The following is a 40426-nucleotide window of genomic DNA, read 5'->3' as shown; positions in this document are numbered from 1 at the left end:
CCAACAACAAAATCAAGGTTATCAAGAAGACTGCCTATGGCTTTAGAAACTTTGCCAACTTCCGCCTGCGTATTCTCCTGGCATTAAAGACCAGTTTTTTAAGCATGAATATGCGCAGAGAGATCAAAAAAGCCACCCGTCCCATTCAGGAACAGGCAGCTTGATCAAGCTATACCAATTTTTTGAAATTTTAAATATCATTCCCCATCAGTACTACTTGACGAAGAGCCTCTCTTTCAATCGCATTATTCTGCACTTGCCAAGCGCACGATCTCTAAAATGACATCTGTGGCTTTCTCCATCGTTTGAACCGAAACGTATTCAAAACGAGCATGCATGTTTTCACCACCTGCGAAAAGGTTGGGTGTTGGTAAACCTAAAAATGAAATTTTAGAACCGTCAGTCCCGCCGCGGACAGGCTCGATCACGGGCTGAATGTCAAGGTTTTCCATCGCTTGCTTAGCTAATTCAACCACTGTCATGTCTTTTTCGATTATTTCACGCATATTGTAATATTGATCTTTAAGGTCCAAATGGATCCGCTCTTCAGAAAACTGTTCGTTAAGCTTAGCAACAATATTTTTGATCAATGTTTTGCGTTCTTCAAATTTAGCTCGATCATGATCCCGAATAATGTAGGTCATTTTAGCTTCATCAACGGTACCATTTAGACTAAGTAAATGGAAGAAACCTTGACGGTCAGCTGTTTTTTCTGGGACTTCTGCACTTGGAAGATGATTCTCAAATTCAATCGCTAACTTTAAAGCGTTGATCATCACGCCCTTTGCAGTTGATGGATGGACATCTTTGCCGGTGAAAGTTAAGGTTGCTTGAGCTGCGTTAAAGGTCTCATATTCAAGTTCCCCAAGCGGACCGCCATCAACTGTATAAGCCAAATCGGCACCAAAATCAGCCACTTCAAAATGATCAGCACCAGTTCCAATTTCCTCATCTGGACCGAAACCAGTTTCAATCTCGCCGTGTTTGATCTCGGGATGCTGGACCAGAAATTCGAGTGCTGTGATGATTTCAGCAACTCCAGCTTTGTCGTCGGCACCAAGCAAGGTAGTGCCATCGGTGGTGATCAGATCATCACCTTTGTAATGTTTGAGGTTAGGAAAATCCTTTGGTGTCAATGAATAACCGCTTTGGCCTAGTTTTATTTCAGATTGACCATCATAATTTTCAATCAGCTGAGGTGAAACATTATGGGAGTTAAAGTCGGCAGTATCAATATGAGAAATAAAACCAACTTTTTTAGCTTCTTGACCAGCAGGTAAATTGCTCGGCAAAGTTGCAAAGACATAACTGCTCTCAGGTGCGATCCGGACATTAGACAAACCTAATTCGTTCAATTCGAGTACTAATTCATTGGCAAATTCAACTTGACTATGAGTTGAAGGGCTTGTGGTTGATTCTTCGTTGGAACGTGTTTCCTTACGCACATATTTTAAAAAGCGTGGAACTAAATCATTATATTTTGGCATGAAAAAATCTCCTTTTAAAGTTATATTTCTCTATTTCAGTATATTTTGTTCACAGATCCCCACCGGCGCGGTACGGTTATACAAACATAAATGGATCAGTATTTAATTCAGTTGCCATCACTGTGAGCTGCCAATCTTCTTCCTTCGCCCACCTGGTAAAGAGCTCTTGCAAGCGCGGCTGACAAACCCATTCAAAGTGATGACCGGGGTCGATCACATTCAACTTATTCGCCAACATATCATGTGCTGTATGATAGCTGACATCACCAGTGACATAAACATCAGCTTTTTTAGTTATGGCGTCCGGATAAAATTTCGCACCACTCCCGCCTAAAAGTGCCACCCTTTGTACGGTCTGCTCAAGGTCATCGGTTACGACCCGCAGGGCAGGAATTTTTAAGGCATTTTTGCAAAGTTCAATAAAATCTGACAAGGTTTGCGGTTTCTCTAGTTGACCAACGCGCCCCATCCCGTAGCTGTCTCCCATACCTTCAATTGGATACAGATCAAAAACGATCTGTTCATATGGATGATTAGCATACATCGCGCTTAAAACCTGAGCCTTTTTACGCGCAGGAAAAATAACCTCAACTTTTTCTTCAGCTGCTTCTTCAAGACGGCCGGTTGTGCCTATATAGGGCTGCGCGTCTTGTTCAGGCAGAAAACGACCAGTTCCGGCTTGAGAAAACGAACAAGACGAGTAATTTCCGACCTGTCCTGCACCCGCATGTGCTAGACCGGTTCGTAAACGTTTTGCAGCCGTTTCCGGAACAAACACGGCTAATTTGTAGATTTTTTCTGCTTGAGGTCCAAGGAGCGGTTCGCAATCGACCAGTCCAAGACACTCAGCTAACCAATCATTCATCCCGCCGTTGGCATTATCTAAATTTGTGTGTGCAGCGTAAACTGTGATGTTATGTTTGATCAATTCAGCATACATCTGATTTTGCGGGGAGCTGAGATCAAAACTGTGGATCGGATGAAACATCATCGGATGATGTGCAAAAATAAAATCGACCTGTTTAGCAATAGCTTCTTGGACTGTTTCTGGCCGGACATCGAGCGTCACCAGCATTTTGTGAACTGGGTGATTTAAATCTCCTAGCTGTAATCCTACAGGATCTCCCTTTTCTGCCAATTGCTGAGGCGCAAAATTTTCAAATTTACTGACAATATCTTTAACTGTTGTCATCAGCTAACATCTCCTTGATCAAATCGATCCGTGCCTGCACCATTTTTGACCTGGCACTTGAATCTGTTTTGGCTTTAGTTAGAGAATGCAGGACTTTTTCTTCCCGGTGCAATTCACGCGTCCATTTTTTTATGAAAGCTTGTTCTTTACTTCGCATCAAAAAAGGACCAAACAACATTTCCTCTGCAGCTAATTTTGGAACAGCATCTACTGGAAAAGCCACAATGATCTCATAGATATGTCCGCTTTCTTCCAAGATCTCTTCGGCAGTGATCTCATAGGCATGGGAATTGAGCCAGCGACGGACAGAGTCTTCTCCCACATTCGGCTGGAGAATCAAGCGCGGCCTGTCAGCAAGCTGCTGTTTCCCGGCATTTAAAATGCTGACGATCAATGGCCCACCCATCCCGCAAATAGTAACAGTATCAATTTTATCAGCCTTAGAAAAAGCTTGTAAACCATCGGCTAAGCGGGGAATAACGATTTGATCCATATGAGAATTAGCTATGACCTTAGTCGCATTCTGGTATGGACCGGCTACGACCTCACCTGCAACCGCATATGAGATCTGTCCTTTTTTTGCAAGATACACAGGAAGATAGGCGTGATCAGAGCCAATATCTGCCAAACGCGCGCCCTGGGGCACATAGTGTGCTACACGCATGAGTCTCTGTGATAAATTATTTGCATCCATTCTTAAGTATTCTCCTTGACCGCTAAAGTAATTGTTCAACAAGTCTAATGAATCAATAATTAGTTCATTTAAGCGTAACTTTGCTGAAATATGTAAAAAAAGGGCCGAAATCCATTCGACCCTTTGTTGTGAAACCTGCCTGGCTGATTCAGCTGAAACAGCCATATTTATTTGTTAATCCAAAAAGTCTCTTAATTGTTTTGATCTGGAAGGATGACGTAATTTACGTAAAGCCTTAGCTTCGATCTGACGGATCCGTTCACGAGTGACACCAAAGACTTTGCCGACTTCTTCCAGCGTTCTGGTTCGGCCATCGTCCAATCCAAAGCGTAACCGCAAGACGTTCTCTTCGCGATCAGTCAAGGTATCTAGGACACTCTCTAACTGTTCTTTTAATAATTCAAAAGCAGCGTGATCTGCTGGGCTTGTTGCTTCTTGATCCTCGATAAAATCGCCCAAATGTGAATCATCCTCTTCACCAATAGGCGTTTCCAGAGAAACTGGTTCTTGTGCAATTTTCAAAATTTCACGGACTTTTTCAGTCGGCATGTCCATTTCTGCACCAATTTCCTCAGGGATCGGCTCTCGGCCTAAGTCTTGGAGTAATTGCCGCTGGATTCGAATCAGCTTATTGATCGTTTCGACCATGTGAACTGGGATCCGGATTGTCCGGGCTTGATCCGCGATTGCACGTGTGATTGCTTGACGGATCCACCAGGTTGCATAAGTCGAAAATTTGAATCCTTTACGATAATCAAATTTTTCGACAGCCTTCATCAGCCCCATATTTCCTTCCTGAATCAAATCCAAAAAGGACATACCGCGTCCGACATAGCGTTTCGCAATCGAAACAACCAAACGTAAGTTAGCCTCAGCTAAACGTTGTTTAGAGTATTCATCGCCTTGTTCGATCCGTAATGCTAAGGCAATTTCTTCATCAGCGGTCAACAGGTCAACTCGACCAATTTCTTTGAGGTACATCCGGACCGGATCATTAATTTTGACGCCGGAAGGGGCTGAAACATCACGTTTAGCACTTTCTGCCTGCTTGGTTGCAGCGTGCAGTGCATGTTCGCTCGGTTCGCCTTTTTCATCTACCACCGAGATCCCTGCGTCTTCGACTGATTCGATCAATTTGTCCATTGCATCAGCATTTAATTGGTAAGGTTCGACCAATTCTTTAGATAGGGTTGAATACTTGATCTGTTTTTTTGGTTTATATTGATGAATTAAATTCCGAAGCTCTTTTTTAAATTGTTTTTCAACATTGCTTGTGTTCTTTTTCTCTTCTGCCAAGGTGAGATCCTCCTTATATTGCTGAAATTGCTGCTTGTTTACGTTGTAGTAGTTTGATCAATTCAACTGTTAATAGTGTGACTTGGTCTTGATCGTTCATTCTTTTTGCATGTGCTAACTTGTCGTTAGTGGAATGGATCTTTTCTTCAAGCGGTGAAGCTTCCAAGATCAAACGTAAACAGTCATTGATCTCCATCTCACTAGCCTGTTCGGCGTAATTATTCATCTCAAGTGCAACTACGATCTGTTGGAGCGCACTTTCCTGAACAAAATCCAAAAAAGATGCACTATCATATTCTTGGTACTGGTTAAAATAGCCCTGTGCTAGTAAATACAGTGTTTGATAATTTTCGTGGACAAAACTAAACTCCGGCAAGCTCTGAACTTTCAGCCAAATGCTATGTTCATGCAAAAGGCGGTAAAGCAACAGACGCTCAGCCTGTTCAACTCTAGTCAGATGAACAGGAGCTTGGGACTTACGGTCTGGTACACTGCTTGGAACACTGCTATTAGTTTTTTTTTGGCGGACTTTTTGTTGGTCTGCTTGAAGTGAAGCCCGAACATCCCGGAGCTGTGTTTCCAAATTACTTTTAGTGATTTGAAAGCGTTCAGCGATTCGATTCAGGTATAGATCCTGTTCAATTGGATCATTACTTCGGGCTAATTCATGCAAAACGTCATCGATATAGCCCAGCTGATCTTGCTCATTAGTTAAATTACGGTCTTGTTGATAGTAACTGAAATAAAAATCCAGCTCCCCTGTTTTACCATGGTGAACACGATCAGCAAACTTTTCTGCCCCGTATTTTTTAACGTATTCATCCGGGTCTAGTTTTTCCGGAAGCGTGATCACACTTAAACCAAAACGTTCTACAGAATTCAGTAATTCTAAGGCCCGTTTTGTAGCATTTTGCCCAGGTTCATCACCATCGTAACAAATACTGATATTTTTGGTGGCACGTGCCAGCGTATAAACTTGTTGTTCCGTTAGACTCGTCCCCATCGAGGCGACCCCATTTTTGACACCGGACCGATAAGCCGCTAAGACATCCATGAAACCTTCAAACAGAACAATACTTTTCTCTCGCCGCGCTTCAACGCGGGCTTTGTCAAAGTTGAAAAGCACTTCCCGTTTATTAAACAATTCAGTTTCTGGTGAATTTAGATATTTGGGTTTATTATCGTTCTTTGCCAGCAAACGTCCTGAAAAACCGATTACTTGCCCCACTGCATTTCTCAAAGGAAACATCACTCGGTCAGTGAAACGATCATTCAGTTTACCATCTTGTGATTCAACGAAGAGTCCAGATTTGCGCAACAACTGATAATCCGGTTGATGTTCACTAAAAAACGGCATCAACAGCCTTTTCGACGGCGCATAGCCTAACTGAAATTCTGTGATCAAATCATCGGACAAACCACGTTGATGCAGATACTCTAAGGCACTTTCACCCAGCTGCGTATTAACCAAAATATGGTGATATAATTCAGCCGCCTCACGGTGATATTCTTTGAGCGTCCGAGTTGTACTATTATCTTGGTCACTAGCACCACCATTTTCACCCGCGGCAACCGCATCGGCATACTGGCTGTCGATCTTGATGTTGCCAAGTTCGGCGACTCTGATCACAGCCGCTGGAAAATCGAGATTCTCGATCTCCATCATGAATTTAAAGACATTACCACCACGATGACAAGAAAAACAAGTGAAAATTTGTTTTTGTTCATTCACAGAAAAAGAACCAGAAGTTTCCGGATGAAATGGACACAAACCAAACCAATTTTTGCCTGAACGATGCATCTGGACATATTGTTCTACAATGTCCAGAATATTGACTTGCGAACGAACATCATCGATCACCACTTCAGGGATCATTCTGCTCAAGTGATCACCTCAAAACGCTGCAATTTAAGTGGAATAAAGCCGCACTCCAGAGGTGCGACTTTACCACAGTTATTTTTTTACATAATCAATATTAATCTTATAATGAAACCCATTCTGATGCAAGCAAAAAGTCTCTCACTTTTAGTAATTTTCTAAATTCAAGTTAGTTAAAAAACGGAGGAAATGATCCCTTCCGTTTTTTAGTCTTGCTTGTTTTATTTGACGTTCAGATTATCAAGGGCGCCGAAAGCTAAAGTTAGTTCAGCCACTAAGTTTAATTCTGAAAGACGGTTGCTTCTGATTTGCTGATTATCAGCCATAACCATTGTTTCTTCAAAATATGCACTGATTGGTTCGCGCAAACTGGCCAGTGCCAAATATTTCTCGTCGAGGTCTTGTTTTGCAAAGTTATTTTTTACCTGACTGACCGCTTGGAAGAGCTTTGTTTCGGTTTCATTTTCGAACAACGCTGGGTCAACATGTTCAGAAATTTCAGCTTGATTCTTACTTGCCAGCCGAACTGTTCTGGTTAAGGCTTCGACACTTTCCTTAAAGTCACTATCGGACTGATGCTTAGTTAAGACATCGGCTGCAGCAAAGATCTGCTGGAAGGTATTAGTTTTAGCCGCAACGACTGTTTGAATGATGTCGTATTTATAGTCCTGATCGGCTAATAATACGTCGATCCGGTCTAAAATAAACTTGTGCCATTCAGCTGAGTTATGCTGCGGATCAGTATTTTCGTACAGGCTTTGCTCTTTGTTAAAGGCATGATCAACTGCATCCTGCAGCATTTTTAACGAGAGGGACCAGTTTTGGTCCAAGGCGATCCGAACGATCCCTAATGCCTGTCGTCTCAGAGCGTAAGGATCATTTGATCCGCTTGGTAATAAATCAACCGCAAAGAAGGATTGAATGCTGTCCAGTTTGTCAGCCACTGCCAGGATCGCCCCAACTTCTGTTTCAGGCAACTGTCCTTCTGAACCTAGCGGCAAGTAAGATTCTCTAACTGCTTGAGCTACAGTGTCGTTTTCACCAAATAAACGAGCGTAGATCTCCCCCATAATTCCTTGTAATTCTGAAAATTCGCCCACCATTTCAGTCACAATATCGAACTTATAAATTCGGGATGCGCGTGCAAGATCTTTTAATTGCGCGGCATTCAGACCTAATTTTTCACCTAAATATTCAACAATAATTGAGACCCGCTGCATCTTAGCATAAATTGTTCCAATTTTATCGTGGAACATGACATTTTTGAGCCGATCGACACTAGTTTCGATCGGGGTCTTTTGATCTTCTTCGTAAAAGAATTTCGCATCTTCAAGTCTAGCAGTCAAAACTTTCTCGTTACCGGCGACCACATTCTCCAAATGTTCTTGGTTTCCATTGCGAACAGAAACGAAATATGGCAGCATTTCTTTGTCCTTTCCTAGCACATAGAAGAAACGCTGGTGATCTTTCATTGAAGTAATTAAGACTTCATCTGGTAAGGAAAGGTATTCTTCGGCGAATTTACCGGCAAAAACAGTCGGGTATTCAACTAAATTATTTACTTCTTCCAGCAAATCTGGGTCGATCACGATTTCCCAGTTATGCTGAGCTGCTAATTCATTAATTTGCTTGGTGATCATTTCCTTACGTTGCTGTGCATCTGCGATCACTTTTTCTGTGAGTAACAATTCTGGATAATCAGCTGCTGATGAAAGCTGAATATCTTGGCCGAGGAAACGATGACCTGCTGAGATCCGGTCTGCTTTAATTGTCAACACTTGAACGGGGATCACCGCATCATCCAGTAGGCAAACCAACCAGCGGATCGGACGAACATACTCGAAACTGTTTGTGCTCCAGCGCATCATCGTTGGAAAACGCATCGCAGTGATCACTGAGTCCACGCCTTGCAAAACTTCCGCCACTGGCTGACCTAAAATAGCTTTTTGGACGTAGGCATACTCAGTTCCTTTGAATTCTTTAAAATAAATTTGGTCCGGTGAAACGCCTTGGCCACGACAAAATCCTTGGGCTGCTTTAGACCAGTTGCCCTCCTCATCAAGAGCGATTTTCTTAGCCGGGCCCTTAGCCTCTTCTTTAATATCGGGCTGTTTATCAGCTAAGCCTAGGACTTTCACTGCCAAACGGCGCGGGGTTGAATAGGTTTCAATTTTGGCAAAAGTGATCCTTTGATCTTGTAAAAACTGTTCCATTCTTGATGCCAATTGTTCAGCACTCGGAGTAACAACATGTGCCGGGATCTCTTCTAAACCGATTTCCAGTAAGAATGTGTGTTCCATCTTAATTGTCCTCCTTTAATAATTTTGCTTTCAATTTCTCGTCTTTGATCAACGGGAAGCCTAATTTTTTCCGTTCTGCGACAAAAACTTTTGCGACAGATTTTGCCATATTGCGGATCCGAGCCAAGTAACCAGCACGCTCCGTCACAGAAACAGCTCCGCGCGCGTCTAACAAGTTAAATGTGTGGCTGCACTTCAGAATATAATCATAAGCAGGATGGACCAGTCCATTTGCAATCTGGGCTTTGGCTTCACTTTCAAACTCGTCAAAAGCTTTCAATAACATCGCCTGGTTGCTTTCTTCAAACGCATACTTCGATTGCTCATACTCTGGTTCTGAGAAAATATCACCATATTTCACGCCATCAGCCCACTCCAAGTCAAAAACAGATTGGACATCTTGAATATAAGATGAGAGACGTTCAAGACCATATGTGACTTCAGCAGCCACTGGCCAGACTTCGAGACCGCCCACCTGTTGGAAATAAGTAAACTGGGTGATCTCCATTCCATCCAGCCAGACTTCCCAACCTACACCGGCACAGCCCATTGACGGGTTTTCCCAGTTATCTTCGACAAAGCGAATATCATGTTCCTTAGAGTCGATCCCTAAGGCAGCAAGACTCTCCAAATAAAGGTCCTGAATATTGGCTGGAGAAGGCTTCATGATAACTTGGAACTGATGATGCTGGTATAAACGGTTGGGGTTTTGCCCATAACGTCCATCAGCAGGACGGCGAGACGGTTCTACATAAGCGACATTCCATGGTTCAGGTCCGATCGCACGCAAAAATGTGTATGGGCTCATGGTCCCAGCCCCTTTTTCGGTATCATAGGACTGCATCAACATACACCCCTGTTTTGACCAAAATTGCTGCAAGGTCAATATGATTTCTTGAATACTTAACTTCTTAGACATGCAGGTTTCCTCCTTGAATAGATGAATAAGGTTTGAACATGGCGACAGATTTAAGCAAAGCGATTAACCAATTTGAGTCAAAAAAAGTCCCTATGCTAGCATTTTTTCAATGCTGCATAGGGACGGTCAGACGATCGCGGTTCCACCCTACTTTCGGTTAAAACAACCGACTGCTTACTTAATACGACTAAAGATTGCCACTCGATCGGCTGAGATGTCTGCTCGCACTTTCCAGACTCGCTAAGATCCGCCGGATCGATCATATCTTATTATTGCCACCGTTATTCGAATACTTCAACATTAAGCCAGAATTTGGGCTTTGTCAAGCAAAATTCGTGGCAGCCGTCAAGCTCACTTGGCTTTTAAGCTTAATGACCTTCCTTTAGGATCTGATCCCAGCTGCCCATCTGATCGAGAAACTTTTTTGCTTTGACATAAACACCGACTTGATCAGTATAAATAGTATCTAGTGTCTGGCGAAGTTTTTTCTTAGTGGCCGCCTTGACCTTGATCGAGTGTAATTGGGTTAAGTCCAGAGCTGAAAAAAGCCGCAGATAATACACTGTTCGCTGATCCAAGTGCAGCCGATCGAGGTCCAGATACCAATGTCTTTGGCAAAGCAATCCCCCGTATGCTTCAGAAAAATCAAAAACGCCCTGCGTTTCATGACAGACCACACAACTTTCCATGTATGGTTTGACCCCAAAAACATCCAGGAGCTGAACCTCGATAATATTGGCGATGATCGCAGGGTCAAATTCTTGGTCGATCAAAGATAACGCACTCGCAATTTTAGTGAACCAGCCTGCCGGCAAGGGTTCATCGTTTGAAAATGCCGCCCCTGCTAAGCCTAAAATATAAGCTGCATAGGCATTCAGCTCAATATCAGAGTATATTTGCTGATACTGTTCTAGTTCACGCGTGCCATTAATAAAAGACAGCCCTTCATCGTTGACATTGCCGAAATAAGTCCCATGAGAAAAAGGCAGGATCGCGGAAGCAAGCTTAAAACCGCGACGGCGTGCCCCGCGGACAAAAAATGTTTTGAAGCCGTAATGATCGGTCAGGATCTTAACTAACATATCGCGTTCTTTATAGTCAGCACGTGAAACGACGATCCCTTGAAAATCGACTCCTTGATGCTTTGTCATGAAGCTGCCTTCTTTCGCTTAGAAGCCGGTCCAGGTCAGCTGACTTGAACCGGCGCGATTTTTAATAATCATCTTGTTGGTAGCCAAAGGATTGAAGGTCTGTTTCTCGGTCCTTCCAATTTTCTTGGACCTTGACCCAAAGCTCCAGATAAACACGGTCACCTAAGAGATGTTCAATATCCTTACGAGCTAGAACTCCGATTTTTTTCAGCATCTGGCCGCCTTTGCCGATAATGATCCCTTTTTGACTATTGCGTTCCACAATAATTTTAGCTGAAACTTGGACCTTTTGCTCATCTTGCCGTTTAACTCGTTCCGTGACAACAGCGACTGAATGCGGCACTTCTTCCCGGGTCAACTGGTTGACCTTTTCGCGGATCAATTCTGAGATTATAAAACGTTCTGGATGATCAGTAATTTGATCTTCCGGGTAAAATTGCGGCCCTTCTGGCAGATCCGTCACTAAGTTATCTATCAGTTCCGGAACATTATTCCCCTTGAGGGCTGAAATCGGATAGACCTCTTGAAAATCCAAAGCTTTGCGATAATCATCAACGATCGGCAGCAATTGATCTGGATGGATCTGGTCGATTTTATTGATCAGCAAATAAATTGGCTGTTTAACATTTTTAAGACGTTCGATGATAAAATCGTCGCCCTTGCCGCGTTTTTGAGTCGCATTGACCATAAATAGCACGGCATCGACTTCATTTAAAGTTGAAAGTGCAGATTCGACCATAAAGTCGCCCAACTTACTTTGGGGTTTATGGATCCCTGGGGTATCAATAAAGACGATCTGCGCCTCATTGGTAGTGTAGACACCTTGGATCTTATTTCTAGTAGTTTGCGGTTTGTCACTCATGATCGCAATTTTTTCACCAATGACACGGTTAATGAAGGTTGATTTGCCGACATTTGGCCGTCCAATGATCGCAACAAAACCAGAATGAAAATTTTCAGTCATATTTTTTCCCTTTCCTCACTAAATTACATTATTACTACATTCAAGCAGTTTGTTAAAAGAACATTGCCCAGATCTTAGGTAATAAGATCAACGTTGCCGTAAAAACTGCGTAGAGCGAGGCCAATAACACAGCCCCTGCTGCAATGTCTTTTGCCTTTTTAGCCGGTTCTTTGAATGTCGGGCCGCAAACCAGGTCGACCAGATTTTCGATAACTGTGTTCCAAGCTTCGCTGGCTAAAACTAAAAATATTGCCAAAAGCAAGCTGCGCCACTCGTTGTTTGAAACATGCAACACAAAACCTGCTAAAATAACTAAAATTGCTGCAAAACAGTCAAAGCGAAAATTGCGTTCATCCCGATAAACGGTTTGTAGACCGACAAAAGCATGCTTGAAGGCTTGGATAAAACTACGGTTTTTCCATGAAGTTTTGCTGTGCTTTCTATCTTTTAAGACCATAGGCATCCAAAATCTTTCTTTGTAATCCGAACATCTCTTTTTCATCATTAGGCTGCATGTGGTCATACCCGTTTAAATGTAAAAAACCGTGGACGACTAAAAAGCCCAGTTCTCTTTCTTGTGAATGACCAAGATATTCTGCTTGTTCTTTGACTTTATCTAAAGATACAAAAATATCCCCAATGTTTTTGGGAAAATCAAAATCTTCATCCTCAGCAAAAATTATTGGTTCTTCACTACCGTCATCTTCTTCGATAGCAAAGCTGATAACATCAGTTGCTTTATCGACTCCGCGGTATTGCCGATTGATTTCATGGATCTTTGCATTGTCAACCAAAGTGACAGACATTTCAGTGTTATCGGGCAAATTAATGTATTCCCCAGCGTAGTTCAAAAGTTTTTCGATCAATTCGAGCCACTCAGGTGAAGCCGTTTTTGTTTCATCAAATATTTCTAGATCCATAATTCAAATTTTCCTCGATTTCTATGCTAACTAGGCACTTTAATGCAATACCTGATTCCCAGTCTTTTCATAGGCAGTAATAATTTCAGAGACAACTGGATGGCGGACGACTTCGGTTGCAGAAAACTCAATAAAATTGATCCGTGGCAGCCCTTGTAAAACTTTACGCGCATCAACCAGCCCGCTTTGTTGATGACCCTTAGGCAGATCGATCTGGCTCACATCTCCATTAACAACCATTTGGGACCCAAAGCCTAAACGAGTCAAAAACATTTTCATCTGAGCTCGGGTCGTATTTTGAGCTTCATCCAAAATAACAAAGGCATTCTCTAAAGTTCTTCCCCGCATATAAGCTAAGGGAGCAATTTCAATTACACCGCGCTCAATCAGGCGTTCAGTGTGTTCCGCCCCTAGGATCGCGTAAAGCGCATCATAAATCGGGCGTAAATACGGGTCAACTTTTTCTTTCAAGTCGCCTGGCAAGAATCCCAAAGATTCACCGGCTTCAACTGCCGGCCGGGTCAAGACAAGGCGTTCCACTTGTTTTTTCTTCAAAGCTGCAACAGCCATAACGACTGCTAAATATGTCTTACCCGTCCCAGCTGGACCAATTCCAAAGACTAAATCATTTTTCCTGATTGCTTGAACATATTTGCGCTGCCCCAAGTTTTTTGCCCGCACCGGACGCCCATGGTTGTCTTTGATCAGCGTTTCGGTGTAAAGGTCTTGAAAATAGGCAAGCGTCTCGTTATGCGCCATTGTAAGTGCAGATAAAACATCACTTTCTGCAATCGTGACCCCAGACTCGATCAGACTCAGCAGCTCACTGAGCACCGCCTTGGCAAGAGCCACTTCAGCTTTTGAGCCTTTGATTTTGATCTCATTACCGAATGGGCGGATGAGCACTGAGAGATCTTCTTCGATCAATTTCAAAAAACTGTTATTGACTCCAAATAAAACCGCCTGCTCATCCGGCTGGTCAACTCGTAGTTCTTCTTCAATTACTTGTTTTTCAGACAAATCGGACTTCCCCTTTGAAGTAAAAGTTAAATTAACGTCAACTGCCGCAGACCACAACTGACCTCTAATAAATATCCGCGGCAATTTTACTAGTTCAGCATGACGGTTCGCTGAGCGAAGAAATTGCACCAACTATCCGCTGACCGACACGTGTGCTGAGTCTCTATGTGAAAAAAAGACATTGATTTCCTAAATGAAAATATTTTGACGGCCATGTTTTTCATACTTCTGATTTGGATAATGGTTGGCTGCTCAAAAAAAGTGGTTGTTAGAAATGTGACTAGCCAACTCAGATCACATTTCAAGGTCAAACGTTGCTCTTAATTTGTATTAATTGTCAGGAACATGTCAGAAAACCGCCGTTAAATAACACTAACACCGTTTTTAACATGCCTTGGAAATGTTGTGTAAACTCGGCCGCTTTCCACGGAAACATTTACTTAAATATAGCTTATCCGCCAAATTATCGCAAGTCGGCAATTCTTCTGACGTAAAAAAGAGCTCGGCCGTTATGACCGAACTCCATTTACTTAATTTGCAAGCAATTCTTTAACTACCGAGTTAACGAGTTTGCCATCTGCCTTACCTTTAAGCTTTGGCATCACTGCACCCATGACTTTACCAAAATCACCGGGTGTTTCGGCATGGACTGTCGCAATAGTTTCTGCAACAATACTTTTGACTTCCTCTTCACTAAGTTGTGCAGGTAAATATGCTTGGACAACTTTGATTTCTTCTTCGAGACTGGCAACAGTATCAGGACGATCAGCAGCCTTAAATTCTTCTAAAGAATCCTTGCGCTGCTTTAATTCACGCGCTAAAACCGCTACTTCTTCATCTGGAGTTAAATCATGCCCCAAATTAATCTTTTCATTGGTAGCTGCCGCTTTCAGCATCCGGATCGTGCTTAATTTCTGCTTATCCTTAGCCTTCATTGCAGCGACCATATCTTTTTGCAGAGTATCTAACAAACTCACTACATCTGCCCCCTTAGGACTTTAGAAACGACGTTTGTTTTTACGTTTTCTAGCTGCTTCAGATTTTTTCTTACGCTTAACACTTGGCTTCTCGTAGAATTCACGTTTCCGGTATTCTTGCAATGTACCTGTTTTGGAAACGGTACGTTTGAAGCGACGAAGAGCGTCATCAAGAGATTCGTTTTTACGAACGACTGTCTTTGACATGATGTTTTCCCTCCCTCCGAGCTTAAAGTGTAACCGTATAAAATTGCATAAACACACAAACTTAACAGTTCTTTATTATTATACATAAACATAAAATACGCGTCAATATATTCTTAAAACTCAATCACAAAAATTTCGATATTCTATCTTTACAGCTAGCACTTGTGATAATTTTTATTACCCTTCCAGCAGCTGACTCGAATCAATGGAACCGCTTTTTTAGTTTGAATCAACCAAAATTCCAGGTATAATTAAAGATAAGTTAGGGGTAGACGTCCACTCAGTTTTTATCAAGGTCAGACTCAATTTTAGCTGAGTCCTTATTCCCCGCCAGAACCGTTAAGGAGGAGCTTTTTATGCTAGAAAAGAAAAAAACGACAATTTTCGTCATTTCGGATTCAATCGGTGAAACCGCCTATAATCTAGTTCAAGCTGCGGCAGTGCAATTTCCTGAAGTAAATTTTGATGTCCAACAATACCCGCTGGTCAGAACGGAATCGCTCTTAAATGGGATCTTAAAAAGAGCCAAGCGTGTCAACGCAACGATCGTACACACTTTAGTCTTACCAGAGCTATCGCAAAGAGTTGAAGAATATTGTCACGAAAATTCGCTGCAATGCATCGGTGTTTTAGACCGGCTGTTGAAAATGTTCGCAAAAAGAACACAGATCCAGCCCAAACTAGAAGCTGGTATGAACCATCACACTGATCAAGACTATTTCAAACGAATCGAATGTATGGAGTTCGCAGTAACTTACGATGATGGAAAAGATCCAAGCGGATTTACTCAGGCGGATATTGTGCTGCTAGGAATTTCCCGGACATCCAAGACCCCGCTTTCACTTTATCTGGCAAATAAAGGATATAAAGTTGCTAACCTGCCGCTTGTCCCAAAGACAAAGATCCCAGAGGAGATCTATTCGATCGACCCGCAAAAGATTTTTGGGCTGGTCAACGACCCAGCTGTCCTGAATTCAATCAGGCGTCAAAGAATGGTTGCTTACGGGTTAGATCCAGACTCACACTATTCTAACATCGAGAATATTAACAATGAGCTTAATTTTTCCCAAGAATTATACCGTAAGTTGGGCTGCCTTGTGATCAATACGGCCAATAAGTCGATCGAAGAAACAGCCACACTGATCATGGAAAGCCTCCATGATCATCAGGACCCAACTGAATAAATTTTTTCTCTTCTAAAAATGGCAGTGATCATGAACCTAAACTCTAGCGGTTCGCAGATCACTGCCATCTTTTATTTGCCAAAAAAATATTTTTCCAAAACACGCTGCACGGCTTTACCGTCATTGGCAGAATTCCACAGATGGTTAAATGCAGTAAATTCCTGTTTTTCAAGCGGTGCTTGCAAAAGCGTGGCTAACTGAGGAGCAGAAGTCACGAGTTTACCAGGGATCCACTCGCTAAAATCTTTTTGAATACCGACGATCTGTGCATAACTGTTATAGTCATAGCAATAAAAAATAACCTGTTGCGCGTTTTTCAATAATGTGTAATCAAAAATAACGGAAGAATAATCCGTGATGAGTCTGTCTGTAATAACGAGTAATTCTTCAGTGCTGAAATCGTCGACCCAGACAACGTTTTTCAAATCCTGTTCCTGTAATTCCTGCAAAGCTGCAGTTACTTGCGGATGTACCTTGATTATTAAGGTCTGCTGGGCCGACAAGGCAGAAACTATTTTTTTAAAATCAGCTGGCAACTGTAAGTAGGTGTCTCCGCCGTCTGTTTCTCTGTAAGTCGGGGCATAAAGAATAATTTCCTGGTTGACTAGTTCCGGATGTTTTAAATAAATCTGTTTTCTGGTCTGAATGGTTTTTTCATTGGCAAAGAGCAGATCAGTACGCGGATAACCCAAGACTTGGATCTTCTCAGGCGATTGGTGGTAGCTGTTGCAAAAAACCTCCCCCATTTTATCGGAGCCAACAATAAAGTCATCAAATTGATCATATACTTTTTGAAAACGCGTTTTGTCGCTCTTTGACCTGTTTTTGGTACGCGGTTCTTCCCAACCAAAAGTTTTGACTGCGCCGTTAGCATGCCACAGCTGAATCACCTTTGTCTGAGAATGGTCGAATGCACATCCTCCCAAAAATGCGAAATAATTATCGGCAAAAATTAAGCGCGCAGCCATCACCACTTTAAGCTGCTGAAAAATAAACTTAAAGCCATCGGCAAATAAATAACACTTTATCCCGCGTTCTCGTAATTGCTCAGCACTTTGCTGACAATTACTTCGGTATAAGACCGTTAGCTGCCCGCTTTGTTCCTGGGAAATTCTTTCAGCCAACCGCAAAATAAAATCTTCGTTGCCAGTAAAGCTCATCAGATAGACAGTCGCTTGCGGCTTTTTCATGCGAATGATCCGAGAGTAAAGACTGATCATCCATATGTATAACATTTTTACCATATTAGAAAAACCACCTCCAAATTACGGTTCAGGTTCATAAAAATGTCCCATGATATGAACATTTTCTGCGATGCTGACAAAAGCGTGTTGATCTGCTTCATGCATTGCACGCTCTAATTCAGATTGTTCATACTGGGAAATGATAGTGAATAAGATCGTTTGAGCATCGTGCTTGTAGGCACCTTCGACTCCATGAACAATTGTTACTCCACGCCTAAGTCGTGTTTGAATAGATTCGATCACACTGTTTGGCCGAGCAGTTACGATCATGACCTGCATTTTCTTTTGCCGCGTATAAACCATATCCATGACCCGGGCATTAACGACGAGTCCTAGTGCAGAATAAAAAGCATACGGCCAGCCAAACATAAAGCCGGCAGCGACAACGATGAAAGCATTAAAAGCCATATTGATCGTGCCGATCGATTTCCCGGTATGTTTTTTGACAGTTAAGCCCATGATATCCAGCCCACCGGTTGAGATCCCATTTTTTAATGCCAGCCCAGTCCCAAAACCGTTGACGGCGCCGCCAAAAATTGCACAAATAATGGGATCATGCGTTAATGTTAGCGGCTGGATCACCTTGATCATAATACTGGAAAAAATGACTGCCAGGAAAGTGAAGATAGTAAAACGATGTCCAATTTGTTTCCAAGCCAAGAAAAATAACGGCACATTTAACACAAACAGCCACAATGCGGCTGAGATCGGAAGAGCTGTACCTTTGCACAAGGTTGCCAGCAACTGTGCTAAGCCTGTGATGCCTGAAGAGTAAATGTGACCCGGGGTCCAAAAGAAGTTCATCGCGATCGAAACGATGATCCCGTACATAAATGCCGTAGAAATACGCATTAAATAAGCATGTCTTTTCCATATCCGCTGTAGCTCGTCCATTATATTTTTTGCTGCTCCTTTATACTTTCCCTTGTATTAGTGCAAATTTGCTTAAATCTAACTTATTATAACAACACCCCTCTTTTTTAGCAAAAGCGGTGAAAAAAAGTTCACGAATCAAATAATATTCTCCATCACTACGATAAAAAAGGCCTGCTCTAAAATTAAAGCAGACCTAACATATTAACTTTCTTGGTCGTTTCCTTGCTCTGGCAATTCTGGACGTAAGAATAATTCTGCCAATTGCTTGTCTGAGACAAAGCTCGGTGCATTAGTCAGAGGCTCGGAAGCCTTAGAATTTTTAGGATAGGCGATGACTTCTCGGATATTGTTCTTTCCAGCCAACAACATCGCAAAACGGTCCAAGCCAAGTGCTAATCCCCCATGAGGAGGGAAACCATAGTCCAAGGCATCCATAAACCAGCCGAATTGTGCTTCTGCTCGTTCCTTGGTGAAATCTAACGCTTTAAACATATCTTCTTGAATATCTCGCCGATGGATACGAATTGAACCGCCGCCAAGCTCATAACCGTTGAGCACGATGTCATAACTTTGAGCATGGCATTTGTGCGGATCAGTCTTCAACAGATCTAAATCTTCTTCATTAGGCATCGTAAATGGATGGTGGGCAGCAATATAGCGTTGGAAATCCTCGCTGTATTCGAACAATGGCCAATCCACGACCCAAATAAATGCAAATTGCGTTTCATCGATCATGTTCATTTCCTTGGCAACAGCCACACGGAGGTAACCTAAAGCATCAGCTACAACCTTAGCTTTGTCGGCTACAAATAAAATCAAGTCGCCTTCTTTGGCTTCAGCAGCTTCAGTGATCTGGGCGGCATTTTCCATGAAGAATTTAGCGATCGGACCTTGTAATCCATCACTTGTCACTTTGACCCAAGCCAGCCCCTTTGCTCCGAAGCGCTTGATATATTCTTGTTTAGCATCGATTTGTTTACGCGAATAAGCTCCTGCACCATTTGGCACAGCAATTGCTTTAACTTGACCGCCATTTTCCAGTACGGAGTCAAAAACTTTAAAACCGGCGTTAGCAACCGCAGCTGACATATCATGGAGTTCCATGCCGAAACGAATGTCAGGTTTGTCGCTTCCGAAACGTGCCATTGCTTCGTTCCAAGTGATCCGCGGGATCGGAGTCTGCAATTCATAATCGACAGCTTCTTTCATGACCGCTTTTAACAAGCCTTCGGTCATTTCCTGAATTTCTTCTGCCGTCATAAATGACATTTCTAAATCGATCTGTGTGAATTCCGGTTGGCGGTCGCCGCGCAGATCTTCATCTCTAAAACAACGCGCGATTTGATAATAGCGGTCAAAACCAGCCCCCATCAACAACTGCTTAAACAACTGCGGGGATTGTGGTAAAGCATAGAAATGGCCGGGATAGACACGAGAAGGAACCAAGTAGTCTCGGGCACCTTCAGGAGTAGATTTAGTTAGATAAGGTGTTTCAATATCCACAAATTGATTGTGGTCTAAATAACGATGAACCGCCTGGGTGATCCGATTTCGAATCAGCAGCCCACGTTGCATTTCTGGGCGGCGAAGATCTAAATAACGATATTTCAGCCGCAGGTCATCTGAAACATTGATATTGTCTTGAATATAAAATGGCGGTGTTTTAGCCTGATTCAACACATTGATCTCGTGGACCTCTACTTCAATTTTACCAGTCTTCATGTCTGGGTTGATCGCACCTTCTCCACGAGAAACGACCTTACCAGAAATTTCGATCACATATTCGCTGCGTAAAGTATCTGCCACTTTCAAAGCGTCTGCTGAAAATTCCTGACTAAAAACCAGTTGAACGATCCCCTCACGGTCACGCAGATCGATAAAAATCAGGTTGCCTAGATCACGTCGTTTTTGAACCCAGCCCTTTAAGACAACTTCTTGATTCAAATACGACTCATCAACAGAGCCCGCATAAGTTGTTCGTTTCATTTAATTTTTCTCTCCTTCACCTTGCAACAATGCCATTTTTACTTGGCTAAAGTCGCTTAAAACCTGTTCAAAAGAAACCGACACTTGCTGACCGCTGGACATGTCCTTTAAATTAACTTTACCTTGGGCTAATTCTTCCTCGCCTAGGGTCAAAGTGTACTGTGCATTGGCCTTATTGGCAGCCTTGAACTGTCCTTTTGGTTTTTTATCTAGGTAATCGCGGTCTGCACTAAATCCTTGTTTGCGCAGCCCTTCTACTAGCTGTAATGCTTTGGGGCTAGCTTGGCTGCCAATTCCAACCACATAAACATCCAAATTCTGATTTTCAACGAGGTTGATTTTTTCTGCATCTAGGATCAAAAGCAACCGCTCAATTCCTAAACCAAAGCCAACGCCGGAGGTTTCTGGACCGCCGAGTTGTTCAACCAGTCCATTGTAACGCCCGCCGGCACAAACGGTTGTCCATTTGCCGCCAAAGGCTTTTGAATCAGACATCACTTCAAAAATAGTGTGATTGTAGTAGTCTAAACCGCGAACCATATTAGAGTCGATCTCATAGCTGATGTTTAAAGCCTTTAGGTAGTCCTGAACCTCATCAAAGTGCTTTTGAGCAGCTGGAGTCAAGTAATCTAAAATTGACGGCGCATCTGCAACTATTGCTTGATCCTGGGAGTCTTTACTGTCCAAAACCCGCAGAGGATTTTTATGCAGCCGCTCCTTTGAATCTTGCGAGAGTTCGGCTTCATGCGGCTCCAAAAAGTCGATTAGTGCTTGCCGATAATTCTTTCTTGATTCATCATCGCCTAAGGTGTTTAAGCTTAATTTCAAACTATTCAACCCGACACTTTGCAACAAGCTCATCGCTAAAGCAATAACTTCAACGTCTAATGCTGGAGAATCAGACCCAAATGCTTCAACTCCGATTTGATGAAACTGACGCAGCCGACCTGATTGCGGACGTTCATACCTAAACATTGGCCCCATATAAAAAGTCTTAAACGGTTTCTGGATCTCTGGACCATATAACTTATTTTCTACATATGCCCGAACGATCCCCGCGGTTCCTTCAGGCCGTAACGTAATGTGACGATCACCTTTATCATAGAAATCATACATTTCTTTGGTGACAATATCTGAAGTTTCACCAGACGTCCGCGAAAAAACATCAAAACTTTCAAACATTGGTGTGCGCATTTCTTGATAACGGTATTTAGCAAAGACAGAGCGGGCTTTACTTTCAACCATTGCCCACTTTTGTGCTTCTTCAGGCAGAATATCAGCTGTGCCTTTTGGTCTTTGATATTTCATAGTGTTCCTCCTTCATGTCGGTCATTAACTTAAAGTTTAAAAAAGCCTCCAAATGAAATTTAGCTTTTCCTTTCAAAGGCAAATAAAAAGCGCCCAGCCAAGCTATTCTTGGTCAAGGGCGCAGATGCACGGTACCACCTTAATTTATAACTCAGCAATAACGCTGCTCAAGCGGTATGTTTCCATACACCTTAAAAGTGTCTTCATCTGGAGAACTTGACGGGGTTTCAGCTTTTCCCCCGCTCTCTGCACAAGTTCAATTAAATTACTAGTCTTTTTCAACGGCTTTTTTTTAGTATACAAACAATAAGCCCTAAAATCAAGCTGCTTGACGGATTTACTCGCAAAAAAACGGCACAATTGCGTGAATTAAAAAAATATTATCATTTTTTTAATTCAAAAGAGCCAAAAGTCTTGTATAATTATTTTGATACTAACAAAAATTTGATGTAACTAAGTGAACGGTGGCTGAATTAATGCACAGACAAAGACAACAGAATAGATTTCCAATAAATAAGGTTTTGTTAGTCGGAATAATCCTGCTCTTAGCCGGAATATTAGTTTATCGTACTAGCACCTATTTCAAACAACTCGAAGTTCAAACAACTCAAGCAGTCCTAAAAAACGGACCTGGGATCGAATACCAGCAACGAGCAGAGGTTCCACAAGGCACACGTCTGACCGTCATCAAAACTAAATACCATTGGCTGTATGTTAAAACCGGACAAAATAAATTTGGTTGGGTGGCTGACTGGATGATCTCGCCTAACTACAGCCAACCGATCAAGTCGTTAAAAAATGCTACGATCGTCTTAGATCCAGGCCATGGCGGCAATGATTCCGGCGCAGTCTCTACCCACAACACAAACGAAAAAACTTATACGCTGCGTTTTGCCAAAGAAGTAGCGAAAAAACTGCGTGAAAAAGGGGCTAAGGTCTATCTGACCCGTAGCAAAGACACCTACGTCAGCCTGGCTGCACGTCCAAGACTGGCTGAACAAGTTCATGCGGACGCGTTTATCAGTTTTCACTTTGACTCAGCTCCAGAAACGAACGTAGCATCTGGTTATACCACATATTATTATCATCAAAAAAGTTCGTTGAACTTAGCCAAAAAAATAAACAATTCTTTCGGCGCGTTAGCCTTGGATAATCGGGGTGTGGATTTTGGAGACTTCTTAGTTATCCGCGATAATACGCGTCCATCGATCTTGCTGGAAATGGGTTATATCAACTCTGAAAGAGATTTTGAACAGATCTCATCGCGCCTTTATAAAAACAAGGTTTCAACTCAAATCGTCTCTGGTTTGGAAAAATATTTTGCAAATAAATAAGGCTCGCACTTTGCAGTGCGGACCTTTATTTTTTTATGCTCGTGCCACGTATTTTTTTAATTCTAGTGATGAATTTAAGCTGATCTCAGCTTGAATTGCTTGGGAAACCAGCAGCTGATCCGGATCATAAAGAGCGCCAGCCATTCCAGCTCGATGAGCGGCTTCGATGTCTAAACTCCGATCACCCACCATAATTGCTGTTTGCGGCGAGATTTGATACTGAGCTAAGAGATAATTCAATGAATCCGGAGCAGGTTTACGTGCAAAATGGTCGTTGGCTGTGATCATCCCTGTGAAATACTGGCGCAAACCATCACGCTCAAGCAAGTCGATGGCACCTTGGTCGCGGTGTGTTAATAGAAAATTCTGACCGCCGCCAGCAGCTACAGCGGCTAAGACCGTTGTTGCGCCAGGAAAAGCCTGAGCTTGTTTCAAGCTCTTTTGTTCAAATTCATTGTAAGTTTGCCGCACTTCTTTAAGCTGAGCTGAGGAAAGTTTGAATTGTTCTTGCTGTTGTTTAAAAGCTTGTCCCAGCGAATTCAGCCGCATAGCTTCGTAAGCTTGCTTGCCATTGACCTCAAAACCCGCAGCTTGCCACGCCTTGGTATATGCTAAAGGCATTATTTGGTAGGTATCATACAAGGTTCCGTCGAAATCCCAAAAGAAATTCTTGTAACTCATTTTTTCTCCTAATTTTCTGCAGTATCATAGATGATCGTGACTGGACCGTCATTGACCAGGCTAACTTGCATATCGGCTCCAAAGATCCCGGTCTGGACTTCGATTCCACGCTCACGCAGCTCTTGATTGAACCTGTCATAATTTTCAGCAGCTTTTTGCGGTTCTTGTGCCCGAGAAAAACCGGGACGATTCCCCTTTTTCGTGTCAGCATATAACGTAAATTGCGAGATCGACAACACGCTGCCTTTGACTTGACTCAAACTCTGATTAAGTTTCCCTGCCTCATCGGCAAAAATACGGAGCTTTGAGATTTTGTTCGCGCAATAATTGATCTCTTCTTCCCCGTCGCCGTCAGTAAAGCCCACTAAAAGGACGAATCCATGGTGAATCTGACCATGGATCTTTCCTTGGATCTCAACTTGGGCTTGCTTGCTTCTTTGTACAACTACTCGCACTGATTTGCCATTCCCTTCATCAAATTAATGAATTGTTCGTTTAACAACATAAACATCTGCAACTCGTTTTAAGTTATCAATCACACGCTGCAACTCAACTTTGTCGCGTACACTGATCGTAATATTGATGATCGCCATCTTATTACTGTCAACTCGCCCGTTAACTGAGTTTAGGTTTTTGCTGGTGTTGTTGACCATCTGTAAAATGTCGTTGAGCAAGCCAGAGCGATTATACCCTTCGATTTCAAGTTCTGTATCATATAAAGTATGCTCTTCCGGCAAATTATTCCACGAGACATCGATCAGATGTGTCCCATTTTTTTCTTCATTTTTAATGTTCGGACAATCGATTCGATGGACGGATACTCCCCGACCTTTAGTAATATAGCCAACAATGTCATCGCCTGGGATCGGACTACAGCAATGGCTCAGTCTGATCAGCATATTATCGATCCCAGCAATTACAACAGTGTCATCCTTGCCGTTGCCTTTTTTAGATTTCGGAGCATTTTTATTCTCGCTGCTGATCTCTTTGTGCTCTTCCAACAAATCTTTTTCTTGTTGCTGCTGGCGTTCCTCTTCTTGCTTCTGACGAATATCTTCAACTAAAACGTTGACGATCCCGATGGGCTGCAGTTCGCCAAAACCAATCGAAGCATAAAGATCTTCAACTTCTTTAAAATGTTTTTTCTCGAGCACTCGATCGATATTTTTTTCGACTAAGACTTCATGAGGGTCAAAGCCTGCATTTAGTATGGCACTTTCCAAAATATTCTTACCAGAATCAACATTTTTTGTTCGATCCCGCTGCTTAAAGAAACGCCGGATCTTATTGCGTGCTTTATTGGTATGCACCAAGTCTAGCCAGTCTTGACTCGGCCCAGTCGAATTTTGAGAGGTCAGAATATCTACAATATCGCCGTTTTTGATTTGATAATTTAAGGGAACGATTTTACCATTGACCTTTGCACCAGTTGTATGGTTGCCAATTTCCGTGTGGATCGAATAAGCCATATCCAGTGGAACTGACCCTTTCGGCAATTCCAAAACATCGCCTTTAGGTGTAAAGACATAAACACGGTCAGAGAAAAGGTCTCCCTTGACACTCTCCATAAAATCATTAGCATTCTCAGATTCGTTTTGAAATTCGAGGATCTCCTTAAAGAAATTCAATTTCTCGCCGGTTTCGGACTTCGCGACAGCATCTTTTTTGCCCTCTTTATATGCCCAGTGGGCGGCGATCCCATATTCGGCGACCTGATGCATCTCTTCGGTCCGAATCTGCACTTCAAAGGGACGACCAGAAGGGCCAAGCACTGTCGTATGCAGAGATTGATACATATTTGCTTTAGGCATTGCGATGTAGTCTTTAAACCTGCCCGGCATCGGTTTCCAACGGGTGTGGATCGCACCTAAGATGGCATAACAATCCTTGATCGATTGAACTACGACTCGAATCGCTATCAAATCGTAAATTTGATCAAATTGTTTATGCTGATCACGCATCTTTCGATAAATTGAATAAATGTGTTTTGGACGTCCGTAAATTTCGCAGTCTAAATCAAGGTCTTCGATCGCCTTTTTGAGCTCTTTGATAACATCTTCAATATAATTTAAACGCTCTGTGCGTTTAGAATTCATCAAATGTACGATGCGATAATATTGCTGCGGATTCAAATAACGCAAAGATGTATCTTCTAGCTCCCATTTGATCGTACTGATCCCCAAGCGATCAGCTAACGGTGCATAAATTTCCAAGGTTTCGTTGGCGATCCGCCGTTGTTTGTCCGGCCGCAAGTGACTCAGCGTACGCATATTATGCAAACGGTCGGCCAACTTAACAATGATCACACGCAAATCTTGCGACATGGCTAGCAGAAGTTTGCGGTGATTTTCTGCTTGAGCCTCTTGGTGAGAGATATATTTGATTTTGCTTAACTTTGTCACACCATCAACAATGATCTCAACATCTTTACCAAAAAGTTCACCGACGTCTCCAAGCGTAACAGGCGTATCCTCAACTACATCATGCAAGAAACCAGCACAGACAGTAGCCGGATCCATCTTTAAGTCAGCTAAGATCCCAGCGACTTGGATCGGATGCACGATATAAGGCTCACCTGATTTACGGGCTTGACCCTTGTGGACATAAGACGCAAAGTCATATGACTTTTGTACTAAAGCTGCGTGCTCTTGATTCATATATTTTGAACACATCGTGAGTACATCTTGTGCACTCCAAATCGTTTCTTTTTCCATAATACGTTCACCCCTAATAACAACGCTGTCCCAACTAACATTTAATCAGCAAATTTCGTACTGTCTGCTTTTAGTCCGCCAAGCTTAAAAGTGTCAGCCTAGAAATCAGCAATTATTTTTTAAAAAGAAAAGCACGATTGTCTATGCGGATAAACAAACGTGCAGCTGCTCTTAATCTTTAGTAATTCCATATGAAAGATAGGTTAAGCACAGATAAACAGCCGTAAAATATACCGCATAGCTGTCAAAAAAGTACCGATAACCAATAAAAAATAAGAGTGGGAAAATTAAGAGCTGCAGCCAGGATAACTTCTTGGCACCTGCATACAGTCCCAATATAATAACGTAAATGACGTCTGCTCCTAATAAAATCAGACCCACTTTCATTACATCATTTAATTCCATTGTAGTTCCGATAATCGGAAAGATAAACGCAAATAATGCACCAAATGCTATGCACCAGAGCGTAGTCAGAGAAAAAAGTCCCTTAACTTTCATAAAAGACCCCGCTTTTCAAATTTTCTTAACTAGTATTCTACTCTAATTTTAATAATTTTGCACGCACTCATCTTCAGGCCGTCAAAAACCGGCAGCCCACTATTTTTAGCCTTTTTTGAATCGATCCAGACAGATAAATATAGTGAAAACTTAATGATTTTTGGTTAATTCACAATGGTATTTTCGCGCTAGCTAAATTGTTGGTGCTGTTACTCTAACTCTAGACTAAATGAAATTGCAGCCAATAAGTATAAAGGAGCAGTTTCTGCCCGCATGATGCGTGGACCCAATCCAACTTGTAAAACTTCTTGTTGTCCAAAGAGGTCACTTTCTTCAGGCGAAAAACCGCCTTCCGGACCAAAGAACCCAGCTATTTCTTGTTTCTTATCCGCTGTCATGTGTTTTTTAGCTTCCTGCAAAAGTTGGGCTAGTTTGCTTTTTTCTCCGGCTTTGGCGGATTCTTCATAGGCTGCCAGTCGGTAGGAAGCATTACTTGTTTGAGCAAGAGCTTGACTAAGGCTAGGGCAAAAATTGAGTTCAGGTATAATTTGCCGGTGTGCTTGTTCAGCAGCACCTCGTGCGATTTTTTGTAAGCGGCTCAATTTTTTCGGGGCTTTTTTTTCATCCCACCGCGCAACAGAGCGTTCGCTATTAAAGAAGATAAACTTGCTTGCTCCCATTTCAGTACCCTTTTGCACAATTTTTTCTGCTTTATCCGCCTTTGAAATACCGCATAAAATAGTTACGTTGAGCGGCAATTCAACGTTTTGCTTTAAGTCCTTGATGACTCTTGCTCTAGCTGCATTCGGGGTAACTTGCGTCAACTCAACAACTTTAACCTGCTGATCAGGTCCAACCACCTCAAATTTAGTATGCACTTTTGCCCGCATAACGGTCATGACGTGATGGTAGAGTTCTTCTGGCAGTTCAAATTCTTCTGTGTGAAGGTCATTATTAATAAAATAGCGTTGCATTGTTTTCCCGCCTTTAACTATTCTGCAGCTTAACAGCTACGATACCATACCAGTCCTTGATGTTCATTGTTTCCAGGACTTCAAAACCATGTTGGTGCAATGTTTCTTGAATAAGAGGCAGCTTATCGGCAATTATGCCTGATAAAATGAGCTTGCCGTCAGTTTTCAAGTGTTCAAAAGCTTGCGGGATCAATGGAACAATGATCTCAGCCAAAATATTGGCTGTGATCAGGTCATACTGGCCATTAACATCATTTAACAAATCATTTTTCTTCAAATTGATATCAGCAAAACAGTAATTTAAGGCGAAGTTCTCGCTAGCAGCCTTCAGCGACTCATCCTCAACATCGTATGCTTCGATATGACCAGCACCTAACAGCCGGGCAGCGATACTTAAAACCCCTGATCCAGTCCCAACATCGATCATACTTTCATGCTTCCCGCTTAAGACCGATTCCAAGCCATGCAAAGCGAGGATCGTTGTAGGATGAGTCCCAGTACCAAATGACTTGCCTGGATCGAGTTTGATCAGTGTCGTTTGAGCATCGAATGAGCCTTCATCTTCCCAACTAGGAGCAATAGCTAAATATCGACTGATCCTAGTCGTGTGATAATATTTCTTCCATTCATCAGCCCAGCTGCTGTCATCCAATTGCTCAGTTCCTACTTGAAAGTCCCCAGGATCTAAGCCAAATTCAGCTAAGTTGGCAATTTGCTCTTTAATTCTGGCTACGAGCGGGATCAAATCAAAATCTTCAGCAAAGTATGTGTCCAAGCTCACCATCTCTTGGGTGGGCTCATCTTCGATCTGCAAACCTTCGGCACCATTTTCTATTAAGATATTACTAACTGCTTCCTGTGTTTCAACAGTACATCTGACAGATAATTTATTCCATTTCACAATTACTTTCACCCTATCTTATTTTCGTTCACAAATTACTTTAACTTTAATTTTAACCTACCTTCCACCCAAATGACAATTTAGGCTTACTTTTTAGTTGAGTGGGACCCGCCCATTGTAATAAAAAGAATTACAAGTTGCCTTTTTTTTGCTAAAATTTATTTATAGGTACTTAAAGATTAAGATAGGAGTGGATTAAATGGCAAAATATAAAATGATCCTTGATCTTGACACCGGCATTGATGACGCTTTGGCAATTGCATACGCACTTGCCGCTCCCGAAGTTGACTTGATTGGGGTCATGGGTTCATATGGCAATGTTTTGACCCCAGTTGGAGCACAAAATAGTTTGGACCTTTTAGAATTGTTGGGACACCCGGAGGTGCCTGTTTTTTTAGGAGCACAACACTCCTCTACCACTGACCATTTTGAAGTCATGCCGGTCAGTGCACAGATCCATGGTGTCAATGGTGTGGGTGAAGTTGAACTTGAACCTGCACAACGCAAGACTGAAGATCAATCAGCAGTTGACTTTTTAATTGAGGCAGCACATAAATATCAGCATGATCTCCTCCTAGTTCCAACCGGACCTTTGACTAATTTAGCAGCTGCTTTGGATCAGGATCCAGAAATTGCTAACCTGATTGGCCATGTGACTTTAATGGGCGGCGCTTTGACTGTGCCGGGAAATGTGACCCCCGTTACAGAAGCCAATATCAATCAAGATCCGGTTGCCGCGGATAAAGTTTTCCGCAGTTCTTTACCGTTAACGATGGTTGGTCTAGATGTCACGACGAGGGCACTTTTAACGACTGCAGAAACGCAGCAATGGCGTGAACTAGGCACAACGGCAGGTTCCAAGTACGCTGACATAGTTGACTACTATATTGATGCCTATAATGTTACCAGCCCGCATTTAGGCGGTTGTGCTCTTCATGATCCTTTGGCTGTTGCCGTAGCGTTAGAGCCCGACCTGGTCTCAACAATTTTCTTGAATATGAAGGTTGACACTCAAGCTCCATTTGCAGGAAGAACTATTGGCAACGAAGCCAAGATCAATGATCCTGCGACACATACTGAAGTAGCGGTCAACGTTGATCAGACAAGATTTCTCGCGGAATTTATGGACAAACTGACCAAACTTTTCCAGGCAAACTAACAACCTCAAAAAAGCTGGTGACTAAATGAATTGGAAATATATTGGGATTTTTTTGTTTGTCTTGTGGCTGCTGCTGACGACTACCAAATTTTCAAATCTCAGTAATCAGAGTTATTTTTCTTATAAACGCGCCTATTTCGGCAGATTAGAATGGTACAAAAACTTCCGCAATTGGCTGCTGATTGCTGCCTTATTGCTAATTGAAATTTTTGCGCCTTTAAAAACTATTTTCCTCATGTTTTTTCTGGCTGCCTTGCTTTTTATGTGCTTGTGCTTCCGCAACCTCAAACACCGAGTTGGGCTCCCGTCAGTTTCACTCTGGCTCTTCCTAGGCAACATGATCCTAGTTGCTCTCTCCGGCACTGTGATTTTTGCCTTATGATACTAAAAAATCGCCTGCAAAGCATTTTCGCAGACGGTTTTTTTAGTATAAACAAAGACCTTGCTGATGCAGCGTTACTAGCAATTCATCACGTTTGGTTTGTTTATGGTTTAATTTATTGGAATTTACTTGATCAGTAAAACTGTCGATACGTCGATTGGTATCGCGCAAGTCATAATAAGTCTGCACGATCGCATCATAATCAGCAAATTGCTGCAGTTGATAATCCGCTTGATACTCATTTTCAAAAGAGCGTAGCTTCAAAGGCAGCCGTGGTTTCAATTCTGGTTGCTGATCGGGGATGCCAATCTGTAAGCCTAAAATTGGAAAAGTCAATTGCGGCAACTTCAGAGTCTGAACCATTTTTGCTGAATCATTAGCGATACTGCCTAAAAAGACAGAGCCTAATCCGATGCTTTCCGCCGCGTTAGCAACATTTTGGGCGGCTAAAACAGTATCATCATACGCTTGAAAAAAGACATCCGTGTTGTGCAAACGTCCATCATCATTGCCCATTTGCTGTCTAAGTTGCTGATTTCTGTACAAATCAGCGACAAAAATGAATAAGTCACCGTTGCCGCCAACATAATCTTGGCGGCAGATCTGTCGAATAACAGCCCTTTTTTCTTGATCGGTAATATGAATGATAGACGATTGCTGCAGAAAAGATGAAGTTGCTGTCTGACGCGCAACTTCCAGCAACAAATGCAGTTGTGCATCCGACAAGGGCTGGTCTTTAAAAGCCCTGATCGTTCTTCTGTTCAACAATAAACTTTCAACTTGATTTGTTCCAGTCATCGCTGCATCCTCTCCCAATGCCAAATAACAAATTACACTATTTTCCGCCTAGCAAGTTTGCTTAATACAAACTAATGCACGTCAGTGATTTTAACTGTCATTGCACCTGCTGGAGTACTGATCTCGACTTGATCGCCAAGCTTATGTCCGATCAATCCCTTAGCAATTGGAGATTCGTTGGAAATTTTTCCTTCAAATGGATCTGCTTCAGCAGCCCCAACGATCTGGTAAGTTTCAGGTTCATCGTCATCTTCTTGGAAAGTTACAAATTTTCCAACAGCAACTTCATTTTTGTCAATTGCTTCATTGTCGATGATCTCAGCATAGTTCAGCATGTGATCAATTTCCTTGATCCGGCCTTCAACAAAGGATTGTTCATCCTTAGCTGCTTCATATTCGGAATTTTCTGATAAATCCCCGAATGAACGTGCGATCTTAATACGATCGATAACTTCTGCTCTTTTTTTAGTTTTTAATTCCTCTAATTCTGCTTCTAGCTTTGTTTTTCCTTCCAAAGTCATAGGAAATGTTTTTTCTTCAGCCATTTAAAAATCCCTTCAATTCAATTTAATAATGCTATCCATCTATTTGATCGGACACATGAAAGTATTATATCATGTGTGCCAGAACGCTTTCAAATTAAGCTTTAATAGATAACAAGTTTATATGCTAATGCAATTTAGGCGAATTTGCAAGTTTTCTTTAATTAGAATGCACCCCAAATTCTGTAAAGCAAAAACACAAACATATAGATTAGAGAACTACAGCTTGTGTTTTGTTAACAATTAATAAAAATCTATTTAATTTTCTACTGCTCGGATAATATCGCGGATCTTGGTCACGAGCAGATCGATCGCAACCTTGTTTTCGCCGCCTTCTGGAACGATCACATCGGCGTAACGTTTAGTTGGTTCAATAAACTGGTGGTACATCGGCTTGACCGTCTGCAAATACTGATCGATCACAGACTGCAAAGAACGGCCGCGTTCTGTCATGTCGCGCTGTATCCGGCGAATGATCCGAATATCATCATCAGTGTCAACAAAAACCTTAATATCCAAGAGATCTCGTAAACGCGGGTCGCTCAAGACGAAGATCCCTTCCAATATAATAACTTCTTTAGGTTTTACATGTTCAGTTCGATCGCTTCGTGTAAAAACAGTGTAATCATAAACTGGTTTATCGATCGGCTGCCAATTTGAGAGTTCCGATAATTGAGAGATCAAAAGCTCTGTATCAAATGCATCTGGATGGTCATAGTTAACTGCCGCTCGTTGTTCCATCGACATATCACTTTGATCACGGTAATATGAATCTTGTTCCAGCATTAGGATCGAGTGCCCGTGCAGTTGATCAAAAATAGCATGGGAAACAGAGGTTTTTCCACTGCCTGATCCTCCTGTAACGCCAATAATTATCGGTTTTTTCTTGTGACTTCCTTCAGTCATTGATCGCAGATCTCCCATTCTAATTAGTTTTTCTTGTTTTTGGCTTCTATCTTAGCGATAGTTTGCTGGTGTTGTGCGTAAGTCTCTGAAAAATAAACTTTACCAGTTTTGGTATCAGCATAAAAATAAATATATTCTTTGTTTTTATCCTGCGGTTCCAATACTGCTTTGACGGAGGCAACGCTTGGATTATTAAATGGTCCAGGACCTACACCTTGATTTTTGTACAAGTTATAGGGAGAATCAACTTCCAAATCTTTATAGGTCACAACTTCTTTATGTTTGTTTAAAGCATAGAGCACGGAGATATCAGATTGTAATCTCATTTTTTGGTCCAAGCGGTTCTCAAAGACCCCTGCGATCTTGGCACGGTCAGCCGCATTTTCTCCTTCGCGTTCAACCAGGGACGCTAATGTTAAGACCCACTGCACGTTCTTCTTTTGTTTTTTGATCTCTGCATAGTACGGCTTAAGTTCCTGGTTACTTTTAGCCACCATTTCTTCAATCAACTGTTTCAAGGTAGTTTTCTTAGTTACTGAATATGTTGCAGGATAGAGATAACCTTCCAAGCGGTAACGGACTTTTTTGGCAGAAACTGCAGAGGTCAGCAGATCTGGGTACTTGGCACGCAATTCATTGATAAATTTATCATCATTCAGCAATTTTAAAAAGTCAGCCTTCTTAAAGCGCGTATTTTTTTCGATTGCTTGTCCGATAGTCTCGGCTGTTACACCTTCTCTGATCAAAACTCGACCGGAATTCAGTGGTTCGCTTGCCCCTCCTTTCTGCAAGTGTTGAGCAATTTGATTGAGCGTCATCGATGGCTCTAATGCATAATAGCCAGCCTTAAAGTTCGCAATTTTCTTAGATTTTACGTAGTAATCAAAAACAAAACCGCTCTTGACCACGTTTTTTTCTTCCAAAATCGAACCGATCTGTTTGCTGGTACTGCCAACGGGGATCTTGATCTCGATCCGTTTGTTAGAATTCGGTGCTAACGGCTTTAACCCTGATTTAAAGTAACTGTAGCCCACCACTGCAACGATCACTAGCAGTACAATGATGATTGCGACGACTGAACCGATCACTCGCGTCGCTAGTTTATTTTTTTTACCTTTTGCGTCCAACGTTTACCCTCCTAGAAAAACTCTCCCAACAAGTATACCAGAGCACTGTTAAAATGTATAGACTCCCTCTTGGGCTCTAGTCTGATTCCAAAAATGCTCAAAACTCATCATAAAATAAAACAGCAGTTCAAGTATTGAGTTGAACTGCAGCTTTTCTGATTCAGGCTATAACCTGAATTTATTTATATATATTGGATCTTGCTGTTGATCTAACGAACAGTAACGTCTAGCTCTTCTTGCAGCTTAGTAACGACCTTTTGGAATTCAGCAGTCACTTCTTCATCTTTTAAAGTGGCTTCGTTATCACGGTAAACCAAACTGTATGCTAGCGATTTATAACCTTTAGCGATTTTTTCTCCTTGATAATAGTCAAATAAATGAACCTCTGCCAAGTGCTGGCCGCTATTTTTCCAAATAGAATTTAAAATCTGCTGATTGGTGGTCTTGTCTGATACTGCCAAGGCAATATCACGAGTGATCTCTGGATAACGGGAGATCTCATGGTAGACAAGCTCTGCTTTCGGTGCTTTGATCACCTGCTCAAGGTCTAGCTCAAAGACATAGGTCCGGTTGAGTTTATATTCTTTAGCGAGTGTTGGATGGATCTCACCCATGAAACCTAAAAGTTGATCGTTCAAGTAAATGTCTGCTGTTCTGCCAGGATGCATTTCTGGGTGACCTGTAGTCGCCTCGAATCTCAGACCAGTTTTGATCCCCAAAGATGAGAGCAAGAAGGTCACAACACCTTTGGTCAAGTAAAAGTCGACTAGCTGCTTTTCTGCATTCCAAGCTGCACTGTGGAATAATCCTGTTAAGGCACCGGCAACATGCTCAACTTCACGCGGACGTGGGCTGTCTGTCTCTCGGAAAAAGACGCGGCCCTGTTCATATAATGCTGCATCGGCTACTTTGCGCGCCTTGTTATAAGCCAAGTCGTCCAGTAGACCACTGATCAGATTCATCCGCAAAGTTGTGTGGTCACTACTCATAGGAAAATCCAGTTGAGTTGTCTGTGCGTCTTCCAATACAAAACGTTTTGCCTTTTGCTCGGTAGTCAGGCCATAAGAAATTGCCTGGTCCAAACCGGCACTTTCTAATAAACGGCGTGTATTCTTCAGTAATTTTTGCTCTGGGGTATATTTGCCCGGGGTCGCCTGCCCAGCCGGAAGTGTCATTGGCAGCTTGTCATAACCATAAAGACGTGCAACTTCTTCAACCAAATCAGCATCGATTGAAATATCCCAGCGCCTCTTAGGAACCTCAACAATAAACTCTCCTTGACTTTCTTCAGTTGGAAAACCTAAGCGGTCAAAAAGTGCCTTAACCTCAGCCGCAGTTAATGTTGTCCCTAAAATATGGTTGATCCGTTGCAGTGTTACTTCAACTTTTTTGGCAGAGCAATCAGCATGTTCTGCACCAGCAACCCCACCGACAACCTGACCATGACCTAACTGTGCAATCAATTCGGCTGCAGCGTCTAAGGCTTCTCTTACAGTCGTCACATTAATGCCGCGTTCAAAGCGAACGGAAGCTTCTGAATGCAATTTTTCTCTGCGTGCAGTTTTTCGGATCCGCCGGCCTTCAAATATGGCTGATTCTAAGGCGACTGTGTGGGAATTAGAATCAATTTCAGTCTTCTCTCCACCCATTGTTCCTGCCAATGCTACAGGTTCAGATCCATTAGTAACAACAATATCATCTGCAGATAATTCCCTTTCTTCGCCATCCAAGGTTGTGATCTTCTCCCCCGGTTGTGCTAAACGGACAACGATCTGTTTGGAATTTAACTTATCGTAATCAAATGAGTGCAGCGGTTGACCATAATCCAGTAAAATGTAGTTCGTAACGTCCACTACATTATTGATCGGACGAACACCCGCATTCCAGAGACGTTTTTGTAACCATAAAGGACTATCGGCAATCGTCACGTCTTTAATGATCCGCATTAAATAGCTGGGAGCCAATTCTTGCGGTGCTTTGGCTTCGACATACTCAGTGATCTCATCGCTGTCAACTGTTTTAAGCTGCGGTTTAGGTAAATTAACTTGACGGTCGTATAAAGCAGCAATTTCATACGCCACACCGCGCATGCTGAGCAAATCAGCACGATTAGGAGTAATATCGACCCCGATAATGTCTTCGTCCATTCCCAAGTATGGGAAAATTGAGTCGCCCGGTACTGCATCCGCTGGTAAAACATAGATCCCATCGGCGTAATTCTTAGGAACGACATTCTCTGCAAAACCGATCTCTTGTAATGAACAGATCATCCCCATTGAAACCTGGCCGCGCATTTTTGATTTTTTGATCTTATTATGACCTGCGATCCATGAATTAGGCAACGCCACGATCACATTTTGACCCTCAGCAACGTTTGGTGCCCCACACACGATCTGATAGTCTTCTTCTGCACCGACATCAACTTGACAGATCTTTAAATGATCAGAATCAGGATGAGGAATCAAACTGTTGATATGACCAACAACGATCTTCTTTTGCCCGTCTTCCAGACGAGATAATTCATCAATTTCTACGGTACTTAATTCAATTTTATTCGCTAAGGCAGCAGCGTCAATGTCAGCTACCGGAACGTATTCATTTAGCCATTTTTTTGAAACTTTCATGCAAGTAACCTAACCTTTCTGAGAAAACTGTTCAAGGAAGCGAACGTCGTTCAAATAGAAGTCGCGAATATCGTTGACCCCATATTTCAGCATTGCAAAGCGATCGGGTCCTAAACCAAAGGCAAAACCGCCATATACTTCTGAATCGATCCCGGCCATATTTAAAACGTTAGGATGGACCATACCAGCACCAAGTGTTTCGATCCAGCCGGTATACTTGCAGACTGCACAGCCTTTACCACCGCACTTAAAACACGAAACGTCAACTTCTGCTGAAGGTTCTGTAAACGGGAAGTAGCTAGGACGCATTCGAATTTCACGTTCTTCGCCAAATAACGTTTTAGCGACTAGTTGCAATGTTCCCTTTAAATCAGCCATTGTGATGTGTTTATCAACAACTAAGCCTTCGATCTGATGAAATTGATGGGAGTGAGTTGCGTCATCTGTATCACGCCGATAAACTTTTCCGGGTGAGATCATTTTCAACGGTCCCTGAGAGAAATCGTGTTTTTCCATGGTTCGTGCTTGTACTGGCGAAGTCTGAGTCCGCATCAAGATCGAGTCTGTAATATAAAAAGTATCTTGCATATCTCGGGCAGGATGATCCTTAGGGAGATTTAACATTTCAAAATTATAATGTTCTTCTTCAACTTCTGGACCAGCAATAACCTGAAAACCCAGTCCTAAAAACAATTCTTCGATCTGATCGATCACTTGCTCTAAAACATGCGGCTGCCCTTGTTTAACTTGAACTCCGGGTAAGGTCACATCGATTTTTTCTTTGGCAAGTTTAGCAGCAGTGCGCTCTGCTTCCAATTCGCTGCGTCGTTCTTCCAATGCAGTTCCGATCTCATCACGAACCTTATTGGCAAAACTCCCCACCTTAGGACGTTCCTCCGCTGGGAGGTCACGCATTCCGCGTAAAACCTCCGTCAACGGACCTTTTTTACCAAGCACATGGACACGGATCTCATTAACTTTTTTTGCATCAACAGCATCTTTGATCTGTGCTAGACTTTCTTTTTGAAGCTGTTCAAGCCTGTCTTTTAGATTCATAGTTTTCCCTTCCTAATTATGCTATTTTATTTGTTTCAAATTACTTGCACGGGTCACTTTTGGCTGTGACTTGCACCTATTTTTGCGAAAAAAGAAAAAAGCCCCGTCCCTAAAAAGGGACGAGGCTTCGCGGTACCACCCTTGTTTCAACAATTGTATTGCTGACACTTGGATCTTGATAACGATCAGGATCGACCGTAACGTTTTTCACCTAATGGCTCCCAACATTAACTCAGGAAGTGAACTTCAGCTCTTTACCGCACAAAACGTTCTCAATTTTCCGTTTCTCTCTGTGTGGGCTAATAGCTTACTTTTTTCCGTCTTCGCTTAAATATTACTCTTAGTTTACCTTCATTAAAATTGTTAGTCAAGTTAGTTTGTACAATCGGCGAGAGTGTACCATTTTTCTGCCCACGTGTGAACCTGTTTCATGATCCCGATCAGGTCTTCGCCCTGCTCAGTCAACTGGTAGACATCGCGGCAACTGTCAGCCAACGGTGTTTTAGTGATCAGTTCTTCGTTTTCAAGCTCTTTAAGTCTTTCAACTAAGACGCGATCACTGCACTTATCGACCTTATTAGCAATATCTTTGAAACGCTGTGGTCCGTCAGTCAATAAGACATCAATGATCAGGCCATTCCACTTCTTGCCTAGGATCCCAAATGTCTTTTCGAAACGAGGACACAATGCATATTCGTTTTTCTGTTCAACTTCAACTGCCATTACTCTTCACCTCCAGAAAAATATTTCACTTAAGAGTATATAAAAAGCCCGGTACCAAATGTATACGAGCCTTATATTCATCTCTATTTTTATTTTACACTTATTTACTTACTTTTGCAAAGTTTAATCGCTGTTTAAAAATAGTTGTGATCTTATCCAGTAAATGCCCAGTATATTCTGTGCTGGCTGAATATTTATCAACGGTAGTGACGATCCAGCCTTCCAGATATTTAGGCGGTTGGACGGTAGCACCCCACATATGCTTAATAATAATGTCTTTTTCCAAAGGGGTCAGCGTCGTAATTTTTTCCGCATTCCTGACTGCGATCCTTGGATGGATCCAAGCATGGGTCCCTCGGTCAAATTTAGTTGTACGCCAGTCATAATAAAATAAATCATGCAGCAAGCCTGCACGTGCGGTTGCCTTTGCATTCAAATGCATTTTCTTAGCAATCAGGTAACTAGTGTATGAAACACTAATACAGTGGTCCAAACGGGTAGTAGCATGATGTTGTTCATACTGAGCCAGTTTTTGTACTGCCGGCTCTTGGAGTAACTCGCCTACATAGCTTAAATATTCAAGATCTTGCTCCCATGTGCCTTTAGTCATATTGGTCGGCTTACCTCGCTTTAAATTTAGTCATTATTTTTTCTTCACCGCATCATCATAGACCGCCAGCCTGAAAGATGCAATCAATTGTTTCTAAAACAAACAATGTTTAACATTTCTTAAGATAACCGGCATTAAGCCTTTAATGCGAACATCATGATCCCTGCAGCAACAGCCACATTCAATGATTCAGCTTTGCCTTTTAGCGGAATATAGAGGTTCAGCGATGTTTGCTGCAGCATTTTCGAGCTTAGTCCATTCCCCTCATTTCCCATGACTAAGGCAAAGTTTTCATGGCGGCCAACCTTATCATAACTGCGTGCTTTTTCATTTAACTCGCTGCCAAACACCGGGTAGCTATTGGCTTGAAAAGCTGCGGTCCACTCGCTTAGATCACCTTGTGAAATTTGAATATGAAATTGACTACCCTGCATTGAACGTACTAATTTAGGCTGGTAGAAATCAACTGACCCATGACTTAAAACAACCCCGGCAAAACCAGCTGCATCCGCCGTTCTGACCATCGTTCCTACGTTACCTGGATCTTGGACGGTATCCAAAAACAACCAAGCCCCAGTTGCCTGATCTGGACGCAAACTAGCATTTTCATCAATAATTACAGTCGCAAAAATCCCCTGCGGACTTGGAGTCGCGCTTAACTTCTGGGCGACCTCTTCCGAAATTTCAAATAATGCCGCTTCTTGAGGCAGATCTGCTTGCAGATCTATCTGAGCAAAAGCAGTACTTGTGACCATGATCTCGCTGATCTTTTCGCCAGCAGTTAATGCCTCACGGACTAAGTGCCAGCCTTCAAGCAGATACTTGCCCTGCTGGTTGCGCCCTTTTCTGGTTTGAAGTTTTTTCCAGTTTTTAACAGTCGTGTTTCCGGTTGATTGGATTACTTTCATAATAACTTCCTATTCTCTATATTTAAGTCAAGCTAATTTCTTTGTGATCCGCAAAACTGAATATTGCTTGCCATGAAGATCTTTTTGGACTCCACCGATCACTTTGACTTGATAAACAGCAGCAATTTTACGAATCAGCTTTGTATCTGTCGCCACGTCTTCTTGTGTTAATAAAATTACCGTTACAGTGTTATTTTCCTCAGTATAAAATGACCGGTAAAGGCCGGTAGAAATCTGATTCAAAGCTAAATCACTATTAAAGAAATGCATGCTCAGTCTTGCTGTTGCCTGGATACAGTCACGTGCGACTTTAAAAGCTTCGTCACTATTTTCAAAAACGATCCCTGGATTCTGCAACATCAATGATAGACCGTGTTCTGAGAAAGGAGCACAATCAAGAAAACGAGCGACCCTCTCTGAACCCTCTTCCGCCGAATACAGCAGCAGGTACAAGTAGTTCACTTCGATCTTAGTACCGCGCATATTGAGCAATGGTTCGATCTCGTTTAATAAGTCTAAGTTTCCAGTCTGTTTAAGCTGCCGATATGAAAAAAGCCGCAGTCGTAACGTATGGTCTTGTAGTTTATCTTGGACCATACGAGTTAAATATTTTTCAATGTTTTGAATCATGTACATTTCGTAGACTACATTTCCAGCAGCCTGGTACCTAATATCCACAGAGGCCCCCCCCTTTCTTTTCCCTAATTTAATTATACAACGGATATGTGCACTTCGTACACCTGTCGCATCCTAGTTGCTTTGGAAAAAATCGGGTAGGAGATAGTTCACACTATCGACCTCCCACACCACCGTACGTACGGAACCGTATACGGCGGTTCAACAACTTAAGCTTTTGCTTGAATTGACTGATACCACTGGGACATG

The 40426-nt window shown here is 42.3% G+C and carries 39 protein-coding genes and 1 other annotated feature; of the genes, 5 read left to right on the top strand and 34 right to left on the bottom strand.

Going from position 1 to position 40426, the window contains the following annotated elements; genetic code table 11:
• The coding region (locus LFYK43_RS07435; protein WP_148095611.1) for a transposase at positions 1-164 on the top strand (164 nt) is incomplete at its 5' end.
• A gap of 81 nt (positions 165-245) precedes the next feature.
• Here the strand turns inward: LFYK43_RS07435 and pepT are convergent.
• The 14 genes from pepT to rpsU all read right to left on the bottom strand — a co-directional run bounded on the left by pepT (position 246) and on the right by rpsU (position 15006).
• On the bottom strand, positions 246-1487 hold the full coding sequence (gene pepT, locus LFYK43_RS07430) for a peptidase T (protein WP_124976966.1): 1242 nt from the start codon (positions 1485-1487) through the stop codon (positions 246-248).
• A 76-nt stretch (positions 1488-1563) separates the two neighbouring features.
• Positions 1564-2679, bottom strand: coding sequence for a Nif3-like dinuclear metal center hexameric protein (locus LFYK43_RS07425; protein ID WP_124976964.1), 1116 nt, complete (start codon positions 2677-2679; stop codon positions 1564-1566).
• Entirely contained in the window at positions 2666-3373 is a 708-nt protein-coding gene (locus LFYK43_RS07420) for a tRNA (adenine(22)-N(1))-methyltransferase (protein ID WP_124976962.1), read from the bottom strand. The genes LFYK43_RS07425 and LFYK43_RS07420 overlap by 14 nt, the downstream gene beginning before the upstream one ends.
• 174 nt (positions 3374-3547) lie before the next feature.
• Positions 3548-4669, bottom strand: a complete 1122-nt coding sequence (rpoD, locus tag LFYK43_RS07415; RefSeq protein WP_124976960.1) for an RNA polymerase sigma factor RpoD — start codon at positions 4667-4669, stop codon at positions 3548-3550.
• A gap of 13 nt (positions 4670-4682) precedes the next feature.
• Positions 4683-6554, bottom strand: coding sequence for a DNA primase (dnaG, locus tag LFYK43_RS07410; RefSeq protein WP_124976958.1), 1872 nt, complete (start codon positions 6552-6554; stop codon positions 4683-4685).
• Positions 6555-6769: 215 nt separating this feature from the next.
• On the bottom strand, positions 6770-8848 hold the full coding sequence (glyS, locus tag LFYK43_RS07405; RefSeq protein ID WP_124976956.1) for a glycine--tRNA ligase subunit beta: 2079 nt from the start codon (positions 8846-8848) through the stop codon (positions 6770-6772).
• A gap of 1 nt (position 8849) precedes the next feature.
• The gene (glyQ, locus tag LFYK43_RS07400; protein ID WP_124976954.1) at positions 8850-9767 is read right to left on the bottom strand and encodes a glycine--tRNA ligase subunit alpha; all 918 of its coding nucleotides are present in this window, start codon (positions 9765-9767) and stop codon (positions 8850-8852) included.
• 368 nt (positions 9768-10135) lie between these two features.
• Positions 10136-10918: a DNA repair protein RecO gene (recO, locus tag LFYK43_RS07395; protein WP_124976952.1), complete on the bottom strand. Its 783-nt coding sequence runs from the start codon at positions 10916-10918 to the stop codon at positions 10136-10138.
• A 61-nt stretch (positions 10919-10979) separates the two neighbouring features.
• Positions 10980-11882 (bottom strand): GTPase Era, encoded by a 903-nt coding sequence (era, locus tag LFYK43_RS07390; protein WP_124976950.1) that lies wholly within the window; start codon positions 11880-11882, stop codon positions 10980-10982.
• Between the two features lie 52 nt (positions 11883-11934).
• The gene (locus tag LFYK43_RS07385; RefSeq protein ID WP_124976948.1) at positions 11935-12345 is read right to left on the bottom strand and encodes a diacylglycerol kinase family protein; all 411 of its coding nucleotides are present in this window, start codon (positions 12343-12345) and stop codon (positions 11935-11937) included.
• Positions 12323-12802, bottom strand: coding sequence for an rRNA maturation RNase YbeY (gene ybeY / locus LFYK43_RS07380; RefSeq protein ID WP_124976946.1), 480 nt, complete (start codon positions 12800-12802; stop codon positions 12323-12325). The genes LFYK43_RS07385 and ybeY overlap by 23 nt, the downstream gene beginning before the upstream one ends.
• A gap of 39 nt (positions 12803-12841) precedes the next feature.
• Positions 12842-13822: a PhoH family protein gene (locus LFYK43_RS07375; RefSeq protein ID WP_124976944.1), complete on the bottom strand. Its 981-nt coding sequence runs from the start codon at positions 13820-13822 to the stop codon at positions 12842-12844.
• Between the two features lie 530 nt (positions 13823-14352).
• Positions 14353-14799, bottom strand: a complete 447-nt coding sequence (locus tag LFYK43_RS07370) for a GatB/YqeY domain-containing protein (RefSeq protein WP_124976942.1) — start codon at positions 14797-14799, stop codon at positions 14353-14355.
• Positions 14800-14820: 21 nt separating this feature from the next.
• Positions 14821-15006 carry a 30S ribosomal protein S21 gene (rpsU, locus tag LFYK43_RS07365; RefSeq protein ID WP_003690207.1) on the bottom strand — a complete coding sequence of 62 codons (186 nt, stop codon included), beginning with the start codon at positions 15004-15006 and terminating at the stop codon, positions 14821-14823.
• Between the two features lie 356 nt (positions 15007-15362).
• Between rpsU and LFYK43_RS07360 the strand changes: the two genes are divergently transcribed.
• Positions 15363-16190 (top strand): pyruvate, water dikinase regulatory protein, encoded by an 828-nt coding sequence (locus LFYK43_RS07360; protein ID WP_124976940.1) that lies wholly within the window; start codon positions 15363-15365, stop codon positions 16188-16190.
• Between the two features lie 71 nt (positions 16191-16261).
• Here the strand turns inward: LFYK43_RS07360 and LFYK43_RS07355 are convergent, their stop codons facing one another.
• From LFYK43_RS07355 to hisS, 4 genes are all read right to left on the bottom strand, one after another.
• Positions 16262-17434, bottom strand: a complete 1173-nt coding sequence (locus LFYK43_RS07355) for a CDP-glycerol glycerophosphotransferase family protein (protein ID WP_229717994.1) — start codon at positions 17432-17434, stop codon at positions 16262-16264.
• A 21-nt stretch (positions 17435-17455) separates the two neighbouring features.
• Positions 17456-18328, bottom strand: a complete 873-nt coding sequence (locus LFYK43_RS07350; RefSeq protein WP_124976938.1) for a YitT family protein — start codon at positions 18326-18328, stop codon at positions 17456-17458.
• A gap of 183 nt (positions 18329-18511) precedes the next feature.
• The gene (gene aspS / locus LFYK43_RS07345; RefSeq protein WP_124976936.1) at positions 18512-20296 is read right to left on the bottom strand and encodes an aspartate--tRNA ligase; all 1785 of its coding nucleotides are present in this window, start codon (positions 20294-20296) and stop codon (positions 18512-18514) included.
• Positions 20297-21604 carry a histidine--tRNA ligase gene (gene hisS / locus LFYK43_RS07340; RefSeq protein WP_124976935.1) on the bottom strand — a complete coding sequence of 436 codons (1308 nt, stop codon included), beginning with the start codon at positions 21602-21604 and terminating at the stop codon, positions 20297-20299. It lies immediately after the preceding gene.
• 476 nt (positions 21605-22080) lie between these two features.
• Here hisS and LFYK43_RS07335 point away from each other — a divergent pair, with 476 nt between their 5' ends.
• The gene (locus tag LFYK43_RS07335; RefSeq protein WP_124976933.1) at positions 22081-22938 is read left to right on the top strand and encodes an N-acetylmuramoyl-L-alanine amidase; all 858 of its coding nucleotides are present in this window, start codon (positions 22081-22083) and stop codon (positions 22936-22938) included.
• Between the two features lie 33 nt (positions 22939-22971).
• On the opposite strand, the gene LFYK43_RS07330 is transcribed toward LFYK43_RS07335, so the two are convergent.
• The 6 genes from LFYK43_RS07330 to prmA all read right to left on the bottom strand — a co-directional run bounded on the left by LFYK43_RS07330 (position 22972) and on the right by prmA (position 28706).
• Positions 22972-23619: an HAD-IA family hydrolase gene (locus LFYK43_RS07330; protein WP_124976931.1), complete on the bottom strand. Its 648-nt coding sequence runs from the start codon at positions 23617-23619 to the stop codon at positions 22972-22974.
• Between the two features lie 8 nt (positions 23620-23627).
• Positions 23628-24074 (bottom strand): D-aminoacyl-tRNA deacylase, encoded by a 447-nt coding sequence (gene dtd / locus LFYK43_RS07325; RefSeq protein WP_124976929.1) that lies wholly within the window; start codon positions 24072-24074, stop codon positions 23628-23630.
• Between the two features lie 24 nt (positions 24075-24098).
• Positions 24099-26333 carry a RelA/SpoT family protein gene (locus LFYK43_RS07320; protein WP_124976927.1) on the bottom strand — a complete coding sequence of 745 codons (2235 nt, stop codon included), beginning with the start codon at positions 26331-26333 and terminating at the stop codon, positions 24099-24101.
• Between the two features lie 171 nt (positions 26334-26504).
• Entirely contained in the window at positions 26505-26831 is a 327-nt protein-coding gene (locus tag LFYK43_RS07315) for a hypothetical protein (RefSeq protein WP_124976925.1), read from the bottom strand.
• Between the two features lie 209 nt (positions 26832-27040).
• Positions 27041-27805, bottom strand: coding sequence for a 16S rRNA (uracil(1498)-N(3))-methyltransferase (locus LFYK43_RS07310; protein WP_124976923.1), 765 nt, complete (start codon positions 27803-27805; stop codon positions 27041-27043).
• A 13-nt stretch (positions 27806-27818) separates the two neighbouring features.
• Positions 27819-28706: a 50S ribosomal protein L11 methyltransferase gene (gene prmA / locus LFYK43_RS07305; protein ID WP_124976921.1), complete on the bottom strand. Its 888-nt coding sequence runs from the start codon at positions 28704-28706 to the stop codon at positions 27819-27821.
• Between the two features lie 199 nt (positions 28707-28905).
• Here prmA and LFYK43_RS07300 point away from each other — a divergent pair, with 199 nt between their 5' ends.
• A complete protein-coding gene (locus tag LFYK43_RS07300; RefSeq protein WP_124976919.1) occupies positions 28906-29865 on the top strand; it encodes a nucleoside hydrolase in 960 nt (319 codons plus the stop codon).
• 25 nt (positions 29866-29890) lie between these two features.
• Entirely contained in the window at positions 29891-30247 is a 357-nt protein-coding gene (locus LFYK43_RS07295; RefSeq protein ID WP_124976917.1) for a hypothetical protein, read from the top strand.
• A 42-nt stretch (positions 30248-30289) separates the two neighbouring features.
• Here LFYK43_RS07295 and LFYK43_RS07290 read toward each other — a convergent pair whose 3' ends face one another.
• From LFYK43_RS07290 to LFYK43_RS07245, 10 genes are all read right to left on the bottom strand, one after another.
• Entirely contained in the window at positions 30290-31045 is a 756-nt protein-coding gene (locus LFYK43_RS07290) for an NADPH-dependent oxidoreductase (RefSeq protein WP_124976916.1), read from the bottom strand.
• 71 nt (positions 31046-31116) lie between these two features.
• A complete protein-coding gene (gene greA / locus LFYK43_RS07285; RefSeq protein WP_124976914.1) occupies positions 31117-31590 on the bottom strand; it encodes a transcription elongation factor GreA in 474 nt (157 codons plus the stop codon).
• Positions 31591-31845: 255 nt separating this feature from the next.
• Positions 31846-32493: a uridine kinase gene (gene udk, locus LFYK43_RS07280; protein ID WP_124976912.1), complete on the bottom strand. Its 648-nt coding sequence runs from the start codon at positions 32491-32493 to the stop codon at positions 31846-31848.
• A 23-nt stretch (positions 32494-32516) separates the two neighbouring features.
• Positions 32517-33620 carry an endolytic transglycosylase MltG gene (gene mltG / locus LFYK43_RS07275; RefSeq protein WP_124976911.1) on the bottom strand — a complete coding sequence of 368 codons (1104 nt, stop codon included), beginning with the start codon at positions 33618-33620 and terminating at the stop codon, positions 32517-32519.
• A 209-nt stretch (positions 33621-33829) separates the two neighbouring features.
• Positions 33830-36244 carry a phenylalanine--tRNA ligase subunit beta gene (pheT, locus tag LFYK43_RS07270; protein WP_124976909.1) on the bottom strand — a complete coding sequence of 805 codons (2415 nt, stop codon included), beginning with the start codon at positions 36242-36244 and terminating at the stop codon, positions 33830-33832.
• Between the two features lie 9 nt (positions 36245-36253).
• On the bottom strand, positions 36254-37300 hold the full coding sequence (gene pheS / locus LFYK43_RS07265) for a phenylalanine--tRNA ligase subunit alpha (protein ID WP_124976907.1): 1047 nt from the start codon (positions 37298-37300) through the stop codon (positions 36254-36256).
• A 112-nt stretch (positions 37301-37412) separates the two neighbouring features.
• Positions 37413-37633, bottom strand: a binding site (T-box leader).
• 39 nt (positions 37634-37672) lie between these two features.
• Positions 37673-38023 (bottom strand): winged helix-turn-helix transcriptional regulator, encoded by a 351-nt coding sequence (locus LFYK43_RS07260; protein WP_124976905.1) that lies wholly within the window; start codon positions 38021-38023, stop codon positions 37673-37675.
• 100 nt (positions 38024-38123) lie between these two features.
• Positions 38124-38633 (bottom strand): HD domain-containing protein, encoded by a 510-nt coding sequence (locus LFYK43_RS07255; protein ID WP_124976903.1) that lies wholly within the window; start codon positions 38631-38633, stop codon positions 38124-38126.
• Positions 38634-38767: 134 nt separating this feature from the next.
• The gene (locus LFYK43_RS07250) at positions 38768-39541 is read right to left on the bottom strand and encodes a TrmH family RNA methyltransferase (RefSeq protein WP_124976901.1); all 774 of its coding nucleotides are present in this window, start codon (positions 39539-39541) and stop codon (positions 38768-38770) included.
• A gap of 27 nt (positions 39542-39568) precedes the next feature.
• The gene (locus LFYK43_RS07245; RefSeq protein WP_124976899.1) at positions 39569-40219 is read right to left on the bottom strand and encodes a hypothetical protein; all 651 of its coding nucleotides are present in this window, start codon (positions 40217-40219) and stop codon (positions 39569-39571) included.
• Positions 40220-40426 lie beyond the last annotated feature (207 nt).

It is taken from the genome of Ligilactobacillus salitolerans (genome assembly GCF_003864415.1).
GTDB classification, from domain to species: Bacteria; Bacillota; Bacilli; order Lactobacillales; family Lactobacillaceae; genus Ligilactobacillus; species Ligilactobacillus salitolerans.
The sequence above is the reverse complement of the archived record's forward strand: the minus strand, read 5'-3'. Positions and strand labels throughout refer to the sequence as shown.

Bases quoted from the DNA above. Each gene is read 5' to 3' on its own strand.
- pepT (WP_124976966.1), bottom strand. From the start codon at position 1,487: ATGCCAAAATATAATGATTTAGTTCCACGCTTTTTAAAATATGTGCGT.
- LFYK43_RS07425 (WP_124976964.1), bottom strand. From the start codon at position 2,679: ATGACAACAGTTAAAGATATTGTCAGTAAATTTGAAAATTTTGCGCCT.
- LFYK43_RS07420 (WP_124976962.1), bottom strand. From the start codon at position 3,373: ATGGATGCAAATAATTTATCACAGAGACTCATGCGTGTAGCACACTAT.
- glyS (WP_124976956.1), bottom strand. From the start codon at position 8,848: ATGGAACACACATTCTTACTGGAAATCGGTTTAGAAGAGATCCCGGCA.
- glyQ (WP_124976954.1), bottom strand. From the start codon at position 9,767: ATGTCTAAGAAGTTAAGTATTCAAGAAATCATATTGACCTTGCAGCAA.
- recO (WP_124976952.1), bottom strand. From the start codon at position 10,918: ATGACAAAGCATCAAGGAGTCGATTTTCAAGGGATCGTCGTTTCACGT.
- era (WP_124976950.1), bottom strand. From the start codon at position 11,882: ATGACTGAAAATTTTCATTCTGGTTTTGTTGCGATCATTGGACGGCCA.
- LFYK43_RS07385 (WP_124976948.1), bottom strand. From the start codon at position 12,345: ATGCCTATGGTCTTAAAAGATAGAAAGCACAGCAAAACTTCATGGAAA.
- ybeY (WP_124976946.1), bottom strand. From the start codon at position 12,802: ATGGATCTAGAAATATTTGATGAAACAAAAACGGCTTCACCTGAGTGG.
- rpsU (WP_003690207.1), bottom strand. From the start codon at position 15,006: ATGTCAAAGACAGTCGTTCGTAAAAACGAATCTCTTGATGACGCTCTT.
- LFYK43_RS07360 (WP_124976940.1), top strand. From the start codon at position 15,363: ATGCTAGAAAAGAAAAAAACGACAATTTTCGTCATTTCGGATTCAATC.
- LFYK43_RS07355 (WP_229717994.1), bottom strand. From the start codon at position 17,434: ATGGTAAAAATGTTATACATATGGATGATCAGTCTTTACTCTCGGATC.
- LFYK43_RS07350 (WP_124976938.1), bottom strand. From the start codon at position 18,328: ATGGACGAGCTACAGCGGATATGGAAAAGACATGCTTATTTAATGCGT.
- aspS (WP_124976936.1), bottom strand. From the start codon at position 20,296: ATGAAACGAACAACTTATGCGGGCTCTGTTGATGAGTCGTATTTGAAT.
- hisS (WP_124976935.1), bottom strand. From the start codon at position 21,604: ATGAAATATCAAAGACCAAAAGGCACAGCTGATATTCTGCCTGAAGAA.
- LFYK43_RS07335 (WP_124976933.1), top strand. From the start codon at position 22,081: ATGCACAGACAAAGACAACAGAATAGATTTCCAATAAATAAGGTTTTG.
- LFYK43_RS07330 (WP_124976931.1), bottom strand. From the start codon at position 23,619: ATGAGTTACAAGAATTTCTTTTGGGATTTCGACGGAACCTTGTATGAT.
- LFYK43_RS07320 (WP_124976927.1), bottom strand. From the start codon at position 26,333: ATGGAAAAAGAAACGATTTGGAGTGCACAAGATGTACTCACGATGTGT.
- LFYK43_RS07315 (WP_124976925.1), bottom strand. From the start codon at position 26,831: ATGAAAGTTAAGGGACTTTTTTCTCTGACTACGCTCTGGTGCATAGCA.
- LFYK43_RS07310 (WP_124976923.1), bottom strand. From the start codon at position 27,805: ATGCAACGCTATTTTATTAATAATGACCTTCACACAGAAGAATTTGAA.
- LFYK43_RS07300 (WP_124976919.1), top strand. From the start codon at position 28,906: ATGGCAAAATATAAAATGATCCTTGATCTTGACACCGGCATTGATGAC.
- LFYK43_RS07295 (WP_124976917.1), top strand. From the start codon at position 29,891: ATGAATTGGAAATATATTGGGATTTTTTTGTTTGTCTTGTGGCTGCTG.
- LFYK43_RS07290 (WP_124976916.1), bottom strand. From the start codon at position 31,045: ATGACTGGAACAAATCAAGTTGAAAGTTTATTGTTGAACAGAAGAACG.
- greA (WP_124976914.1), bottom strand. From the start codon at position 31,590: ATGGCTGAAGAAAAAACATTTCCTATGACTTTGGAAGGAAAAACAAAG.
- udk (WP_124976912.1), bottom strand. From the start codon at position 32,493: ATGACTGAAGGAAGTCACAAGAAAAAACCGATAATTATTGGCGTTACA.
- pheT (WP_124976909.1), bottom strand. From the start codon at position 36,244: ATGAAAGTTTCAAAAAAATGGCTAAATGAATACGTTCCGGTAGCTGAC.
- pheS (WP_124976907.1), bottom strand. From the start codon at position 37,300: ATGAATCTAAAAGACAGGCTTGAACAGCTTCAAAAAGAAAGTCTAGCA.
- LFYK43_RS07260 (WP_124976905.1), bottom strand. From the start codon at position 38,023: ATGGCAGTTGAAGTTGAACAGAAAAACGAATATGCATTGTGTCCTCGT.
- LFYK43_RS07255 (WP_124976903.1), bottom strand. From the start codon at position 38,633: ATGACTAAAGGCACATGGGAGCAAGATCTTGAATATTTAAGCTATGTA.
- LFYK43_RS07250 (WP_124976901.1), bottom strand. From the start codon at position 39,541: ATGAAAGTAATCCAATCAACCGGAAACACGACTGTTAAAAACTGGAAA.